Annotated in this window: 47 protein-coding genes and 1 pseudogene (1 of these 48 running past the window's edge); 20 read left to right on the top strand and 28 right to left on the bottom strand. The window is 67.1% G+C overall.

Features of this window, described 5'->3' with window-relative positions:
- Both A3ES_RS48080 and A3ES_RS0123190 read right to left on the bottom strand, forming a co-directional pair.
- Positions 1–865, bottom strand: partial view of a hypothetical protein gene (locus A3ES_RS48080; RefSeq protein ID WP_020389235.1) — the 5' portion only. 14 nt of this gene lie to the left of the window's left edge; 865 of the gene's 879 nt are visible here — the first part of the coding sequence; it begins with the start codon at positions 863–865; its stop codon lies beyond the left edge, outside the window.
- A gap of 364 nt (positions 866–1,229) precedes the next feature.
- The gene (locus A3ES_RS0123190) at positions 1,230–1,640 is read right to left on the bottom strand and encodes a RidA family protein (protein ID WP_020389234.1); all 411 of its coding nucleotides are present in this window, start codon (positions 1,638–1,640) and stop codon (positions 1,230–1,232) included.
- A gap of 72 nt (positions 1,641–1,712) precedes the next feature.
- On the opposite strand from A3ES_RS0123190, the gene A3ES_RS0123185 reads away from it, so the two are divergent.
- Positions 1,713–2,621, top strand: coding sequence for a LysR family transcriptional regulator (locus A3ES_RS0123185; RefSeq protein ID WP_020389233.1), 909 nt, complete (start codon positions 1,713–1,715; stop codon positions 2,619–2,621).
- A gap of 134 nt (positions 2,622–2,755) precedes the next feature.
- Here the strand turns inward: A3ES_RS0123185 and A3ES_RS55095 are convergent, their stop codons facing one another.
- A complete protein-coding gene (locus A3ES_RS55095; protein ID WP_020389232.1) occupies positions 2,756–2,893 on the bottom strand; it encodes a hypothetical protein in 138 nt (45 codons plus the stop codon).
- 188 nt (positions 2,894–3,081) lie between these two features.
- On the opposite strand from A3ES_RS55095, the gene A3ES_RS48075 reads away from it, so the two are divergent.
- A complete protein-coding gene (locus A3ES_RS48075; RefSeq protein WP_020389231.1) occupies positions 3,082–3,768 on the top strand; it encodes an AMP-binding protein in 687 nt (228 codons plus the stop codon).
- 280 nt (positions 3,769–4,048) lie between these two features.
- Here A3ES_RS48075 and A3ES_RS0123170 read toward each other — a convergent pair whose 3' ends face one another.
- From A3ES_RS0123170 to A3ES_RS0123150, 5 genes are read right to left on the bottom strand one after another with little or no spacing between them, the layout of a single operon-like run.
- Positions 4,049–5,032, bottom strand: coding sequence for an Rv1681 family radical SAM protein (locus tag A3ES_RS0123170; protein WP_020389230.1), 984 nt, complete (start codon positions 5,030–5,032; stop codon positions 4,049–4,051).
- A complete protein-coding gene (locus A3ES_RS0123165; RefSeq protein ID WP_040455286.1) occupies positions 5,026–5,853 on the bottom strand; it encodes an Rv1680 family SBP-like protein in 828 nt (275 codons plus the stop codon). The genes A3ES_RS0123170 and A3ES_RS0123165 overlap by 7 nt, the downstream gene beginning before the upstream one ends.
- Positions 5,850–6,974 (bottom strand): Rv1679 family acyl-CoA dehydrogenase, encoded by a 1,125-nt coding sequence (gene fadE16 / locus A3ES_RS0123160; protein ID WP_020389228.1) that lies wholly within the window; start codon positions 6,972–6,974, stop codon positions 5,850–5,852. The genes A3ES_RS0123165 and fadE16 overlap by 4 nt, the downstream gene beginning before the upstream one ends.
- A 10-nt stretch (positions 6,975–6,984) precedes the next feature.
- Positions 6,985–7,374 carry an Rv1678 family membrane protein gene (locus A3ES_RS48070; protein WP_063745992.1) on the bottom strand — a complete coding sequence of 130 codons (390 nt, stop codon included), beginning with the start codon at positions 7,372–7,374 and terminating at the stop codon, positions 6,985–6,987.
- Entirely contained in the window at positions 7,371–7,928 is a 558-nt protein-coding gene (locus A3ES_RS0123150) for a DoxX family protein (RefSeq protein ID WP_020389226.1), read from the bottom strand. Before A3ES_RS0123150 ends, A3ES_RS48070 begins: the two co-directional genes overlap by 4 nt.
- 260 nt (positions 7,929–8,188) lie before the next feature.
- Between A3ES_RS0123150 and A3ES_RS0123145 the strand changes: the two genes are divergently transcribed.
- The 6 genes from A3ES_RS0123145 (at position 8,189) to A3ES_RS0123120 (ending at position 14,472) form a co-directional block, all read left to right on the top strand.
- The gene (locus A3ES_RS0123145) at positions 8,189–9,565 is read left to right on the top strand and encodes an MFS transporter (protein ID WP_020389225.1); all 1,377 of its coding nucleotides are present in this window, start codon (positions 8,189–8,191) and stop codon (positions 9,563–9,565) included.
- Between the two features lie 234 nt (positions 9,566–9,799).
- Positions 9,800–10,564 (top strand): ABC transporter ATP-binding protein, encoded by a 765-nt coding sequence (locus tag A3ES_RS0123140; protein ID WP_020389224.1) that lies wholly within the window; start codon positions 9,800–9,802, stop codon positions 10,562–10,564.
- Positions 10,548–11,249: an ABC transporter ATP-binding protein gene (locus A3ES_RS0123135; RefSeq protein WP_202806563.1), complete on the top strand. Its 702-nt coding sequence runs from the start codon at positions 10,548–10,550 to the stop codon at positions 11,247–11,249. Before A3ES_RS0123140 ends, A3ES_RS0123135 begins: the two co-directional genes overlap by 17 nt.
- Before the next feature lie 33 nt (positions 11,250–11,282).
- The gene (locus tag A3ES_RS0123130) at positions 11,283–12,539 is read left to right on the top strand and encodes an ABC transporter substrate-binding protein (protein ID WP_020389222.1); all 1,257 of its coding nucleotides are present in this window, start codon (positions 11,283–11,285) and stop codon (positions 12,537–12,539) included.
- A 2-nt stretch (positions 12,540–12,541) separates the two neighbouring features.
- Positions 12,542–13,414 (top strand): branched-chain amino acid ABC transporter permease, encoded by an 873-nt coding sequence (locus A3ES_RS0123125; RefSeq protein WP_020389221.1) that lies wholly within the window; start codon positions 12,542–12,544, stop codon positions 13,412–13,414.
- Positions 13,411–14,472, top strand: a complete 1,062-nt coding sequence (locus A3ES_RS0123120; protein ID WP_020389220.1) for a branched-chain amino acid ABC transporter permease — start codon at positions 13,411–13,413, stop codon at positions 14,470–14,472. The genes A3ES_RS0123125 and A3ES_RS0123120 overlap by 4 nt, the downstream gene beginning before the upstream one ends.
- A gap of 279 nt (positions 14,473–14,751) precedes the next feature.
- Here the strand turns inward: A3ES_RS0123120 and A3ES_RS48065 are convergent, their stop codons facing one another.
- The 3 genes from A3ES_RS48065 to A3ES_RS56785 all read right to left on the bottom strand — a co-directional run bounded on the left by A3ES_RS48065 (position 14,752) and on the right by A3ES_RS56785 (position 17,328).
- Complete coding sequence (locus A3ES_RS48065; RefSeq protein ID WP_020389219.1) at positions 14,752–15,777, bottom strand: M14 family zinc carboxypeptidase; 1,026 nt, start codon at positions 15,775–15,777, stop codon at positions 14,752–14,754.
- 161 nt (positions 15,778–15,938) lie between these two features.
- Positions 15,939–16,628 carry a haloacid dehalogenase type II gene (locus A3ES_RS0123110; RefSeq protein WP_020389218.1) on the bottom strand — a complete coding sequence of 230 codons (690 nt, stop codon included), beginning with the start codon at positions 16,626–16,628 and terminating at the stop codon, positions 15,939–15,941.
- A 160-nt stretch (positions 16,629–16,788) separates the two neighbouring features.
- Positions 16,789–17,328 carry a COG4315 family predicted lipoprotein gene (locus A3ES_RS56785; protein WP_026163123.1) on the bottom strand — a complete coding sequence of 180 codons (540 nt, stop codon included), beginning with the start codon at positions 17,326–17,328 and terminating at the stop codon, positions 16,789–16,791.
- A 355-nt stretch (positions 17,329–17,683) separates the two neighbouring features.
- Between A3ES_RS56785 and A3ES_RS0123095 the strand changes: the two genes are divergently transcribed.
- Together A3ES_RS0123095 and A3ES_RS0123090 are read left to right on the top strand one after the other, a co-directional pair.
- Entirely contained in the window at positions 17,684–17,887 is a 204-nt protein-coding gene (locus A3ES_RS0123095; RefSeq protein WP_020389215.1) for a hypothetical protein, read from the top strand.
- 262 nt (positions 17,888–18,149) lie between these two features.
- Positions 18,150–21,230: an AfsR/SARP family transcriptional regulator gene (locus A3ES_RS0123090; RefSeq protein WP_020389214.1), complete on the top strand. Its 3,081-nt coding sequence runs from the start codon at positions 18,150–18,152 to the stop codon at positions 21,228–21,230.
- 24 nt (positions 21,231–21,254) lie between these two features.
- Here A3ES_RS0123090 and A3ES_RS48055 read toward each other — a convergent pair whose 3' ends face one another.
- From A3ES_RS48055 to A3ES_RS0123060, 5 genes are all read right to left on the bottom strand, one after another.
- Positions 21,255–27,059, bottom strand: coding sequence for an RHS repeat domain-containing protein (locus tag A3ES_RS48055; protein WP_169501794.1), 5,805 nt, complete (start codon positions 27,057–27,059; stop codon positions 21,255–21,257).
- 329 nt (positions 27,060–27,388) lie between these two features.
- Entirely contained in the window at positions 27,389–31,525 is a 4,137-nt protein-coding gene (locus A3ES_RS48050; RefSeq protein ID WP_020389212.1) for a LamG-like jellyroll fold domain-containing protein, read from the bottom strand.
- A gap of 720 nt (positions 31,526–32,245) precedes the next feature.
- Entirely contained in the window at positions 32,246–33,238 is a 993-nt protein-coding gene (locus tag A3ES_RS0123070; RefSeq protein WP_020389210.1) for an ArsR/SmtB family transcription factor, read from the bottom strand.
- A 419-nt stretch (positions 33,239–33,657) separates the two neighbouring features.
- Positions 33,658–33,957, bottom strand: coding sequence for a hypothetical protein (locus A3ES_RS0123065; RefSeq protein WP_020389209.1), 300 nt, complete (start codon positions 33,955–33,957; stop codon positions 33,658–33,660).
- Positions 33,958–33,979: 22 nt separating this feature from the next.
- Entirely contained in the window at positions 33,980–36,868 is a 2,889-nt protein-coding gene (locus A3ES_RS0123060; RefSeq protein WP_157630693.1) for a helix-turn-helix transcriptional regulator, read from the bottom strand.
- A 172-nt stretch (positions 36,869–37,040) separates the two neighbouring features.
- Between A3ES_RS0123060 and A3ES_RS0123055 the strand changes: the two genes are divergently transcribed.
- From A3ES_RS0123055 to A3ES_RS48045, 4 genes are all read left to right on the top strand, one after another.
- Positions 37,041–37,367 carry a YciI family protein gene (locus A3ES_RS0123055; protein ID WP_020389207.1) on the top strand — a complete coding sequence of 109 codons (327 nt, stop codon included), beginning with the start codon at positions 37,041–37,043 and terminating at the stop codon, positions 37,365–37,367.
- Between the two features lie 68 nt (positions 37,368–37,435).
- Positions 37,436–38,002 (top strand): dihydrofolate reductase family protein, encoded by a 567-nt coding sequence (locus A3ES_RS0123050; RefSeq protein ID WP_020389206.1) that lies wholly within the window; start codon positions 37,436–37,438, stop codon positions 38,000–38,002.
- Positions 37,999–38,499, top strand: coding sequence for a hypothetical protein (locus A3ES_RS0123045; RefSeq protein WP_020389205.1), 501 nt, complete (start codon positions 37,999–38,001; stop codon positions 38,497–38,499). Before A3ES_RS0123050 ends, A3ES_RS0123045 begins: the two co-directional genes overlap by 4 nt.
- Before the next feature lie 16 nt (positions 38,500–38,515).
- On the top strand, positions 38,516–39,187 hold the full coding sequence (locus tag A3ES_RS48045; protein ID WP_040455282.1) for a DUF998 domain-containing protein: 672 nt from the start codon (positions 38,516–38,518) through the stop codon (positions 39,185–39,187).
- 109 nt (positions 39,188–39,296) lie between these two features.
- On the opposite strand, the gene A3ES_RS0123035 is transcribed toward A3ES_RS48045, so the two are convergent.
- Positions 39,297–42,341: an AfsR/SARP family transcriptional regulator gene (locus tag A3ES_RS0123035; protein ID WP_020389203.1), complete on the bottom strand. Its 3,045-nt coding sequence runs from the start codon at positions 42,339–42,341 to the stop codon at positions 39,297–39,299.
- Between the two features lie 111 nt (positions 42,342–42,452).
- The gene (locus A3ES_RS0123030; protein WP_020389202.1) at positions 42,453–42,989 is read right to left on the bottom strand and encodes a dihydrofolate reductase family protein; all 537 of its coding nucleotides are present in this window, start codon (positions 42,987–42,989) and stop codon (positions 42,453–42,455) included.
- 258 nt (positions 42,990–43,247) lie between these two features.
- Between A3ES_RS0123030 and A3ES_RS48040 the strand changes: the two genes are divergently transcribed.
- Entirely contained in the window at positions 43,248–43,913 is a 666-nt protein-coding gene (locus A3ES_RS48040; protein WP_237745031.1) for a class I SAM-dependent methyltransferase, read from the top strand.
- A gap of 101 nt (positions 43,914–44,014) precedes the next feature.
- Positions 44,015–44,650, top strand: coding sequence for a hypothetical protein (locus A3ES_RS0123020; RefSeq protein ID WP_157630692.1), 636 nt, complete (start codon positions 44,015–44,017; stop codon positions 44,648–44,650).
- Here A3ES_RS0123020 and A3ES_RS0123015 read toward each other — a convergent pair.
- The 3 genes from A3ES_RS0123015 to A3ES_RS0123005 form a co-directional block, all read right to left on the bottom strand.
- Positions 44,641–45,105, bottom strand: coding sequence for a hypothetical protein (locus tag A3ES_RS0123015; protein WP_157630691.1), 465 nt, complete (start codon positions 45,103–45,105; stop codon positions 44,641–44,643). The two genes, A3ES_RS0123020 and A3ES_RS0123015, sit on opposite strands and share 10 nt — an antisense overlap.
- A 309-nt stretch (positions 45,106–45,414) precedes the next feature.
- On the bottom strand, positions 45,415–46,041 hold the full coding sequence (locus tag A3ES_RS0123010; RefSeq protein ID WP_026163121.1) for a response regulator transcription factor: 627 nt from the start codon (positions 46,039–46,041) through the stop codon (positions 45,415–45,417).
- Entirely contained in the window at positions 46,035–47,240 is a 1,206-nt protein-coding gene (locus A3ES_RS0123005; protein ID WP_020389197.1) for a sensor histidine kinase, read from the bottom strand. Before A3ES_RS0123005 ends, A3ES_RS0123010 begins: the two co-directional genes overlap by 7 nt.
- Before the next feature lie 159 nt (positions 47,241–47,399).
- Between A3ES_RS0123005 and A3ES_RS0123000 the strand changes: the two genes are divergently transcribed.
- Positions 47,400–48,359, top strand: a complete 960-nt coding sequence (locus A3ES_RS0123000) for an SMP-30/gluconolactonase/LRE family protein (RefSeq protein WP_020389196.1) — start codon at positions 47,400–47,402, stop codon at positions 48,357–48,359.
- 131 nt (positions 48,360–48,490) lie between these two features.
- Positions 48,491–49,606: an ankyrin repeat domain-containing protein gene (locus A3ES_RS52735; RefSeq protein ID WP_020389195.1), complete on the top strand. Its 1,116-nt coding sequence runs from the start codon at positions 48,491–48,493 to the stop codon at positions 49,604–49,606.
- A 150-nt stretch (positions 49,607–49,756) separates the two neighbouring features.
- Here the strand turns inward: A3ES_RS52735 and A3ES_RS0122980 are convergent, their stop codons facing one another.
- Both A3ES_RS0122980 and A3ES_RS0122975 read right to left on the bottom strand, forming a co-directional pair.
- Positions 49,757–49,960, bottom strand: coding sequence for a hypothetical protein (locus A3ES_RS0122980; protein WP_020389194.1), 204 nt, complete (start codon positions 49,958–49,960; stop codon positions 49,757–49,759).
- Positions 49,957–50,211, bottom strand: a complete 255-nt coding sequence (locus A3ES_RS0122975; protein ID WP_083933611.1) for a CBM35 domain-containing protein — start codon at positions 50,209–50,211, stop codon at positions 49,957–49,959. The genes A3ES_RS0122980 and A3ES_RS0122975 overlap by 4 nt, the downstream gene beginning before the upstream one ends.
- A 96-nt stretch (positions 50,212–50,307) precedes the next feature.
- Here A3ES_RS0122975 and A3ES_RS0122970 point away from each other — a divergent pair.
- Positions 50,308–50,559: pseudogene (locus A3ES_RS0122970) on the top strand (tyrosine-type recombinase/integrase); the annotation flags it as partial.
- 71 nt (positions 50,560–50,630) lie between these two features.
- Here A3ES_RS0122970 and A3ES_RS0122965 read toward each other — a convergent pair.
- The 4 genes from A3ES_RS0122965 to A3ES_RS0122950 form a co-directional block, all read right to left on the bottom strand.
- Positions 50,631–51,845, bottom strand: coding sequence for an acyl-CoA dehydrogenase family protein (locus A3ES_RS0122965; protein WP_020389191.1), 1,215 nt, complete (start codon positions 51,843–51,845; stop codon positions 50,631–50,633).
- Positions 51,845–53,173 (bottom strand): acyl-CoA dehydrogenase family protein, encoded by a 1,329-nt coding sequence (locus A3ES_RS0122960; protein WP_020389190.1) that lies wholly within the window; start codon positions 53,171–53,173, stop codon positions 51,845–51,847. Before A3ES_RS0122960 ends, A3ES_RS0122965 begins: the two co-directional genes overlap by 1 nt.
- Positions 53,174–53,309: 136 nt before the next feature.
- A complete protein-coding gene (locus tag A3ES_RS0122955; RefSeq protein ID WP_020389189.1) occupies positions 53,310–54,557 on the bottom strand; it encodes an RNA polymerase sigma factor in 1,248 nt (415 codons plus the stop codon).
- Positions 54,554–55,153, bottom strand: a complete 600-nt coding sequence (locus A3ES_RS0122950; RefSeq protein ID WP_020389188.1) for a TetR/AcrR family transcriptional regulator — start codon at positions 55,151–55,153, stop codon at positions 54,554–54,556. Before A3ES_RS0122950 ends, A3ES_RS0122955 begins: the two co-directional genes overlap by 4 nt.
- 101 nt (positions 55,154–55,254) lie before the next feature.
- Between A3ES_RS0122950 and A3ES_RS0122945 the strand changes: the two genes are divergently transcribed.
- A complete protein-coding gene (locus tag A3ES_RS0122945) occupies positions 55,255–56,997 on the top strand; it encodes an ABC transporter ATP-binding protein (protein WP_020389187.1) in 1,743 nt (580 codons plus the stop codon).
- A 400-nt stretch (positions 56,998–57,397) separates the two neighbouring features.
- Here the strand turns inward: A3ES_RS0122945 and A3ES_RS48030 are convergent.
- On the bottom strand, positions 57,398–57,671 hold a 274-nt coding region (locus tag A3ES_RS48030; protein ID WP_020389186.1), incomplete at its 5' end, for a DUF6788 family protein.

Genomic DNA, 57,671 nt, shown 5'->3' with positions numbered 1-57,671 from the left:
CGGCGATCGGCTCATAGTGGTTAGTGGCGGGGCGATCGGTTGCGTCTAGGCGGGCAGCGGTCCTGAGGGAGTCCAGGACGTAGGTCGGCACGCGCAGTCCTTGCCGTTGGGCCCAGAGCAGTTCGAGCTCCAGCCGGCCGATCTGCTCGGCGTACCGGGTGATCCCCTTCTCGCCCTCCGTCGTGATGCCGAGATGGTGCATCACCGCACCGAACTCGGCCCACTGCCTCTTGGTATACGCGCCAACGGGTTCGAACGTGTGCCGCCGCAAGGTACGGACCAGCCACTTCTGCCACTGGGTCAACTCGGACCACAAACCCTGAGCAGCGATCTTGTAGTAGGCGAAGTGCCCCGGCTCCTGACGCTTGATCGGCGCGACGATAGTCGAGGCGATAGCTCGCTCGCCGAGATCCAGCAGGCCCAGGTGAAGCTTGTTGTACGCGAGGATGGCCGACTGCTCCGTCGCGACGCCGGTGAGGTAATACATCATCCGGGTCACGTCCTGTACGGCACTCAATCGCCCGAGTGCACCGAGCACCCGGAAACTGAGCGACACATGGGTGAGGTCCGGCGTCGACGGCGGCAGACCGGCCAGCGACTGCAGCCGATCCAGCAGCAACCCGTGATGGATCTCCTGCGGCAGCCACACATCGGCGTAGAAGTGCCGATCGATGGGCGGCGGATCCGGGAGCAACAAGTTGAGCTCCAGCACATTCCGCTCGACTTCCAGCTCGACCCTCGACATATAGGTAAGCACCGGGCCGAACCGCTCGGCCAGCAACTCCGGTCGCGCCATCGAGTAGTCGGCACTGTCCACCGGGATCGGCGGATGCTCATCAGCCAGCCGCTCGACATGCTCAGCCAACCGCGCCTCGACCGTGAACGGCCTCCGAGGTCTACTCCGCGTAGGCGAACTACTCGCGCCGGTCATGACCGGGCCGCCGTCATCGCCCGAACGCAGATCAACCGTGAGTTGCCCCGATCAGTCATAACGAAGCCTTTCCGCACCCCATCTCCTCATCGCCTGCCGCGCCCTCCCGAAGCGTGGGTCCACCGAAGGGGTGTGACGGCGGGCCCATGCCTCCCCGGGGGGACTGTGGTCGGCAGCGGCCGACCGCAGTATTCGTCACCGCAAGCAGAGCGGATGGGTCCACCACCGTCCCACGCAGCTCGATCGCGGCCTGCCCGACAGCAGAACGCACCATAATCCGGGGTGCCACCCGACTTCCTCAGCTCGCGACAGTTACGGCCGTTCCGCTACCCCGTCGCGCATCGACCTCTATCTCGATCTTCATCCGGGGGTCGGCGAGGCCGCACACGAGCATTGTGGCGGCTGGCCGGACGCCACCGAAGTAGCGGCGCAGGACCGGCCAGCAGGGCTCGAAGTCTTCGCGGTCGGGCAGCAGGTACCGCACCCGCACCACGTCGGCGAAGGTGCACTCGGCCTCCGCCAGCGCGAACTCGATGTTGCGCAGGCACTGCTCGGCCTGCTCCACGACGTCGTCGGAAATCGTCATGGTGCCGTAGTCGAAGCCGGTCGTCCCGGACACATGCACCCAGTCACCGTCGACCACGGCACGGGCATAGCCGATCTGCTCCTCGAAGGTCGACCCGCTGAGGATCGCACGTCGCTCTGTCATGCGCCGAAGGCTAGATGACCTGCAGATATACGTCTAATACTGCGACAGGCATGGTCTGATATCTATAGACGTATGGACCGCCCCGAACTTCCCCTCCCGCAGCTCCACGCGTTCGTCGTGCTCGCCGAGGAACTCCACTTCGGCCACGCGGCCGCCCGCCTGGGGATCGCCCAGCCTCCGCTGAGCCAGCAGATCCGTCGCCTCGAAGACAAGGTCGGCCACGCGCTGTTCAGCCGCGAACCAGGACGCGTCACGCTCACCCCAGTGGGCCGCGAACTGCTGCCCGTCGCGCAGCGGGCCCTCACCGACATTGCCGATGGCCTGTCCGCAGCCCGGGCCGTCGGAAGCGGTGAGGCCGGCCGCCTACGGATCGGTTTTGCCGCCTCCCTCGCACTGACCGTCCTACCCGGCATGCTCCGCACTTTCCGACAGCGATTCCCCGGCGTGCAGCTGGACATCCGCGAGATGACCACCGCGCCGCAGCTCACCGCCCTGCACGACAAGACCATCGACGTCGGCCTGCTGCGCGAACCTCCCGCCGCCGAGACAGAGCTGGAATTCAGGACGGTACTCAGGGAGTCGTTCGTGGCAGTACTGCCGGCCGCCCACCCGCTGGCCACCCAACGGACCGTGCAGCCTGCGCAGTTGGCGGACTCGCCCTTCGTGCTGCTGCCCCGTGACGTTGGCCCACAGCTGCACGACCAGATCACCGGCCTGTGCACCGCAGCAGGCTTTACACCGCAGATCGCCCAGCACGCAGTGGAGTGGCAAACCGTGTGCGCGCTCGTCGAAGCCGGCCTCGGCGTCTCCCTGGCACCGGCAAGCATCCGGCACATCCGCCTCAGAGGTGTCGCCTTCCGCAGGATCCAGCCCAGCACCGCCCGCACGCGAGTCGCCGTCGCCTGGCTCAAAGGAAACCAAGACCCGCTAGTCACGCACCTATTAGCGACCGTCAGCCAAGATCCGCCGGAGATCCCCTGAAGCGCCGGAGCCACCACGCCAACCACACGGCCGCGTTCACCCGCTGAGGTCGTTTCAACGACTATGAACCGCAGTACGCGATGGCTGTCGGCCTCTAAACCCGCCGCGCCGTTGTCCGGAGGAGGTTCGTGCCTTTAGACGACGTGGTTCAGTACTCCGAGTAGGGCGGCGAGGGCGCCGACCACCAGGATGATCCGGACGATCGCCACCAGTTCGGGATTGACCTCCTGGGGTCGGGGCTCGACTGGATGATGCCTGTTCTTCGTGTCCATACAGCGATTCTCTCGTTGCATCGACACTGCTGCGGCGTCCTAACAGCTCTCCTACGCCGACCGGACTACTTCGCACAGACTCCTCACAGGCCCCTTGTGAGACCGCCGCCAGCGTCAGTCCTCGCCTGTGACGCGGGCGCGATGTTGTACCTCTACGATCAGGCGGAGCGGGGTCACCGGGTCTGCGGGTGCTGTGCGGCGGGGAGGCGTTGCCCCGCGACTTGGCCGACGCGTTGCTGGAGCATGCGGACACGGTGTGGAACCTGTACGGGCCCACCGAAACGACCATCTGGTCCACCGTCGCCCGCGTCCAGCCCGGCGGGGACATCACGATCGGAACGCCGATCGCCAACACGACCTGTCATGTCCTCGACCGGCAGCTACGGCTGCTGCCACCGGGTGTCCCCGGCGAGCTGTACATCGGCGGCGACGGCGTAGCCAGGGGTTATCGCAACCGTCCCGACCTGTCCGCCGAGCGGTTCGTCCCCGACCCCTTCGCTCCCGGTACCCTCTACCGCACCGGAGACCTGGTACGACGGTTGCCCGGCGGTGCCCTGGAGTGCCTCGGCCGCGCCGACCAGCAGATCAAACTGCACGGCCACCGGATCGAGCCAGGTGAGATCGAAGCCGTCCTGCGCGAGGTACCAGCCGTCCGGAACGCGGTTGTCATCGTCCGCGACGACCGCCTCATCGGCTACCTCACGCCCACCGGCCACGACCTCGCCGCGCTGCGCGAAACCCTGCGATCCAGGCTGCCCGGCTACATGGTCCCCGCGGCCCTCGTCGAGTTGGACGCGCTGCCCGAAACCCCGAACGGCAAGCTCGACCGCAACGGCAGCGCCGAACCGGCAGATGTGGCCTCTAGTCGCTGCTGACACTCGGGGCGCTGCTGGCCCTGTACGACGGCGCCGAGGTGCTGTTGAAGTCGCTGTCACAGCTCACCATTACAGCCACTGGGACGGACTCACCGACGCTGACCAACGGGCGACTGAACCCGCAGTTCTGGGCCCACGTCGTCCGCTAGGGCGAAGGTCCGCCTGAACGTGGCCCGGTGGCACAGCCGGGGCGCTGGGTGGTGAACTGCTCGTGACGATGCCGCGGCGAGGGCGTCGATGTCGGGTGTCTGCAGGCAGGTCGGGGTGGAGGGCTGGGTTGTCAGGCGCAGGTGAAGGTTCGGGCTGCGTGGTTGGTGGTTCGTTGGTGGTCGCGGTACAGATCGCGGACGCGTTCGATGGTCGCTGTCAGCGGCAGTATCTGGGTAGTGACGAGTTGGTCGTCGTCGTCGGCGCCGACGGGGTGCCAGTAGGCTCCGTCGGCGGTGATGGTGACTTCGGGGAGGAGCGTCTCGACGGTGAGTTCAAGGCCTGCTGCTGCGAGTCCGCGATGTGCGAGCGGGCGGACAATCTGGTGCTGGCGGGGGATGTCGAGGGAGTCGAGGAAGGCGCGTAGCTGGGCTTCTTCGCGCGGGTTGTTGGTGGTGAGGGTGGCTGCGGCGCGGACGGTGAATCCTTCGCCGTGGGCGATGCGGATGCCGTCGACGGCCTTGGCCCAGCTGCCGCGACCGCGGTGGCTGTCGTGGCGGTCGGGGGTGGCGGAGTCGATGCTGATCTGCACGGTGAGGCGGTCGCGGGGCATCGTTTGCAGTGTTTGGAGGCGGCTGCCGCGGAACAGCATGCCGTTGGTGAGCAGTGTGGTCGGTAATGCGTCGGTGCAGACGGTCACGATGTCGTCGAGATCGGGCAGCAGGAACGGTTCTCCGCCGGTGAGGAATAACTCCGTGACGCCGGCGGCGGGTGCCTGCGCGGCGATCTCGCGGATCCGTTCGACGCCGAGTGCCCGGCGTGCTGTCCGCGGTGACGACCGGACACAGCAGTAGTCGCAGGCCAGGTTGCAGTCGAAGTTCGTGTAGAGCCATAGCCGGGCGCCCGGTAGTTGGTCGGCCGGCAACGCGGTCAGTGGGTCGGTCTGCCGGCCGCGCTGAACGGTGATCGTTTGCTCGTCGGCCGCGACAAGGGTGTTGCCGGTGTGGTCGCACCACTGTGCAGCCAGTTCGCGATCGGCCGGTGAGTCGATCGGCACGGTGAGGAGGTCGCCGTCAGCCAGGCCTCCGAGTCCTTCGACGAGGTCGAGGATCACCATCGCGCACTGATCCGCTGGTCGGCCACAGCAGCGAACAGGTCGGTGTACCCGTCGAGGTCGGGTTTGACCCAGTGGCGGCGCAGGCCTTCGAGTTCGAGGATACGGCGCTGGTCCGGGTCGTTGTGGTCCATCGCGAGCAGGTGGTCCACAAAGGCCCGCGCTCGTTCGGGGGCGAGGCTGTCCAGAGCGGTGAAGTTGCAGTGGCAGTAGTCGGGGCTGGTCCAGAACACCTCCAGCGCGCCGGGCATCAATTCTTCCTTCCCGATCGCGTCCCAGGTGTTGGCGCCGATCGCGGCTGCGTCGGCGCGGTCGTCGAGGACGGCGCGGATGGCGTCGAGTTCACTGCGGCCGGTGTCGCCGTGTTTGCCCAGATCGCTGTCGATCCGAACCAGGTCGATCTCGCCGTCGGCGATCCCTTCGCGTCGCAGGTAGTGCACCGGAAGGATCGCGGCCTGGGCAGAATCACGGCTGCCGAGTGCCAGCCGCCGACCGCGCAGGTCAGTGGGTCCGGCGAACCTCGCGCCGGCCCGGCTGACCAGCAGGGTGCGGAAGTCGAGGTCGGTGTCGCGCATCGCGAGCGCCTGCACCTTTCCGCCGGTCTGCAAGACGCTGCGGACCCAGGCCAGGTTGGTGTTCCAGGCGATATCGATCATGCCGGCGAGCAGTGCGTCGACTTGCCTGCCGTAGTTGGAGAACAGCACGAAGTCCAGCTCGACTGGTGCGCCGCGGAAGTAGTCGCGGATTCCTTCCCAGATCGGTACGACGTTCGGGGTGTAGGCCACTGCGCCGACCAGTACTGGTTGCATCGTTGCCTCCGTCATCCGAATACCGGTTGTCCGGTGATTGCCTTGCCGTAGAAGTCGTAGAGCACGTCCGCGGTTGGAGCCATCACGTGGCCGGCGCGGGCGTCGCGGAAGTAGCGGTCGATCTGGAGTTGGCTGGAGAACGCGGCCCCGCCGCAGACTCGCATCGCGTCGTCGGTGACAGTCAGCGCGGTGTCGTTGGCAAGCGCCTTCACCCCCAGCACATACAGCGAGGTCACACCGTCTGGTGTGGCGATGCTGCGTGCAGCGGCGCGCAGGTAGCTGCCGGTTGCTTCGTGGCGAAGCGACATCTGCGCCACTCGGGCACGGATGGTGGGCAGGTCGGCCAGGACCTGCCCGATGTGTTGCAGTCTCGCGCCGCTCACGTGCGCGACGGCTGCCTGGACGGCGGCCGAGGCCAGGCCGTGCGAGACGGCCGCGTTGCCGAGGTTGAACCAGGGCATCACCGTGGTGGTCATCAGGTCGAAGCCTCCGCCCGATGGGCCGAGGCGACGGTCGTCGTCGACGATGGCGTCGAACTGCATCGGTGCTGAGGCGTTGCCGCGCAGCCCCATCCCTTGGAACGCCCCGGTGACCGCGACACCGGCGGCTGTGGCGGGGACGGCGTACAGGTCGACCCCTCCGGCTGAGTCCGGTGACAGGGTGGAGGTGACATACAGGTCGGCGTGCCCGGCCGAGGTCACCCAACTCTTGGCCGCAGCCAACTGAACGGCGCTGCCGGTTCCTCGTTTCGCCTGTGACACCGGCGCCCAGAAGTGGGACCGCGATCCCGGCTCGCTGAACGCGAGCGTCCCCAGCGCCCGTCCATCGGCCAAGGCAGCCAGCAGTTCGGGTTGCCCAGGGGGCGGGTCCGCCGCCACGGTCATCGCCGCGGAGACGTGCATCAGGTAGATCATCGCCGTCGAGCCGCAACTGGCGGCCAGGTCGGTGACGACCTCGACGAACTCGACCGGCCCCGCGCCGAGGCCACCCTGCTCGGTGGGGACGGTCAGCCCAAGCAAGCCGGACTCGCGCAGAGCCGTCACCGCCTCGTGCGGGAACCGTGCCCGCGCATCTACGTCCGGGGCGTGCTCGCGGGCCAATTGCACAACAGGTTCAAGCCTGGCGCTCAGTTCCATGGCGTTCCTTTCACTGCCGGCCGGTAGGTCTGCTGCTCGAGGTGGTCGGTGCGAGCCCGACGGTGAGCAGCCCGACAGCGAACCCGAGATGCAACGCCACGCTCGACCCGTCACCGCCCAACGTGTTCGTTCCACCCAGGGAGGCTTGAACGACCTGCAGGACCACGGCGGCAGCGAACCCGGCACCCGCCAGGATGACGACCGGCCGTAGATGCAGGTAGCCACCGATCAGGGCCGCGGCGGCCAGCACCAACATGACCACCACCCCGACGGCGCCCAGGCTGAACAGGCGCAGCGGCGCCCGCTCGGCGATGCTCAGGAGCAGGCTCGCCGCGGCGCCGGCACCCAGGGCGACCGCGGCCCGGTCCAACCGGTCACGTAGCCCGGTGACCGTTCTCATGACGCCACCCGCAACAGCCGGGCCGGCAAACCGTCGCGTTGACGCCAGGCCGGTCGAAGGACCCCGTCGAGGCCATAGGCCCGGCCCGCGGCGACCGCGAACAGCAGCAGATGGGCCGCCACCATCAACAGGTAGGCCCAGAACCACTCGTGCGGGGTCCGCAACACCGAGAAAATGATCGCGAACGACTGCGCGACGCCGACCAGGGCCCAGAAGCGGGTCGCGAGCCCGACCAGCAGGAACGCACCCAGGCACGCCTCGACCAGGAAGGTCATCCACGCGAACAGCACGAAATTCGGCAGCACGACGTGCTCCACGAACCAGGCCCACGGTGCGAACACCTGGTTCTGCACCCCGAACAGGGTCCACTGGTAGAGACCCTCGGCTGGGTCGGACTTGTTCCCGAACTCCGGCGGCCGCTTCCACGACACGTTCTCGATCCACAGCCACGCCACTGTCACACGGACCACCGCCACCAACACCCGCGACAGGCCCGACCCGGCCAGCGCTTCGACCGGTGGGCCGGTCGCGGCCTCGTTGTGCATCACATACATCGCGATCCCACTCCGTCCGAACGACCGCCGAGCGGCGGCGCGTGGCAGGCCCCTGCGAAGGCTCGCACCATCTCAGACAACGCCGAGGTACCAACGGCGACAAGAGGAGACAGCCTTACGGATCGCCGACGAACTCCGGCGGCAGCGGCCCGGCTTACGCCCGCCTTACGGATCCGGCTGGGCTGCTGCCGCGGGCCAGCTGCCCGGTCTACCGTGGCGCACACCCCGGCGGTTCCCGCCGGAGCAGTGAGGGGTTTGTGATGGCGAGTCGCCTCGATGCATCCGTCTGGCGGTCGATCCACACCCGGATCGCGATCGCGCTGGGCCTGGGCTGGATGCTGGACGCCTTCGAGGTGCAGATCATCGGCTCGGTCATCCCCGGCATCCAGGAAGAGTTCGGCCTCGGCAGCCAGCAAGCCGTGATGATCAACATCGTCTGGTTCGCCGGTGTCGCCCTCGGCGCCCTCGGATTCGGCAACATCGCCGACCGGTTCGGACGTAAACGCCTGTTCATCGCCACCTTGATCCTGTACTCCTGCGCCGCAGTAGCGACCGCGACCGCTCCGAGTTTCGAGCTGTTCCTCCTGTTTCGGTTCATCACCGCCCTGGGCGTGGGCGGCGAGTACTCCGCGGTCAGCTCGGCGATCGCCGAGTTCATGCCCGCCCGCAACCGCGGGCTCACCAACGGCCTGGTGATGACGTTCTGGGCGCTCGGCGGCATTCTCGCCAGCGTCGTCACCATTGTCGTCATCTCGACGTTGGGACTGGGATGGCGCTACACCATGCTGTTCGGTGTCATCAGCGCCGGCTACGGCCTGCTGGCCCGAAGACTCATCCCCGAATCACCGCGATGGCTCGCCTCACGGAACCGGCTCGCCGAAGCCGACGCCGTCGTGACGGCCATCACCGGCCTCACCAGCCCCCACGGCTACACATCACCGCCGACACCCGGCACAGCCCGCAACCGCCTGACCCAACTGTGGAGCCACTACCGCGGCCGGCTGTTGTTCGGCATGACACTGGACTTCTCCGAAGCGGCCGGATACTACGGACTGTTCACCGCGATGAGCATCTTCGTGTTCTCCTCAGCCACCGGCGCAGTACCAGTCGCCGACACAGTCCTGCCGCTGTACTTCCTGATCGCCAACCTCGGCGCCCTGCTCGGCGGGCTCGCAGTATCCTTCATGCTCGACCGCCTCGGCCGCGCACCGACAGTGACCGCGTCCTACTCGCTCGCCGCGGTCAGCATGCTAATCGTTGCCGTCTCGACCGTGACCGGTTCACCCGCCGCAGTGCTCGCGGCGTTCACCGTGGCCGCATTCTTCGCGACCTGCGCCTGGGTCTCGGCCTACCCGACGTTCTCCGAACTGTTCCCCACCCACCTGCGAGCCACCGGCATCGGCGCCAGCGTCGGCGTCGGCCGGATCGGCGCAGTCATCGGGCAAGTCCTTCTCGCTTCGACCGCCAGTATCCTCAACCTCACCTCCATGTTCGTCCTCCTCGGCATGTTCTGGCTGATCGGCGCCGTTGCCGGCGCAGCGTGGTGGCGCTACGGAATCGAAGCTCGGGGACAAAGCCTCGAATCACTGGCCGGCGGGCGCCGGCCAGCACCCGACGAGCAGCCCGCAGCGCCATGAGCACCGGTCGTCTGCCTGCACGGCGTGCCCGCGTCGTCGTTTCTGTACCGGGCCGTGATCCCGGAACTGGCCCGCCGCCGACCTGGCCAGATCGGCCAGATAGATCAGCCCCGGTCCGCGCCGAACCCGCCCAGCGGGTTCGGTGTCGTCGCGTCCTGCGGGCACATCAAACGCGAGATCAATGTGTGGACGGAGGACATAGATAGTGATTCGCCGCGCACCTAGGTTCCACCCATGGATCCAAGCGACGGTGCGGTCATCAAGACCGCCGGTCTGAGTAAGAGTTTCCGCGGCTTCACTGCTGTGGACCGCGTCGACCTGACCGTGGCCGACGGCGATGTACATGCGCTGGTCGGCCCGAACGGCGCCGGCAAGACGACCCTGTTCAACCTCCTCACCGGCTTCCTCAAACCGAGCGCCGGCCAGATCATGCTGGGCGGTCGTGACATCACCGGCTCGTCGCCGGAACGGATCGCGCGCCTGGGCGTGGCTCGCTCGTTCCAGATCACCAACCTGTTCGAGCAGCTGACGCTCCAGCAGCATGTCGAACTCGCCCTGATGGGTACGACGAAGCTCGGTCACAGGTTCTGGGTATCCGACCGAGTGCTGACCAAGTTCCGGGCCCGCGCCGGCGAACTCCTCGACGAGGTCGGCCTGGTCCGGCAGCGCGAAGTACCGGCCGGAACCCTTGCCTACGGCCAGAAACGTGCCCTCGAACTCGCCCTCGCCCTAGCTCTCGACCCAGCTGTCCTGCTCCTCGACGAGCCGACAGCCGGCATGGGAATGGAAGACGTCGAACGAACGGTCGAGCTCGTCAGGCGGATCCGTACGGACCGCACGGTCGTCCTCGTGGAGCACAACATGAGCGTCGTCGCGGGTCTCGCCGACCGGGTCACGGTGCTGCAGTTCGGCCAGATCCTGACCGAGGGCACGTACGACGAAGTACGCAGCGACCCGCGAGTGATCGAGGCCTACCTGGGCGGTGAGTCCGCTGCTTAGCGTGCAGTGCATCAACGCGTCGTACGGCGAGGCGCAGGTACTGCGGGACGTCTCGCTCGACGTGGCCGCCGGTGAGGTGGTCACCCTGGTCGGCCGCAACGGCGCCGGGAAGACCACGCTCCTGCGCTGCCTGATGGGACTGCACCGCCCGACGGCAGGAACGGTGACCCTCGACGGTGCGGACATCACAGGTCTGCCGGCTCACCGACGCGCCCGCCGAGGCCTCGGCCTCGTACCGGACGACCGCGGGATCTTCGCCAGCCTGAGCGTCGAGGAGAATCTCAGACTTCCACCCGGCATCAGCGACAGCGCCTGGTCCATGGACCGTGTCTACGAGTCGTTCCCGGTATTGAAGGAACGCCGCAAGTTCCCCGGCACCAAGCTTTCCGGCGGCGAGCAGCAGATGCTCGCCATCGCCCGTGTACTACGAATGGGCGCGCGTCTCCTGCTGTGCGATGAGCCGACCGAAGGCCTTTCACCGGTACTCGTGCGCCAGATCGGCGACATCCTGCGCGACGTCAAGGCGGCCGGGGTGACGGTACTGCTGGTCGAGCAGAACGTCCGGTTCGCCTCGACCGTTGCCGACCGCCACTACCTGCTCGCCCAAGGCCGGGTGGCGCAGACGCTGGACAACACCGAGGTCAAGGAACGCGAGCACGAACTGCTCGAGTACCTGGGCATCTGACGAGCATCCCAACGCACCATCGGAGGAGAACTGATGCGACGAAACCTCATCCCGGCGATCTCGACCCTGGCGGTCGTCTCGCTGCTGGCAGCCTGTGGCGGTGGGGCGGGCGGCCCATCGGGTGGCGGCGGGAAGATCAGCGACGACAAGATCGTGCTGGGCGTCATCAACGACCAGACCGGCATCTACAGCGAACTGTCCGGTCCGAACGCCGTCAAGGCGGTACAGATGGCCGTCGACGACTTCAAGGCCAAGCACGGCGACGATGCCGTCAGCAAGAACATCGAGGTGATCGTCGCCGACCACCAGAACAAGCCCGAGGTCGCCAACACCAAGGCGCAGGAGATGTACGACCGGCAGAAGGCCGACGCCATCTTCGACGTACCGACCTCGTCGGCCGCGCTCGCCGTCGCCGGGCAGGCCGCGGCGAAGAAGAAGCTGTACTTCAACATCACCGCGGCGACGACCGCGCTGACCGGTGACAAATGCAACAAGTACACCTTCCACTACGCGTACGACACCTACATGCTCGCTAACGGGACCGGGACGACCGTGACCGAGGCCGGCGCGAAGAACTGGTACATCGTCTACCCCGACTATGCGTTCGGGCAGGACATGGAGAAGAGCTTCTCCACGGCCGTCGAGCAGGCCGGCGGGAAGGTCGTCGGCAAGAAGTCGTCGGAGTTCCCGAACACCAGCGGCGACTTCTCGTCCCAGTTGCTGCAGGCACCGGCCGCGAAGCCCGACGTACTCGGCGCCATGCACGCGGGTGGCGAACTGGTGAACCTGGTGAAGCAGTACAACCAGTTCAACCTCAAGGACAAGGGCATCGGCCTGTCGGTCGGCCTGATGTTCATCACCGACATCCACTCGCTCGGTCCGGACGCGTTGGCGGGAACGAAGTTCACCGACGCGTGGTACTGGAACTTCGACCAGCAGAACCGCGAGTGGGCCGACAAGTTCAAGGAGAAGACCGGCTCGCGGCCGTCGTTCGCGCACGCCGGCAACTACTCGGCCGCGATGAACTACCTCGAAGCCGTCCAGGCCGCCGGTACCGATGCGTCGGACGACGTGGTGAAGAACCTGGAAGGCAAGGAGATCAACGACTTCTTCCTGCGCAACGGCAAGATCCGGGCCGAGGACCACCGCGTCATCCACGACGTCTACCTGGCCGAGGTGAAGCCGAAGAGCGAGGTCAAGGAGGACTACGACTACGAGAAGATCGTGACCACCATTCCCGCGGACAAGGCGTTCAAGCCCGTGTCCGAGAGCACCTGCAAGATGGGTTAGGAATGACTGACCTGCTTCAACACGCCTTCAACGGACTCGTCAACGGCAGCTTCTACGCACTGCTGGCGCTCGGGCTGGCCGTCATCTTCGGAATGCTCGGCGTGGTCAACTTCGCCCATGGTGCGTTCTACATGCTCGGTGCGTTTGGCGCGTTCATCCTGCTCAACGAGGCCGGCGTCAACTTCTGGGTCGCCCTGCTGGTGGTGCCGCTGGCGCTCGGTGCGGTGGGAATGGCGTTGGAGCGATTGCTCGTACGCCGCCTGGTCGCGCTGGACCCGCTGTACAATTTCCTGCTGACCTTCGGCCTGACGCTGATCCTCCAGGATCTGCTGCGGATGAAGTACGGCTCGCAGCCGCAGCCGTATCCGCAACCAGCCGGGCTCCGCGGCACGGTCGACCTCGGGCTGTTCGACTTCCCGGCCTACCAGGTGTTCGTGCTGGTGTTCTCCGTGCTCGTTTCGGTGGGTGCTTGGTTGCTCCTGGCCCGGACTCGGGTGGGGATGATCATCCGCGCGGCGACCGAACGACCCGAACTGACCCGGGCGATGGGGATCGACGTCGGGCGGTGGATCTCGCCGGTCTTCGGGTTCGGGATCGCCCTGGCAGCGCTCTCCGGCGTGCTGGCTGCGCCGATGCGGGCGGTCAGTCCCCTGATGGGAGCGGACCTGATCATCCTCGTCTTCGCGGTCGTCGTGATCGGCGGACTCGGGTCGATCTTCGGCTCGGTCGCCGCCGGGTTCCTGATCGGCATGCTGCAGGCGCTCGGCAATGTGTACGTCCCCGGACTGGCGACCACGTCGGTCTTCATCCTGATGGCCGTCGTGCTGCTGTGGCGACCGGCCGGGCTGTTCGGCCGTGAGGAGACTGCCGTATGACGGCGCTGGTGTTCCGCAAGTTGGCCGCGATGCCGCGCCTGTGGCGACTGGTCGCCGTCCTCGGCGGACTGCTGATCGCGCTCGCGCTGCCCTGGCTCATCTACCCGCCGATCGCGATGGACATCGTAGCCTGGGCGCTGTTCGCGGTGGCGCTCGATCTGCTGCTCGGGTTCACCGGCCTGCTGTCGTTCGGCCATGCTGCGTTCTGGGGCAGCGCGGCGTACACGGCCGGCACGATCGCCATCGAGACTGGCGCGCCTTTCCCCGTCGCGGTTCTCGGCGCGGCTGTCGTGGCGATGGTGCTGGCCGTGCCGATCGCGCTGCTCGCAGTACGGCGTACCGGCATCTATTTCGCGATGGTGACTCTCGCCTTCGCGCAGATGGTGTACTACGTCGCGAACCAGTGGCGCGGCCTTACCGGTGGGGAGAACGGGCTGCAGGGAATCCCGAAGAACCTGTTCGGGCTGGATCTCTCGGACCCGTTCTACTTCTACTACGCCGGTCTGCCGATCGCGTTGATCGGATTGCTCATCGCGTGGCGGGTGGTCCACTCCCCCTTCGGCCGGGTGCTCGTCGCGATCCGGGAGAACCCGGCCAGATCGCGCTCCCTCGGGTATCCCGTGGATCGGTACAAGGTGATGGTCTTCGTCATCTCCGCGGGTCTGTCCGGGCTCGCTGGTGGGCTTTACGCGGTCAGCCACGGGTTCGCCTCTCTGCAGGAGGTGTACTGGACGACGTCCGGCAAGGTCGTGATCATGACGGTGCTCGGTGGCATCGGGACGTTGTGGGGCAGCATGATCGGCGCCGCTGTGATCGTGCAGGTGGAGGACTACCTCGCGACCTCTGGTATCCATATCGGGCCGGTGAACATCACCGGTCCGGGCCTCATCACCGGTCTGATCTTCGTGGGGGTCGTGCTGCTCTTCCGCCGAGGCGTCTGGGGAACCGTTGCGCACCTGCTACGGCGCCGCCGTCACGTTCCGGACGCGGAGCCGCACCTCAGCGGTACGACGGTCCCCGCGGCCGAGCAGGAGCCGGCCGTGGCTCCGAAGTCTTGAGATGAGTACTCCTCCGCATCTCGACGCGGGCCGGATCTACCAGCTCGCACCGCTCGATGAGGTGTCGCCGAACTGCGCAAGGCCTTGGCCGGCGGTCCGGCCGTGGCCTTCACAGCGAACCAGCCGACGGCTAATGGGCCGTACACGCTGTAGCGTTCAGGCCCTTGAGCCGGCCGGAGTAGAGCGGGTTCTGCCAGGACGAGCCCTTCGACCTCGATCGCCGTACCCATCGACTGACTCCGCCCCGTCCCGAATCAGCCCGGGCCAGGCGACTGTCCCCTATTCCTCGTGCGGGTTCTCGATGAACTCGCCCCGCAGCGGGATCGTGTCGGCGCGGGCCGGGTCCTGGGTGAAGACCGTGCCCTCCGCGATCGACTCCAGCAGTGCCGCCATCGAGGCGTACGCCGTCCGGACCAGCATCCCGGAACTCTTCTGCCCGATATCGCCGCGCAGCTCGACCAGGACGCTGCCGGTGCCGCGGATGCCGTACGAGTTGCGCGCGATCCCCCGCGGCAACGTGCCCGGGTACTGACTGACCTCGGCGAACCCGTAGTGCATCAGGGTGTCGGAGATGACCAGGCACAGCTGTCTCGACAGCGCGACGGCCGGGGCTGGTGCATCCGGGTGGTTCGGCCAGAAGATCGACGTGGTGATCAGGTCTCCGTCGGCACTGCGGTACGAGCCCTGGTGGTGGTAGTCGACGACCACCCTCGGCTGGTACCGGATGGCGACCCGTTGCACTGCGGCCGCCTCGGGGACCGGGTTCGCCTCGGGCGGAACAGCTGGGTCGTGCCAGCGGTTGACGTCGAACCCGACACCCGGCGTACAGAAGGCGCCTGAACAGTCCGGGTCGTGGTTCTGCCGCTGGAATCGCTCGGAGCCGTCCGGGTTCACCTTGGGGATGACCAGCAGGGTCACCTTGCTGAGGATGGCGTCCCAGCCGGCGCCGCCGTTGCCCAGCCGCTGCAGCAACTGCAGCGCGGCCTCCGTCCCCAGTGGCTCGTTGCCGTGCTGCTGGGTGATGTAGAGGACTTTCGTCGCCCCTGTGCCGACCTTCGCGAGGTACAGGTCGCGGCCCTCGTTCGAACGGCCTACCGTCTCCAGCGCGACCCGGCCCTGTGACTTGCGCTCGATCTGCCGGAGTGCCTTCACCATCTCGTCGTAGGAGTGCAGGCGCTCCAGGCCGACATGTTGAGAGTCCTGCACCCACGGGCCGTTCGGGACGGTCTGTGGGTCGGCGGATGCAGTGGTCGCAACCGGCACGGCGAGGCCGGCGACCATCAACACAGCAAGCAATCGGCGCATGGCGGGCACCTCCAGGGGCAGCTGTTTGATCCCGACCCTAGTTGCGCCGATGAATCCCGGCAATGGCTCCGCTTCCCTGATCCGGCGATGTCCGCGCAGTGGGCTCCGACCGGCTCGCTGTCCGCCGCACAGCGACGGTCCGGACCTCCAAGCGATCACGGCTATGACTGGTACGACGCGGCAAGCGTTTCGGCCAGCGATTCGAGGTCGGGGGCGGTGAGGTTGGGCGGCAGGAATGCTTGCGGGTACGGCGTCCGCCGTCGATCCAGGTAGTAGCCGAGCATCCCGGCCCGACGAGCTCCGTCGATGTCCCACGGGTGTACCGCCAGCAAAGCCATCCGGTCCACCTGTGTCTTGCAGACCTCGGCGGCGTACCGGTACGACGCGGCGTGGGGTTTCCAGCGACCGGGCTTCTCGACGTCCAGTCGATGCTCCAGCAGTTGGAGAACCCCGGCCTCGGCGAACATCTGCTCCGACATCGCCGCTGCGCCGTTCGTCAAGGTGACCAGGCGGAACCCGAGCTCGTGCAGCCGCATCAGCCCGGGCGCGACGTCCGGATGTGCATGCAATCGGGTGAATCCGGACAACACGCTGCTGATCACGTCATCTGTCGCGTCGAGCCCTGCGCCCAGAAGCATCGAGTGGAGCACGTCGCTGCCGATCGTGCGGAAGGCGGCGTACGAGTCGGCGGCTGTGAGCGCGAATCCGTCCCGGAGCGTGGCCGCGAACCACGTGTCCAGGGCATGCGAGGGCAACCCCACGGCCTTGAAACGGGCACGCAGCGGTTCCATGTCGGACAGGGTCTCGTTGACGTCCAGCACCAGCACTTCAGGCCGTTGGTTAGTCACCATCGCGCCACACCCCTCATCTTGGATTGGTCGTGTCCGCGACCGGGCTGAGCCGGTCGAGTCTCTACAACGCCTTCGGCGGCATGGAAGAGCTCTACACCGCAGCGCTGCAGAGGTATCTCGACCGGACGCGAGCCGAGGTTTTTGATCGGACTCGACCGACTCAGACGGGCGCTGCCACGCCGGCCGAGGTGACTGCGAGCCACAATCCGCCGAAGCCCTCGATGTTGTGGCACTTCACCTCGTTCTTGCTCTCATGCGCATAGAAGTACAGCGGATGTCCGCCGTAGGTGACCTGGGTCGAGCCGTCGGTCCGCTTCGTCGTGCCAAGCAGGGACTGCTTCACCTCGCCGAGCGCCTTCGGTGTGCCCTTCGTCAGCACCGGCGGCCAGGCCTCGGCACAGGCTCCGTAGCACGCCGCGGCCGCCGACTTCTCCTTGTCGAACAGATAGATCGCCTGACCCGCAGTGTCGAACAGAATCACTCCGAAATCACTCGCAGCCGTCTTGACACCAGTCCCAGCAGGCGCCGGCGACGTGGACTGCTTCTCCGGCGAAGTCGAGCTGACGCCCGGCGAAGCCTGAGGTGACGATGGCACCGTGGCCGAGGATGTCGGCGCCGCTGGTTGCGGGCCCGCTCCCGGATCGCTTCCACAGCCAACCAGCAGCAATCCGCAGCCAGTGAGTACGGCAACCGTGCGCATCAGAATCATCTCCAACCTCAGGCGTTCCCGGTTCTGACGGTAGCGCCGAACAGACCAGCCGGGCCGGTTCCGTCATCGGTCCGTAAGGCACCCACCAGGGCGGTCTTGGCCGCCTCGTTGACGCCCACGAGTAACGTCTTGCGAGGCTCGATATCGATGTCGCCACTGTCGTGAACAGACCGATGATCTCTCACGCGGGGGCCGGATGAGCTGCACCCTGGCACTCCTCCCCTTGGGCGACTCATCCTAGGCGTGATCACCGACAAGCTCTAACCCGCGGCTGCGCTACGTTCCGATTGTGAGCAATGGTCCAAGAGGTAACGCCGGTTACAGATGGCTGTTCGGGTGCCTCGTCGTGCCGATCAACGGACTCATCGGTGGCATCGTCACCTGGCGCATCGTCGACGACGCGACCCCCTGCCACTGCGACGGTGAACCGGACGCCGAGTTTTACAACTCGATGCAGTCCATCCCCTACGGCCTCGCCGCCGCCGTCTTCACTGCAGCCATCACGACGATCGTCCTCGTCATCATGCTGCGGCGGCGCCCGGCTCCGTAGGCGAAGATCTCCCAGGCCGTCGCCCTCACCTGGCCGCACCGCAACACTCGCGATCTCGGCTCCCGCTCCGCGACCGGCGCCACGTACGGGCCACCCCGGCGCTCCTTACTAGCCGAGAGCGTGCGATCACTCCTTGCCGGTGACAACGAAGGCCGCGAATGATCACCCTTCAGCGTGCGCTGAAAGGTGGATCTAAGAGGGCCGCGGTGATCCGAGATGCGACACACTGTCGGCAGGGTTCATCGCGGAAGGAGTCTCAGAGTTGGAGTTCCGGGTACTAGGGCCCCTCGAGGTCGTCGACGACGCCGGGGATGTAGTTCCCCTGCCGTCGCTGCGCGTCCGAACGCTGCTCGCCATTCTCCTGATGCGCTCCGGAACGATCGTGACGATGGACGAGCTGGCAGAACAACTATGGGAGCATGCGACTCCTCCTGCCGACCGAAGGGCCTCCGTCCACACCTACGTGGGACGACTCCGGGCCGCCGTCGGCGCGGATCTCGTTCAGACCCGCCCGCCGGGGTACCAGCTCGACGAGCGGCCTGCCGACCTGGTCGCGTTCCGCCGTCTCAAGGATGAGTCGATACAGACTGTCGACCCTTTGCAGACTGTCGACCTGCTCACCCGTGCACTTGACCTGTGGCGCGGGGATCCCTTCGGTGGCATCTCGGTGACGTCCCTGCAGCGGGAAGAGGCAGCCGGGCTCAACGAAGAGCGCCTACACGCGATCGAGCTGCTGATGCAGGCCAGGTTGAAACTCGGCGAGAGCGCCGAGCTGGTTGGCACCCTCACCACGCTGACCAAGCAGCATCCGCATCGCGAGCGACTCTGGGCACAGCGGATGCTTGCCCTGTACAGGGCAGACCGGCAGTCCGAGGCACTCGACGTCTACACGGAGCTGGCGCGCTGGCTTGCCCACGAACTCGGCATAGACCCGAGTCCTGAGCTCCAACGACTGCGTCAGTTGATCCTCACAGCCGATCGCAGCCTGATCCCGGCAACTGGTTCTGTGCCAGACGTCTGGGTTCCGCGTGCACAACTACCGCTGGACATCCGGGATTTTGTCGGCCGGGCGGCACACCTCGAGTACCTCGAGCGCCAGGTCCTGGCTGACGGCGTACCGATCGTCGCCATCAGCGGCACTCCAGGTGTCGGCAAGACCGCCCTCGCAATCAAGCTGGCACATCGAGTGCGGCACCGGTTCCCTGACGGGCAATGGTATGTCCGACTCGGTGGCGCGAGCGATTCCCCGCGCCCGGCCGGAGATCTCCTGGTGGAGATGCTGCGGCTGGCCGGGCTGGACAGTCCTGCGGTTCCGGATGACATCGGGGCGCGGAGTGCGGCGCTGCGTGACCGGCTCGTGGATCGCCGGGTGCTGATTCTCCTGGACGACGCACGCACGGTCGATCAGGTACGCCCCCTGCTGCCTGGTAGCGACGGATGCGCCGTGCTCGTGACCAGCCGTCAGGATCTCGTCGGGCTGGCGGCGTTGGACGGTGCCCACCGGTTGGCGCTCGACGTCCTCGACCCCACGGATGCGACCGCCCTGCTCGAGCGGATGGTCGGTGGAGCAGCCCTCCGAGCCGACCCGCCGGCACTGGAAGCGCTCGTGCGTCTGTGTGACCGACTCCCCCTCGCACTGCGAATCGCCGGCGCGAACATCGCCGCCCGGCCCCGCGCCTCCCTGGCCGAACACGTCGCCGATCTGCAAACCGGAGATCGACTGGACAAGCTGAGAATCCCCGGCGACCCTCGTGCCGCCGTCGGCCTCGCCTTCGAGCTGTCCTACCGGAGTCTTCCCGCGGATGCTCAACGTGGCTTCCGGCTGCTTGGGCTGGTTCCTGGGGAAGACTTCACTTTGCCGGCGGCCGCTGCCCTGTTCGGCGTTGACCTCGACGGGGCGCGCGAAGTACTGGATGTCCTCTCGGCCGCAAACCTCGCACAACGGCGGACCCTGGCCCGATACCACCTGCACGACCTCCTGAGGCTGTACGCCGAGGACGTCGTCAGCGACACCGGCGAGGCACCGGACGCCCTGCGCCGACTCTATGACTGGTATCTGTTGTCATCGGTCGAGGCCACAGCCTTCGAGTATCCGGTGCTGACCGGGCTGCCTCAGCCGCCGGTACCGGCGCGACAGTTCAGCGGTCCGGCTCAGGCGGTCGCCTGGCTGGAATCCGAGCGCGCCAACCTCGTCGCTGCCGTGGAATCCGCCTGCGCCAACGGTCGAGGAGAGTTCGCCTGGCAGCTCGTCGATGTCCTCCGGCATTATCTGCTGCAGTCCGGGCTGCATCATGACTGGAGCACCGTCTTGAGCGCCGGCCTCGAGGCAGCGCAGACGGCCGGCAACAAGGTGGCCGAAGGTTTGATGTGGCAGTCCCTGAGCAACCTCGCGGACAGCCTGGGCGACTTCGAGCCGGCCCTGGATTGTGCTGCGTCAGCTCTCACGCTGTTCCAGGAGTCCGGCTTCGCCCGCGGGGAGGCGAGCATCACCAACAACATGGCGATCTCCTATCTGGGGCTCGGTCAGCTCCTGGAGGCTGAGAGGCTGCTGACCCGCAGCCGCGAGCTGTTCGAGCACGGCCCGGATTCGAGGCTGGCCACCCTGGTCCTGACCAATCTGTCCGCAACCCAGCGCTCGCTCGGCGACCTCTATGGCGCGGTCGAATCGGCGACCACCGGTCTGGAGATCGACCATGAGCTCAGCCGGCCGGTCGGGATCTGCGCGAAGCTGACGAACCGGGCTGATACCTACCGGCTGCTCGGTGAGTACGACCTTGCATTAGCAGATCTGCACGCCGCCTTGGAGATCTCCACTGAGTCAGCGCGGGGATTCTTCCTCACGTCGAACCACAGCATCCTTGCTGAAACTTACCTCGACCTCGGCGAAACAGTAGCCGGCCGTACCCACGCCGACGCCACGCTCAAGATGGCCGAGACCGGTGGAGACCTGGTGCACCAGGCGTTTGCGTGGAGATTGTTAGGCGATGGAAGCCTGTGCTCGGGCCAACTGGCGGAAGCCGCGCGGTGCTACCGGCTGACGGCAGCAATTGCCGTCAGCCACAACTTCCGCTACCTGCTCGCTGAGGCTCAACTGGGCCTCGCCGCGGTCAGGCTCAACGAGGGCGCGCTACCAGAGGCACACCACACCGCGACCCAGGTGCTCGATGACGCTCGGTCCCTCTCCATGCGCATCATCGAGGCGCGGGCAGCTGGTCTGCTGGCGCAGATCTGTGCTGCACAAGGGGATCCGGCTGCCACCAGGCACCATCAGCTGGTCGCTGACAAGATCATTGCCGAGACTGGCTACCAGCCCCCGAAGCGCGAGCTGCACCAGCCCGGATGACCCTCATCCGGGCTGGTGCGATGGTCAGCCGGCGATGCGGCCGAACAGCCGGAAGAACAGCGCACCCGCTGCCTTCACCTTCGAGCCACGGGACTCGTACAGTGCACCCTTGGCGTCGTACTTCGCAACGTCGAAGATCTCAGGGCTGTGCACGTCATACTTGTACTTCAGCGTCATGTCCATGGTGAACGAGGGGGTCTCCCTCGGCATCCTGACCACGGCGTTGGTTTTGCTCAGGTCGACCGGTCCGTAGCCCTCGGGCCACTCCACCCTGAAGTTCGGGCCGGCAGCAGCCGCGGCCCCTGCCCCGGTCGGGGCATTGGCGGCAACCGTGGTGGCCGCGACGAAGAGCAATCCTCTCGCGACACAGCCCGCACCGGCTGTACCCGCACAGGCGGCGACCGTCAGCCCGACATCGAGGACCACGCCGGCTACATCCCAGAAGTCCGGTCCCGCGGCAGCTCGCCGTCGCTGATCTGCCAGCCGCCACCGCTCCTCAGCCAGCTTTTCCTGCTCACGCCTCTTGCTCCACGCGATCTGGCGCTGAAGCTCTTTCTTCTTCGCATCCTGGAATTCCTGCCAGGTCGATTTAGGCAGCGCCATCGGCGGACGCCAGGTACGCGGCGCCTTGTACTTCTGAGTGTTCTTCTTGATCTGGCAGAACAGATGACAGACCTCATGGAGGTGCGGGCCGTACACCGGCGGCGGGTTGCCGTTGTAGTTGCACCTGCAGTCGTCGTAATCGGCGCGCAGGCCGGACGGATCGCTCAGGGTCGCCGGGTTGTTGCTCGCGTACGCGTAAGCGTTCAGCTGTTGCGGATCACCAGGGTCGGTCAGCGGATCCGGGGAGACGAACCGCCCCAGGGCGGGATCGTACTCGCGGACTCCCAGCCGGGTCAGCCCTGTTCCGTTGTTCGTCATACCGCCGACGAAGCCGCGGTTCCCGCCGGTCCAGGCAGCTGGTTCGCCTCGCACATTGCCGAAGAGGTCAGTTCTGCGTGCCGTGACAGCAAGGGTCGTGGAGTCGATCGCCAACTCCGCGGTGCCGTGCCGATCGGCGGCCAGCCAGGCGACCCCGGCCTTCGTCCGGACTCCGACACCTTCGTAGTACCGCGTTCCCTTCGCGGTCCCGGTGGCGGTGTCGTAGGTGAGCTCGCCAGCACCGACGAACAGTGTCACCGTGCCCGGGTCGCGCCGGATCAACTGGGCACCGTTCGCGTCGTACACATAGCTGGTGATTTCGGTCCCGTCGGTCCCGCTGATGACCGAGCCAAGGGTGCCGTCGTCGGACCAGCGGAGTGTCTGAGGCCCTGACGGCCCCGGCCGGGTGATCAGGTTTCCGGCCGGGTCATAGCCGTAGGCGCTGGTGGTCGTAGCCGCGCCGGTGGTCTTGACCGTTCTCAGTGCGTGCGGCTTGGCCGTCTTCGCCGACGGGTAGCCGTAGCTGCGGACCGTATCGGCCGCGGTACCGAGGCCGTTCTCAGTGTGAGAGATCCGGTTGCCTGTCAGGTCGTAGGCGAAGGTCTGCCAGTACGGCGCCGGGCCTCCGACCACGCTGTCCGAAGGTGCGGCGGCGCAGTCGTCCGTGGCGGTCCAGGCGGACGTCACCCGGCGCAGGTAGTCGTACCGGAAGCACTGGGTGTCGACCGCGGAGCCTGCGACGGTGTCGGCGATCTTGGTGACGTTGCCGGCCGGGTCATAGCTGTAGTTCACGTTGCCGGCCAGCACGTTCCCGGCCAGTTCCCGCTCGGTGAGTTGTTGCGCCAGCCGCCGGGTGCCCTCCTCGTAGTAGGACGTCTGCCAAACCCTCTTGCCACCGGCACCGAACTCGACCTGGGCCTTCTCCGAGAAGGCGGTGTAGTTCGTCGCCGTGATGTACTTCGCGGCGCCGGTGACTGTCTCGGGCAGGCCGAGAGCGTTGTAGCCGTAGACGAGAGTCTCCGCCGGCAGGTCACCGAGCTTGGGCAGGCCGACTGCGCTGGGACTGCCGTTGACGCGGTACGTCGTGGTCGAGGTGTAGCTACCGGCGATGCCCTTCTCTCCCTCCGGAATCGTCACCGTCTCCGTGGTCGGCCGCCCAGCGGGGTCGACCGCGGTCACCGTTTTCGTATACGGCTTCCCCGCGGTGTACCGGGTCGAGGAGACCACGGCGCCCTTGACACTCGTGCCGTCCGGCAGCCGGTCGTAGGTCCAGCTTCCCAGCAGCGTCCCGGTCGTCGAACCGAGGCGGGTTTCGACTCTGCGTCCACCCGCGTCGTAGATCGCGGCAACGGTCTTTCCGCGAGCATCCGTTGTCGTCAGCAACTGTCCGGCGGCGTCGTAGGTCAGGTTCGTCTCGCCCCGGTCCGGATCCAGGCTGCGAACCTCGCGGCCCAGTACGTCGTACTCGCTCCGCAGGATGTTCCCGGCAGGGTCGGTGACCGTGGCGAGGAGGCCGGCCTTGGTGTGACCGTAGCTCGTCGTATCGGCGCCGCCCGCCTTGTGCTGCTGCAGTTGCGTCGTCCGGCCGCGAGCGTCCGTGACAGTGGTCGTCGGCGTTGCGCCGTTCGGCGGAGTCACTTTCACCCGGTCGCCGCCGTACTCCGTCGTGGTGCGCCACTGTTCGACGTTCAGCTTCAGGTACACCGAGGCCGTCGGGCGGCCCGCCCCGTCGAAATCGGTCCTGGTGGCGGCAGGCACCTGATTGTCCTGCGGGGCGAACAAGGTCGCCGCCGGACCGGAGTCGTTGTTGTAGTAGGCGTTGCGCTTCACCGTCGCCAGGCCACGCGAGTCGTACGTCGTGTCGGTGAGTACCCGTCCACCCGCGGGGCTCGGCTCCTGCGTCTGCCTCGGACGGAGGAAGCCGTCCTTCAGCGCATACGAGGACAGATATGCCCCGTTCGCTGTCAGCGCCTCGGTCTTCACCCAGGTCGGAGCGTCTGCGCGAAGCCCGTAGCTGTACCGCTGATTCGGGCCGTCGCCGATCGCCTTCGAACGCCCCGGAGTCCAGACGGCGGTCACCCGGCCAAGAGCGTCATAGGTCAGGTCCGTACGCCGCTGGTTCGCGTCCAGCACCGCGGTCGGCTGCCCCCAGGCCGGATCCAGCGTGGTGGTCGTCGAGTGGCCGAGCGGGTTGGTGACCACCGTCGTCGTGGTGAGCCCGTTGAGCTCGGTAGACGACTTGGTCGTTGTGCGGCCGAGTGCGTCGGAGGACTCGAGCTCGCGGCCGAGCACGTCGTACGCGGCCCGCGCCGTGATGCTGTAGATCGGAGTACTTCCGCTGTAGGACTTCGCCACCTCGGTCGTCGTCACGTCGCCCTTCTGCGGCGCCACGCCGACGCCGCCACCGTCGTAGGAGGTGCGGATGTCGGCTATCGCGTCTGCCGGGTACGACGGGGTGGCGCCGCAGGCCACACCAACCGTCCGGGTATGACTCGGCAGAGCCACCAGCCAGCGGACCGTGTTCTTGACGTAGGACGTCGTGGTGCACTGTTCGTCGCCGGTCACGTTCACATCGCCCTTGTCCTTCATCTGGGTCGCGTTGCCGTGCTCGTCGTGGATCGTCTCGACCTCGGTGGTGCGGAATCCCCCGGCCGCCAGCGCGGTCCGGTCGGTGTTCTTGGCCGTCTCGACTTGATACGCCTTCAGCGTCCCCTGGGTCGCGGTCAGCCGCTGCGATGGGGTGCCGATGCGACCACTGACGACCGCACCGTCCTTCCCGTCGCGGGTGATCTCTTCGCGGAGGAATCCGGCCAGTGGTTCTTCGTCGGCGAGTGCCGTTCCCATCGAGTCGGTGACCGTCGCCGATCGCGTGCCTCCCGCGGCGAGCTTGTCCCCGTGCATCCCGCGGAAGTACTGGTACTGCGTCTCCGACTGCGGCTTGTCCGGTTCGCCGCCAGGATCCCCCTTGCGGACCAGGACCTTCTCATATCCTCGCCACTGGTTCCAGGTCTGCTTGTCGGTGGCGACCAGCGGGTCGTCGTCGTGCGCCCAGGCAGCGCCGCCGACGTACTGGTAGCCGGTGATCTGAGTCCGGCCGCCGCCGACCCGGTCCACCTCGTTGAGCGAGGCAACAACATAGAGATGGAACCAGTCGTTCACCGGCGTTACCGACGGCGGCATCGCCCACCGCACAGGGAAGCACCGCTTGGTGTTCAGGTCTGGCGCCGGCAGCGCACCCGCAACGCAGTCGGGAGCGGCGTACTCCACGTTGATCACACCGCCGGACTCCGTGTTGACCGCGTGGATCCGGTACTTGTTCATCGACGGCAGACCGTCTGTCGCGGCGTCCACCCGGTTCGCCTTCGCCGTGCCGTCGAACGTCACCGCGGGCAACGTCAGAGCACCCGCGGAGTGGGTGATGCCGGACAGCCACAACGATGGCGTGGTCCCGTCGCCGGGCGCGGGATAGCTGTGCGCGAAGGTCCACGACTCGACCGGCTTGTACGACGTCGCGCCGGTCCGGACCTCGGTAGTGATCTTGGCCAGCCGTTTCGTCGACCAGAACGTCGGCGAGTACGTGTTCGGGCACGTCGTACCGGCACAGTCCTGGTCCCACGGCACGTCCGGCCACGCCGCCGGAGTACGAACCGCACAGTTCGCCCCGGCTACACAACGGTCGGCGGACTGGAAGGTCACCTTCGCCGGCGCGGACGATCCGTACTCGCTTCCCTCGCGGGTGCCGTACTCGATCCGGTCCAGCGTGCCACCCCGCGTGTAGCTCGCGGTGCTCGTGGCCCGGTTCAGACCGTACTTGTTGGTCTCGGGAGCGTAGTAGTAGGTCATCGAGTTGCCGTGGGCATCGACCACGTGATCCAGGTTCCACCGATAGGCCTGAGCACAGGACGAGGCAGCGAAACTGGCCGCGTTGCAGGGCTCCAGCAGATCGTTGCCGAACACAGGGACAGTCCACGCCGACCCGGTCTCAGGCTTACCCTCTACCCAGCCGGGCAGGCGGTTGCGGCCGAAGTAGTACTGGGTCCCGTCGGTGGTGGTGATCTTCCAGTACTCGCCGTCCTTGTCCCCGTTCGCCGCACCCAGGAGCTGCTCGACCCGGGTACCGTCGTCCTTCTCGGGACGCCAGGTCCGGTTCCCCGTCGACACCAGCCGGCTCGACCGGCCCGCGAACGACATCGTCGCGTTGTCGGTCTCCCAGCACAGGTCGCCGGTCTTCGTCTGGCCGTTGTTGCCACCGAGGTCGTCGGCACACGTCTTGTACGAGCGTTCGACGAATCCCGGCCAGAGGTTCCAGCCTTCACCGGCCCAGGACGTCTGATTATTCGTCGATGCGATCCGGCCGTCGACGCCGCTCGATGCGTACGACGCCGACAGGTCGGGAGCCAATCCGCCCGGCACGGGAGGGGTTCGCAGGTTGTACCCCCAGGAGAACCCACCGGTTTGAGCAGAGACCTGCCACGTGCCGGCCGGCGACAGGGAGGTGGCCTTGTAGTCGCCTGTGGAGCCCTCCGCCCCAGCGGTCAGGGCCAGCGTGTAGCCGGCAGCCGACGCCGGCACATCCGCCGTCACCCGTCCGGACTCGACGTCGTTGCGGGTCCACACCGGGGTCCGGACGCCATCGTTGCCGATGGCTACTAATCGCAGCCGGCCGGCCCAGTCGGCACCGTAGGCGTTGCGAAATGCCGAGTAGTCCACCTCGACCGACACCGTGCCTGCAGAGGTGATCCCGTCGGTCCTGCTCAGCCGCAACAGCAGGCCTTCGACCCCGGCCCTCTTCGCGGCCGCCCGGTCGAGCAGTTGGACCCGCAGCCGGGACGGACCGTCGGCCACGGAGGAAGAGGTCCGACCGGCCTGCACCCTGCCGACGTACACAGGCAAGGAACCGGCTCGCATCTTGGGCGGCGAAGGCTGGGCGCTTACAGCACCAAGGGTCACCTCCGCTGTGGCGGGCAAGGGCCAAGTGGCCGAGGGCACTTCCTTGAGCGCATGGCCGGCAACCTTGTTCGCCGGCAGGGGCAAAACCGGCACCGTGCTACCCGGGACGGAGCGATCCTGCTGTGGCTTGTGTGGCTCGACAACGACAGCGGCGGGATCCTTTGCAGTAGTTGCGGCGTCGGCCGGAGCCGCCGTTGACAGGACCAGTAGGCCACTGAGTAGGCCTGCCACCGTACGGCGGAAACTTTGGGCTGTGAATCTCATGACGAGTCCTCTCCAGTCCGGTGTCAGAGCACAGTGACGACGAAGCCGAGCGACCGGTCGAGGGTCTGGCCTTCGCAGTCGGGGTCCAGCGAATCGAAGCGTTCGGCGGTGGCGGTCCGGCAGCGGAACAGCTCCGCGGTCGCGGTCACCCCGTCCGGCGGCGCGGTCCAGATCGAACCGGTCGCCCGGACGACTGACTTGCCCTCGCAGGCACTGTCGGTGGAGCTGAAGGTGTCCGAGCCGTCACGGCAGATCATCAATGGGGTGGTGCCGCTCTGACCCCACATCGAGACGAGCCCCAGACCGCCCTCAGCCTGGTAGTCACCGCTGGTCGCGAACCCGCTGGTCAGGTGGTCTCCCTGCCCCCTCGACACGCTCCTGGTCAGCTTGTGGAAGGCGCCGGCGTAGCCCAGCAGGTACTTCGACGTGCCGCCTTCACAGTTCGGATCGTGGGTGGCGAAGAGCCGGCCGTTGCCGGGCTGCTGGCAGCGATAGATCGCGGCAGTCGGGAGGTTCGGCTGTGGCGCCGTGTACAAGTGACCCACGACTCCGAGCTTGGTGAAGCCCTCGCAGTTGGCCTGGGTGGACAGGAAGTACGAAACAGTGCTGACCCGGCATGAGTAGATCTCCTGGGTGCCCTCGGCACCGGCCAGGGCCATGACCCCCAGAGAACCCTCGAAGTGCATGTTCGGCGAGACCGGTCCGGTGGTGACGATGTGGTATCCGTCATAGCTCCAGTAGCGGCTCAGCTGTCCCATCCGGGCGGTGAGCCGCTGGGTCACCGGCTGGTTCATCTCAGCCGCGATCTGGTCGCTGGTGCGAACCCCCGTCCAGACGTGGACGTCGTCGACCATTCCGCTGAGGTGAGCGGTCGAGCCACCCTGGTTGCCCTGCTTGGCCCGTCCCAGGACGACATTGCCGGCCACGTTGGCAAGCACCTTCGCCGGTTGGCTCCCCGCCAACTGTCCGTTGACGTAAAGGCGCGCCTCTCCGGCCGCCACGTCGTACACGCCGGCCAGGTGTACCCATTCGCCGGCTCGAGCGGGCAACGCCGATTGGGCAGACAGCCAGCGCGGCGCGTCCGCGTCCTGCTCCGACAGAACGAACGCCCACTTCCTGGTGGACGGGAGATACTGCAACGCGAATCCCGACGAGCGTGGCCCTTCCTGGCTGAGGACCGTCTGGAACAGCGGTTTCGGTGTCCCGGGATCGTTGTCGGGATCGGCCTCGTCGAGGCGGGCAAGCGCGGTGACGGTGAAGCTGCGGTCGGTCCGGACAGCCGACTGGGACGTGGTCACAGCTCCGGTGCCATCGAACAGCAGCGATGACGTACCAACCTTGCCGGGCGGTCCGACCCAGGACACGCCGCCGGTGAGACTTCCGGGCCGGTAGTTGCCGGACACCTCCGAGGCAGTTGTGCCGGCACCGTCGTCGAGCGGCAAGAACAGTTCCTCGGTCGCCGGCACGGTCGCCAGATCGTGGATCTCACCGACCGAGAGCGACCGGTCGTAGGCTCGCACCTCGTCGATCGACCCGGGCCAGAAATCCGACGCCTGGCCCGACCACTTCGACCGGCCGATGGTGAGTGGTCCGTTCGCCGACCAGGCCGTCGTCGCAGGCGTCGTCGCCGACAGCCTGCCGTCGACGTACAGCCTCAACTCGTTGCGCCCGACGTCCCGTACGGCGACAAGATGAGTCCAGACTCCCACCGCGGCCGGCATGGCTGAGAGCACCCGCGCATGCGCGGTTCCGCCACCGTCCACGTCCGCGCTGAACATCGCGAACGCCCAATGACCGCCCGGCGTCGCCTGAAGCTGGAAACCACCGACCCGATTACCGTCCTGCGACACGATCGCCGGCCAGCCACCGACCCGGTCGAGCTTCGCCCACGCGGAGATCGCGAACGTTCTTGTCGTGTCGACGGTTCGCCCGTTGGTGGTCGTCACCTGGCCGGAGGTGCCGTTGAACCACAGCGAGTCGCCGTGCCGGCCGCTCTTCCAGGTCGCCCCCGCCAAGTTGAACGGCCCGTCGTGGTTCCGGGACGTCTGGTCGTAGACGACGCTTTCGTTGATGCCGTCCAGCGGCCAGTGCCCGACCGGTCCGGTGCCCTGCCCGACCAGGAAGTGGTACGCCGGAATCACCACTCCGGAACAGGTCGACTTGTAGATCGGCCCCTGATTCCCGGCCTTGTCGATCCCGCGGACGTACAGATCGGTGGGCTTGTCGTCGGCCGGAGTGAGCTGCACCGTCGCCTGACCGCCGGGAGCACTGGCCGGCACGTAGTCCGGTGTCTGGTCGTTGCTCAACCCGTACCTGAAGCCGACGATGTCCGTGACACCTTGGGCGTCGAAGGTGAACTGACCGGTGCGACCGATGCCGCCACCGAGGTCGCACTCGGGGTACGTCGTCGAGCTCACCTTCGGCGCCACGGCCGGAGCAGTCCGGTCGATCGTCACGTCGCACCAGGCGCCCCAGGGCCCACTGTCGGTGCCGTCGAAACCACGCACCCGGTAGGCCACTTTGGAACCGTCGGTATAGACACCCGCCGGAACGTCGACGGTGAAGGTGGTGCCAGACGACTGGTACCCGGTGACCCGTTCACCGAGCTTGCCACCGAAGCGGGTGTAGTACTCGAACTGTGCCCGAACGAGCCCACCGTCGGGATCGGAGACGACCGCGCCGAGGGCGGGCGTGGTGTCGTCGGTGTACGGCTCGTTGGGCTGGACGGCACACGGCTTGCCGGCAACGGTTTGACCGGCCGGCGCGTTCGGGATCGTGTTGTAGACGACCTTCAGCGTCGGGTTGGTGGCGAACTTCTTCCAGGCGAGCATCTCCCCCTCGTCCTCGGCCTTGAGCATCACTGTCGAGGTCGAGTAGCCGCGCCCGGCCGACCAGCTGACGATGCCGGTGGCGTTGAACCCGACCCAGTTGGCCGCGCAGTTGCTCCGGCCGTAGGCGACGTTCGCGGTACCGAGATGGATCCCTACCCCGGACCACCAGGGCTGGCTGTTCCAGGTCGTGCCCGGACCGACCGGGTCGGTACCCCACGCCTGGACCGGTTTGGCGGTGCAGGACGGGGCGTAGTTCTCAAAGGCGTTGAACTCCGCGCTGAGGATGTGCTTGCCCACCAGGGCCGCGGTGTCGTACTGGAAGTACGACCGGGCGGCACCGATGCCGTTGCAATAGTCCGGGACACCGCGGTAACACTGGCCGACTTTCGCAACACCATCGCCATCACCGCCCCAATAGGCGTTGGCCGGCTTACCCGAGAACACCATCGCGAAGCCTGTCTGGCCGGCGTGGAAGTCCGGATCGAGGTGCAAAGGGAACTTGGCAGCCGGATCGGTCAGCAGCGACTGATCCGGGACCAGGGTGACGGTCCCGGAGCCGAAGCTGAGCGCTCCGACGGCCCGGCGCGCCGGCGTACCGGAATCCCACATCATCGGCGCACCCGCACCGAAGACGAGCTTGCCGGAGCGATCGTAGACGCCCGTGTTCCCCTGCCGGTCCGACCGTCTGGCGAGGCCGTCGGTGGCGAACCCGAACGCGATGGCCCGCAGGGCAGCGCTGGTCGCCGCAGTCCGGTTCTTGACCACCAGAACCTTCGAAAACCCGTTGGCCGTCGCGCGCAGCCTCAGGTCAACCCCCGGCAATACCTCCGCGTACGTCGCCGTATCGCCGCTGAGCACAGGTTTCGGCAACGGCGCCGGCCACCTGATGATGATCTGTCCCGAACTGCTCCCCAAGCGCACCAGCGGCTGGTCGCCGCCACCGGAAAAAGTCACCGGCACGGTCGTGGCGGCCGGCCGCACCGAGCTGTCTTTGCCGAGACCGAGATTCGTGTTCACGGGGAGCCACCCGCCGCCACGGCGTACCCGGATGGGCTTGACCCTCAGCTCAGCTGTGAACGACCCGTCTGGGTTGGCGAACACATCCCGGCTCTCGGATCGCTGCGAAACCACCTCGACCCGGCGGCCAGACTGCCGGGCCTCGGCAAGTGCGCGACCTGCTGGGTCAGGCGGGGCCTGTGCGTCAACGAGCTGGCCGTTGCCCGCCGTCGCCGGATCGGCGGCGGCCGACGACGGAACGGCAAGTCCGCCCATCGCCAGTGACAGCGGCAATAGCAGGTTCAGTGCCCCCAGCACACGTGGTAGCTTCACGAGCCCTCCCAGCTCCGGATGGGATCGACCCATCCTGGTGCGATGTAGAACGCATCCCGGGAGGATGCTGCATCGGTGCCCTGTCACCGGCCTGTCTCGACCCTCTCGGGTTGATGCCGCGCCGAAGCGCCACCTCGAAATCCGTCACCCCGGTCGCCTCGCAGGGCAACAGCTGACCAGCCAGGCCAGGGACAGCCGGACGACAGCGGCAGAACAGAGCTGGTTGATAGAAAACCGGCATGCCGAAGGGCTGGGACATCAACGTCGATCAGATCGTCAAGGTGCTGCAAGCAACACAGCAGGAGGCCATCGGCTTCGAAGCGATCTCGACGAGCTACTCCTCCGCATTGCAGGTATCAACTCGGGGACGGAACCAGTCAACTCGACTGGATCAAGTTCGGTCGACTCGCCAACCGTTTCCTTCGCTGACTCATGGGCGACCGAGGGAGACTGCCAACCCCTCGGTGGACGGCTGGATGGACTGGAAGTTCTCGCAGGTCCCGGTGATCACGTCTCAGGCGACCAGCAGTTGCGACGGTGCCCGGCCAGGGTCGACTCGAGACTGTCGATCTGGATCTCGTGTGGTTGCCTACCGGGCTGCCAGAGTAGCGGTTCGGCGCCGGCCACCTGAGCGTCGTACCAGATACCGTCCTTGTTCCAGCCCTGAAGGTAGCCGAACCCGACCCTCGGCAGCGCGTACAGCTCGTTGCCGGAGGCAACCTATGTGTTGCGGTCCAGAAGTGCAAGTCCTAGCGGCGTCGCTTGGTGATTGACTGACCTGCCGTCGCGGCGGCTCTCCAGTAGTCCAGCACCGCGCAGCACCGCGGTTTGGTAGCTGGCTGCGCTCAGCGAGATTCCACAATGTGCGGCGACCTGAGTTGTCGTGCAGCCTTCCCGGGACAGCTCCAGCGTCAGCGCCCGCGACCTACCGATGGTTGCCGCCAGAGCGCGGGCACCCCTCGGTGCCTGTCCTGCTTGCGTCACGACCTCGAGCGGGCCCGTCTGGTCCTGGACTGGGTAGACCAGAACCGGCGCCAGTCCTTCATTCCGCAGCTTCGTCGGTGCATCCCAGCAGAAATAGGATGGCTGCAGACGGAGACCACGCCCGTCGAGGTAGATATCTCCCGCAGGGAAGTCGCTGAGTTCAAGCGCGGGCGGCCGCCAGCGGATGCGTGAATGCAGCCCGGCAAGCAGCCCGTCCACACCGTCTGCCGCAAGTAGCTCGGCTCGGATCCGATAGTCGGCGCGAATGCGAGCACGGATCTGCGGCCAATACGGCTCGATGGCGACGCGGTGATACCTCCGCACGAGATCGCCCAGCTGGATGAGTGTCTCTGATCGGGCTTCGGCCAGCTGTCTGACCCATGCCTTGGCAGGTTGAGGGGTAGCGAGCAGGGACAGGTCGCGCTTGATCACCTCGCTCGGCGCGGACAACATCTCGTCGATCGCCTCAGCTATGCAGGGCGAACCGCCAGCAGCCGCTGGCGTCAGGAAGTCGGGTGAGTAGCCCACTGGCGGTGCGAGCACCAGGAGCGAGCCCACGCTCTCCTGACTGAGATGACGATGCGTTCGATGGCGCCAGGAACCAAATTGCCCGAGACCATCCGAGACCTGCAGCATGTGGAGACTCAGGAGAACCTCCCAGAGCGGGTCCGGCTCCGCAGCTACCGTTACCTGGGCGAGATCGTCCGCGCTGAAATGGATCCGCAGCATCCTGGCCTCCACGTTTGGCATTTGAGCGATGCGGAAGGCTGCCTGTGGCGAACCCTGCCGACTACGGATTCCGGTCCGCGGCACTCCGGCAGACCACTGCGATTGTTCACGGCAGGTCTTTCGTGATCCTGTCTTGCGACTGTCGCGGTCCGGCGTCGCCCAGACGCGCTAGATGTCGCCCCGGGGGCGGGTCATCCTGCCCCGTCCCCGGGTTCCTATCGCTGCCGGAGGATGCGTTTGAACACCAGGACGACTTTGCGCCCGCCGGGACCGAAAGGCCGCCTGCTGGTGGGCAACACCGTCGAGTACGACCGAGACCGGATGGGTTTCCTGCGCCGCGCCAGCGCGGAGTACGGCGACGTGTTCTCCTTCGACAACCGCACGATCGTGGTGTTCGTGAGGCCGCTGAGCTGCTCCGCTCACCAGATGCGCGGCACTCCTGGAGCGAGCAGGAACTCGCCGAACGTCAGGGAGTGCCGGAGCCGTTTCCGGCGGTAAGGCGACGTGCTTTCGACGGCGATTCTTTCGCTGTGCTCGGCATAGATCTGAATGGCGTCGGAGCCTAGCGAGGGGATGTAGACATCCTCGGCGACGACAACGGCGACGAGTTCGTCAGCCTTGTCGCGGAAACCGCTCCAGAGCAGGTCGAGCATCTCGTCCTCCGCGATGTCATCGCCGACCATCTCCACCGAGATCTGGCCATCGACATCTTCGGCCATGGCGAAGGGCAGAAATCCACCCTCAGGTTAGGCCTTCGCGGAGGGCCAGGGCGGTTGCCTCGGATCGGGAGTTGACCATCAGCTTAGCGAAAACGCGGGTGACGTGCGCGCCCACCGTGTTGGGGGAGAGAAAGAGCTCCGCGGCGATCTGCCGGTTCGACAGACCGCGAGCGAGAGCACGCAGTACGTCGCGCTCCCGCGAGGTCAATCCATAGGCGCTGTCCTGCCGGGGGGTGTCTGCGAGTCCGGCTCGGGTGGCGAGGTCGTCGATGCGCGCGAGCAGCGTCACCGCTCCGAGCTCCTGCGCCAGCAGGCGGGCCTCGCGCAGGCGTGCGATCGCGCCGGCCCGGTTGCTGGTCGAGAGCGCGGCGGCCGCAGCGGAGGTCAAGGTCTGGGCGACCTGGTAGGGATTTCGGTTCCGCCGCCAGCCTTGGACCGCCGCATCCCAATCGGCGAGCCGGCTCGGTCTCGCATCTGCGCGGATGGTCAGGAGGTACGGCAGATGTCCGCGGCAGGGTTCGCCCAGCTTCTCGACGATGGTCAGCAGCTCTGCCCTCCGGGCACCGACGCGGGTCGCGATCGCCTGGTTTCTGGGCGCTGCCGCCTGCCGGGCCGTCTGCACCCGCATGCCGTCGAGCACGACCATGTACGCGTCGGCGGGGAACCAGACCTTGTTCGCGGCGAGAATCCGGTCGAGCGCCTTGTCGGCTCCCTCGGGATCTCCCGTCGCAAGGCAGATCTCGAGCTGAGCGAGCGAGGTGAACAGGGTGAACCGGATCGACAGTGGATTGCTGTCGGCGACGGTTCGGCTGATCTCGATCAGCTCGGCGGCGAGGGCCAACTCGCCGCGCGCCACGGCGAGCTCGGCCCGGAGCCCTCGCAGGGCGGCACCGAACAGCGGCGGTGGGTCATCCGCGAGTGTGTCGTCGAGAAGCCGGGCAGCATCGGCCCACTGGCCGACACCGATCTGTGCCAGCGCCACGACCATCGCCAGAGTGGGGCCACGCGAACGCCGCAGGCCGACCTGGTCCGCATACTCGTAGGCCGACTGCGCGATGGGTAGCCCCTCCTCCATCTCGTCGTCGGAGACCAGCGAGGAAGCCCACCAGGCCTGCACGGTGAGCAACGTGTGTTCGTCTCCCGCCGCGCGGGCATGGCGGATCGCCGCCGCGTAGTCCGGCCGAACCCGATCGAGGTCGCCCTCCAGGAGCGCCAGCCGAATCCGGCCGGCGTGGCTCCAGGCCAGTCCGATCTGGTCATCAGCCCGGCCGGCCAGCTCCGCGAGTTCATCGCAGTGCGCGGCAGCGTCCTCGAACCGTTCGGTGGTCGCGCCGACGTTGATCGCGTAGGTGAGCACGTAGCGGCGCACCTCGTCGTTCCGTCCGGGGGGAAACAGCGCGAGCGCCTCGCTGACCGCGTCCTGGCCACCGGCATCAAGCCGATTCCGCAATCGGGCCCGCATGCACAGCAGCACCGCCCGTCGTTCCGGATGAGTGGTGGCGTCGACCGCGGCGAGCGCCTCGTCGGCGTGGACCAGGCCCCGCTCGGTGTGGCCACCGGCGATCGCGGCCGCAACCGCTCGCCGAAGCACATCCACGCGCTCGGCGCCGATCAGTACGGCGGCTTCCGGTACGGCGAACCAGTGGTCGAGCACTGCCTCGAGCTGGCCGAATTCCATCCCGAAGGCCGTTCGTCCGTGGAGGATCCAGGACGCCTGCCATGCCGTGGTGAGCGCTTCCCGGGGCGCACCCGCCGCTGCCCAATGGCGAGCCAGTTCCGGCACCCGGTCCGGCCCGGTCAGGTCGTCGACGCCCGTCAGTGCCTCGGCGTACCGGCGATGGAGCACCCGCCGCTCGGCCGGCAGCAGATCGGTATAGACCGCCTCGCGGATCAAATCGTGGCGGAACGCGTAGCCGTCTGGGTCCACGATGATCTGGCCGTGCTCGACGAGCGCCCGCAGATCGTCGGTGAGTACGTCGCCCGGCAGGTCCACCACGATCCGAAGGACCGGGTCGGGTACCCCGGCCCCGGCCACCGCCATCACCGCGAGCACCTTCCGCAGCCGCGCGGGAAGGCGCGCCACGCGTTCGAGCAGCAGCTCGCGAAGGTTGGTCGCGCCGAGATCGGTCGCCCCGCTGAGTGACTCCACGAACAGCGGATTGCCGCCGCTGCGCCGGTGGATTACGGCCGCGAACCAGGGATCGACCGCCTTCCCGGTCAGCGCCGCGAGCTGCGCACCGACCTCGGCCCGGTCCAGCGGGCCGAGGTCGAGCGTCACCACGTCCGCCCGCCGGCGAAGCTCGCCGAGCGACTGGCGAACCGGGTGCCGCCGGCCGAGTTCCCCACTCCGGATCGTGCCGACGAGCAACAGCCCAGGGCCGGGCAGGTGGCGGGCGAGGTGGAGGAAGAGATCGCGGCTCGCGTCGTCGGCCCAGTGCAGATCCTCGACTACCAAGACGATCGGCCGATCCTCGGTCAGTCGGCCGACGAGGGCGACGAATTCGCTGAGCAGACGGCTACGCTCCGCCGCGGACTCCAGTTCGGTGAAGCGGAGTGACTCGTCCCGATCGGCCACCGCCGGACCGGATCCGGCCAGCCATTCGGCCAGCGCAGGGCCAATCCCGGCCCTTGGTCCCAGCTGGCGGACCAGGCGCCGCAACAGGGTGGTGAAAGCCGCGTACGGCAGGCCTGTCGTACCGAGCTCGAGGCAACCGCCGGTGAGGACCAGCGGGTCGCCCGGCAGCTCGTGCACCGCGGTCTCGACCAGGCGGGTCTTGCCGATACCTGCCTCGCCGGAGATCAGGGCCGTGACGGTCTGCTCGGCACCGGCCCGCTGGTACGCCGAACGGATCGTAGCGAGTTGCTCAGTACGCCCGATCAGCCGCGGACTGGCCATGGCCTGTCGCTGCACGTTCCCTCCTCTCCGATCATTCTGACCGTACTGGGGTCGTCTCCCGTAAGCCGGACGTGGTTGTCACCGATTCAGGTGATGCCTACTGCGTCTCCCCAGGCGAAGCTCGGCACGTCGCATCTCGCAAGCATCCAGAGATGCGGGGTCATGGCAACGAAATAAGGAGAGAGCAATGCCCGAGTTCGTCATCATGCTCTACGCCCCAGCACCCGCGGACCTGGCCGACATGCCGCCGGAAGAGCTGGCGGCCCACGAACGTCACGGCGCTGAGGCCGAGGAACTCGGAGTCAAGCTGCTGGCCGGTTATGCCTTGGAGGCCAGTACGACGGCCCGCACGGTCCGTGGCGAGACGATCACCGACGGGCCGTTCGCCGACACCCCGGAGGTGCTGTCCGGCTTCATGGTGATCGCGGCCCGCGACGCCGACCACGCCCTGGAAGTCGCCAAACGCTCCCCCGGCACCATCCGCGGCGCAGTCGAGATCCGCCCCCTGCTCTGACCTCGACCTTTGGCGTGCCGCAACCCAGAGTCCCACCTACCCATGAACCCCAACCGAAAGGCAGCGCTGTGCGCAAGATCATCAACTCCACCTACATCACCCTCGACGGAGTCATCCAGAACCCGCAGGACTGGCCGGCAACGGGCGGCTTCGGCGACGCTGGGAACAAGGTCCAGATCGAGCTCCTGGAACGATGCGATGCCGTCGTGATGGGCAGGCACACCTACGACAGCTTCGCGCCGGTCTGGTCCGCGATATCCGGCGACCCCCTCGCCGATCGCATGAACGCCCTACCGAAGCACGTCGTGTCCACGACACTTACCGACCCGAAATGGAACAACACCACCGTCATCGACCGCGATCCCATCCGCGCCATCCGCAGCCTCAAGGAGCAGCCGGGCGCGGACATCGTGCAGTACGGATTCGGGCCGCTGTCCCGCGCACTCCTGGCGGAAGGGCTTCTCGACGAGCTGCGACTGTGGGTGCATCCGTTCCTCCTCGGCAGCGGCACTCCTGACGATCTGCTCCACCGCCCGGGCTCGTCGGGATCGTTCACGCTGGCGGACACGACAACGCTGCCGAACGGAATCATCATCCTGACCCTCACCGCGAAGACAGGGCAGGAGGCGCAGTGACCTACGCCGGACTCATCAAACGGCTACGCACCCCGCCCGACTGGACCGCGCCAACAGTGTTGACCTACGAGGACATCAGGGCCGAGGCGATCACCCGTGACCACCTCACGGATGACGTGCGAGGGATCAACGCCAGCATCGACCTGATCCGCCGAACCCGAGGCGGAAAGTGGCCGAGCGGACCTGTGTCCGAAGACTTCAACTACGTCGATCTCGTCTGGCACGAATGCGAGTTCCGAGGGCACGACTCGTTCACTTACGCCATCTACTCCGACGAGCAGTATCTGGGCTGCTGCTACCTCTACCCGCTCGGCCTCCGGCAACCGCTCACCGAGAATCTGCTGGATCACGATGTCGACGTGAGCTGGTGGGTGACGCCCGATGCCTACGCCGCAGGTCAGTACACCAAGGTCTACCACGCACTCCGCCACTGGAGCGACACCCAGTTCCCGTTCAACAAGGTCCACTACTCCAACGCCGAGATCCCCGAGCTATGAACGAGTGGAGCAAGAAATGACAGCAATAGACGCTAAGCCCGGTTTTGATCATGCCGCAGCGGTCACCCGCTCGATGCTGGGATGGGGAGTTGTCGCCGGTCCCTTCTATCTCGTCTTCGGCCTCATCCTCGCTCTCACTCGCCCGGGATTCGACCTGACCCGGGACGCGCTGAGCCTGCTGCTGATCGGAGACCTCGGCTGGCTTCAGTGGCTGAACCTCGTCCTCTCCGGCCTGATGACGATCGTGGCGGCGGTCGGGCTGCTCCGCACACCGGGATGGTCACGCACGCCGGCGGCATTGGTCGGGGCGTTCGGCTTGTGCCTCGTGCTCAGTGCGATATTCCCGCCCGACGCGACCGAGCACTTCCCGGCCGGCGCACAAGGCGGAGAGTTCTCGACGCAGGGCATTCTTCACTTTGTGTTCGGCGGTCTCGGATTCGTGAGCGTCGGCGTTGCCGCCATCATCGCCGGCTCCTGGCTCAGCCAACGCCGGGCACCGGGAGCACTGCGGTCGAGGATCGCGGGCATAGTGATCATCGTGGCCTTCATCGCAGGCGGTGCACTGTCATCACTGCCCGGCGGCGTCGGGCTCATCTGGATCACGGTGCTCGCGACCTGGGCATGGCTGGCCATCATCTCGATCGCCGCCTACCGTGCCATACCCCATCCGGTCATCGCACGGCGCTGACGCGGCGCGAGGTCCCTCCCAAAGCCGCGTACTCCGCCGGACCGCGCGCGGCTTCTTCCGCCTCTGCAGCTTGCGGGGCGCAGCCGGGCAACGATCTCGCTGCGACCGCTCAGTAGCCCCGGGATCGGTAGCCGGTCTCGCGTTCGAGGGCGGCCGCCTGATCGGCGTACTGTTCGGCTGCTCGCGGGTCGTCGGTCAGGTCGGCCAGAGCGGCGAGGGCACGGCATTCCATCACCCGCAGCTTGACGTCGCGAGCGAGAGCCAGGGCCTGGTTTGCGTACGCTTTGGCCTGCTCGCGTGGCGAGGCGGCGGCGAGATTGAGTAGCGCGTCGGCGTGGATGACGCGGTAGGCGCCTGCCTGCGCCAGTACGAGGGCTTCCTGGTGCCTGCGGATTGCTTCCTTCAGGCGGCCTTCTTCCCTGCAGATCTCGCCCAGGGCGTTGAGTGCTTCGGCTTCGTGCACAGGGCGGTTCCCGGTCTGGCTGGTTGCGAGAGCGCGGTTGGCATGCTCCCGCGCGAGATCGAGTTTGCCGGTCTCCAGATAGACCATGGCCAACTCGTAGTGCACCGCTGCTTCGTGCCGTTGCTCCTCGATGGCCAGCGCATCGACAGTGTCGCTGAGTGCGGATCGCAGGTCGCCCCGGAGGCGGTGGACCGCGCCGCGGTTGTTCAGCGCGGCTCTGCGGGTCGACGCCGAACGGCTGACGGCTATCGACTCTGTCGCCGCATCGATTGCCGCGTCCAGCTGACCGAGGTGGGTGTAGATCTGCGACAGGTTGAGCAGGCCGACATCGAGCAGGTCGGTGCGGCCGATCGATCGAAACAGCGCCACCCCTTCCTGCACCGCCTCAGCGGCCTGGCTCACCTCGCCCTGATCGTCGTACGCGTTGCCGAGGTTACACAGCTGGCTGGCCAGGCCGAGCGTATGTTCGGCCTGCCGGTAACAGTCGGCGGCAGCCGCCGCCAGGGAGCTGGCTCGGTCCGGGTTCCCGATGGTCTGCTCGAGTGCGCCCAGCGTGCCGAGCATGCTGCCCTCAGCTCGTACGTTACCGATGGCCTGCGCCGCGCGAAGCCCGCACTCGGCAGTCGTTCTCCAGTCGGCCAGCAGTTGTTGCCGAGACAGGTACCAGCGCAGCGCGTCCGCCAGTTGCCACGAGTACTCCGCCAACGGGGTATCAGCGGCGTGCCGGACCATGGCGACCAAGTTGGACCGTTCCTCGTCGAGCCAGGCGTGCGCGGCCTGCGCATCCGGGAAAGGGCTCGGGCCGCTCGGTTCAGGTGCAACGCGGGTGAGCGGGCGGTACTGGAACAGGCAGGCAGCATCGGTCATGAGGAGGTACCAGCTGTACAGCCGACTGACAGCAGGGTTGTACTCCGGATCGTTTCGTCCCAGTTCCCGGGAGTAGAGCCGCAGTAGATCGTGGAACTGATATCTGCCAACCGTGCGGCGCTGAAGCAGGCTAGCTGTCGCAAGGACCTCGAGCAGCCGTTCGGCCTCGTCCGGACCGGTGTCTGCCAGCGCCCCGGCAGCGCCTGCGCTGACGTCGGCACCGGGTGCGGCGCCCAGCAGCCTGAACAACCGCTGCGGACCTGGAGCGAGGGTGGCGTACGACAAATCGAAGGCACCTCGTACGGCCGCCTGCTGATCCCCGGTGACTGCAAGCTTCGCCAACCGGTCACCGCTGCGGAGTTCAGCCGTGTACTCCGAGAGCCCCCGCGCCGGTCGCAGGGCCGCATTGCTCGCAGCGATCCGGAGCGCGAGGGGCAGATAGCCACAGAGCCCGGCCAGCTCGGACACCGCATCCGCATCAGCCTGGATAGCGGCGGGACTGACGAGGCGCACAACAAGGTCACCGGCCTCGTCGGGAGTGAGTTCAGACAGCGACACGCAGGTCCCGCCCGCCAGGGCGGTAAGCCCACTGAGGTCGAACCGGCTCGTGACTATGACGGCGCTACCGCCTGCGCCGGGCAACAGTGGCCGAACCTGTCCGGCGGCGCGGGCATCATCCAGAAACAGCAGCACACGGCGTTCGGCGAGACGAGCACGCAGTAGCGCTGCCCGAGCCTCAACGCTCTCCGGAAGCTCGGTGCCGGCCGTCCCGCAGTGCCAGAGCAGCTCGGCCAGCACATCGGCAGGATCGCGTGGGGACGGGCTCGCTCCGTCGAGCCGAACGAACAACTGGCCGTCCGGAAAGGACGCCCGAAGCTGGCGAGCAACCCGCAGGGCAGCGGTCGTCTTACCGACCCCGGGTGGACCGGTGACCACGGCGAGCGGCGTCCTGTCCTCCGCGGTCAACGCTTTCCGTAGCCGCTCCATCTCCTCTGCACGCCCGACGAAATCGCGAACCTCGAGCGGAAGCTGGAAACGCGGCACCCATCCGGCCTCGGCCGGCGGGGCAGGCGATGCCGCCGGCGACCACGTCGCGCCAGGGGCGTCGAGTTCGGGTGCTGTAGTGAGGATCTGCTGGCGCATCCGCTGCAGCTCCGCGCCAGGATCGACGCCGAGTTCCGCACGCAGGAGGCCGGCGATTTCGTCGTACGCCTCAAGGGCCCCGGCCTGCTGGCCGGATCGGTACAGAGCGAGCATCCGCTGACCCCAGAACCGTTCCCGCAGCGGGTGCGCCGTGGTCAGCGCGATCAGCGGTGCCACCAGTTCAGCGTGCGCGCCCAGCCGGAGCCTGGCGTCCATCAGCAGTTCGATAGCGCGGATCCGCTCCTCGACGAGGCTGCTCACCCGTTGTTGCCGCAGGAATCGAGTGTCGGTCAACGGGTCACCCCGCCACTGGGACAATGCGCGGGTGAGCAGGTCGCAGGAATGCAGGGCGTCGGTACTGCGTACTGACTCATCGACCAGCCGCCGGAACTCGGCCAAATCCGTCGGTTCGGCTTCGATCAGATAGCCCGGCGCCTTCGTAATGACCAGCCGAGGACCGACAACTGCCCGGAGACGGGCGACATTGGTCTGGAGCGCTGCCCTCGGGTTAGCCGGCGGTTGATCCCCCCACAGTTCGTCGATCAAGTCCTCGAGCGAGACGATCTGCCGCGGTCTGAGCAACAACGTGCTCAGCAGCAGGCGCACCCGGGCAGCCGACACCTCAACGACCACGCCGTCGCCGTCCAGGACCTGGAGAGACCCGAGCACCAGGAACTCCACCGAACACCCTCCCACTGTGGCCGGCCGCCAGCAGGCAGCCAGCCACAGTTTGCCCGCTAGCTGGTCCAAGCACGAAAGGACCGCGGCAGTAGGGCGTGAGGGCACCCGGTGTCAGTGGTTCGGGACCAGGCGGTGGATGGTGATCCCGGACTTCAGCGGGGTGGTGGCGACGAGGTGGAAGTGGGTGAGACCGAGGCCATCGAAGAGACGGTCACCGGTCCCGGCAGCGGCTGGGAAAATCCAGAAATGGTACTCGTCGACCAGACCGGCGGTGAGCAGCGATTTGGAGAACTCGCCAGTGCCGAACTTGAGCAGGTGACCGCCGTCAAGTTCCTTCAGCGCGGCGACGCTTTCGATCGGATCGCCTTCCAGCACTGTGGCGTTCCAGCTGAGATCGCTCGGCGAATGGGTGGCCACGTGTTTCGGCATCGAGTTCATCTTGTCCGTGTACCAGTCGCCGGAGCGCAGTGGCCAAGAGCCGGCGAAATTGTCGTAGGTGCGCCGACCGAGCACTAGGGCGTCGGCCTCCCGTAGTAACGAACTCGCGTAGTCGGTGTGCTCTTCGTCCCAGTAAGGCGCACTCCATTTCTCGGGCGTTGAGACGATGCCGTCGAGCGTGACGAAGGTGGACTCGATGAGCTTCCGCATGCTGTTCTGTCCAAACTGATGAGTGGGGTGGGATCTGAGTGTCGGTCGCAGGGATTCCAGGTCGTCTGAAGGTGACACGGGTTGCTGTCGTATCTCTGTCGGACTCCTGTCACAGGCGCTACAGACGGCCTGGCCTGCCGTGCTACTACAGTTGCGACCATGTCGCAGCTGAGTCACGTGAACTGGGTCGATTGGATGGAGCGCTGGGACCGGCAGCAGGCCGGGTATCTTCCGCGCCGCGACGAGCAGATCGCCTTGATGCTCGAGATCGTCGAGCGCGTCGTTGGCCATCCAACCGGCCTTCTGGATCTGGCCAGCGGCCCCGGGTCGATCGCGTCCCGGGCAGCTGAACGGTTTCCTGACACGCACCTGTTTGCCCTGGACGTTGATCCTTTCCTTCTCGAGCTCGGTCGACGCACGCGCGGTGCCGCGGCCATCGAGTTCCTGGAGGCAGATCTGCGCCAGGCCGGCTGGGACGAAGTACTGCCTGCGGCTGGTCTCAACGCGGTCTGCACGGCAACCTCCCTGCACTATCTGACCGCAGATCAGATCGTCAGCCTGGCGGTGGTACTGGCGAATCGACTACCTCCGGATGGAGTTTTCGTCAACATCGACACCATGCGGCTGGGCGAGGAGAGCGGGCCACGACTGGATCACTTGGCGGTAGCTCTGCGGGAACATCTCTGGGACGGGGACAATCCCGTTGAAGTTGAGGGCTGGCAGGGCTGGTGGACCGCTGCCCGGGCCGAACCGGCCTTCGCGACGCTCCTGGCCGAGCGTGATCGTCGGCTGATCAGCCCGGACCCGGATCAGGCGCCGATCACCCTGGCCGATATGACGAACGCGTTCCGATCGGCAGGTTTCGCCGAGGTCGGTGTTCTTGCCCAGGAAGCCGACAAACACACCTTCGTAGCGATCCGATGATCCCGGTCCGGTTGGTCTCCACCGACCGGGCCGGCAAGGCTGAGTCGGCCGGCGATCCCCGAGGAGGACAGGACTGTGACAGGTCCAGGAAAGAGCGGTGGGTGATCATCGATCCGGCTATGGAAACCCACCAAGAAGGATGGAAGATGTCGTTCATCAAGCGCAGCAGCGTTGCACAGTATCTGACGCGTGCTGGCACAATCGGCGTGGCGAGCGTTGCTGCTCTCCTGTCGTCCACCACAGTTTCTTCGGCAGTTGACGCTCAGCCGGATTTGCGCACCGAAGGCCAGGAGTGCGCAATCATCATCGGCAAGTCGCCGGCAGGACAGGCGTCTCCGACTCTGGGCGCGGCCTGTTCTTCCGTGTCAGCTGATGCCGCGCTAGCCGCTGCCGAGACTCAGGCCAATCCGGGGCGTAACCGGAAGGTGATGGGCTCCGCCGTAGCGCAGTCGTCAACGCTTCTGATGCGTTACTGGGAGCACATCAACTACCAGGGGACCAGCTACAAGGTATATGGGGCAGCAGGTCCGTGCGATGCTGACGGCTACAGCTTCTACCCGGACAGCGGTCCGTGGAGCTGGGGCGACGTCATGAGCTCAGTCGAGGGGTTCAACGGCTGCAACTGGGCCAAGTTCGTCCACCAGAACGGCACCACAGTGCGGTCCTACTGGCTTCCTGTGCGCGACCTGGGAGCCGTCAACGACAACGTGAGCTATATCAAGGTCTCTCATCGCTGACACCCAACAAGCACAAACCGCTGCCGGATAAGGCATTGCGTAGCCGACCGGTGGAGCATGCTCGCACCTTCTAGACCGTCCGACAAGCCGGCGGCGCCGATGGCGCCGTCGGCTATTGGGCTGACTGGACAGCATGGGGACCGACCCTGCGGGACAGCTTCTCGCTCGACCGCGTTCAGGACAGCCAGCCGATACGCCGTCATCCAAGCTACAAACGCGGCGGACAGCGGCAGCGCAATGACCGCGGCGAGCCACTTGGCGACGTGGTCGGACAGCAGGAACACGAGGCCGCTGCCCATGATCAGGAAGATCAGGCCGCCGGTCACGATCGGATGCTTCTGCGTCCATGCGGTGAACCGACCGTCATGCAGCCCCTTCGGCACGATGGCATTGAGCACCATGAGCGAGCACGCCAGGACGCACCAGATGACGTCGGTCAGCTCGCGCGCGTTCATCAGTCCTACAGCGAACAGGACCGCGATAGCCGCCGAGCTGATCCGGAACCAGCGCGGCGGTCGACTGGCCCCCCACGACCACGTCGGTAGCTTCATACCGTCCCCTAACAGTCCCGCCCACGCGCAAATCATCGGAGGCGGTCTTGCAACTGGTGTCGACGTGCCGACAAGACCCCCAGTGCGAGCGCAGACGCTTGACATCGTGCAGAGAGCAGCCTCGAAAATCGCCACGGCGGGACCGTCACGATCGATCAACCCACCGATCGGCTGTGAATCCGACGAGGCGCGTCTGTCGAACAGGGCGCCTCGTCATGATCGGATTATTCGCTGTTCGATCGCTCGGGCTACCGCGCCGGCGCGGGTGTCGACCCCGAGCTTTTGATAGATGTGCGACAGGTGGGACTTCACCGTTGCCTCGCTGACGAACAGTTGCCTGGCCATCTCCTTGTTGGTCAGCCCGTTCGCGAGCAGCCCGAGGATCTCCACCTCTCGCTCGGTGAGCATCGGCTCGGGCGAGGCCGCTCGCCGGACCAGCGTGGCCGCTACCGCGGGAGCAAGGATGGTTTCGCCGCGGGCGGTGCCGCGGATCGCGCGGAACAAGTCGTCGGCGGGGGCGTCCTTCAGCAGGTAGCCAGCCGCGCCGGCGTCGATCGCGCGCAGGATGTCGGACTCGGTGTCGTACGTGGTGAGGACCAGCACTCGAGGTGGTTCGGCAAGCGCCCGCAACCGGCTGGTCACCTCGGCGCCGCCCGGCCCTTCGCCCAGGTTGAGATCCATCAGTACGACGTCCGGGTGGGTGCTGGTGACAACTTTCTCCGCGGTCGCGCCATCGGGAGCCTCGCCCACCACCGTTAGGTCGTCCTGGCCCTCCACCAGGGCGCGCATCCCGGCCCGGACCACCGGGTGGTCGTCGACCAGCACGATCCGGATCACGATTCAGGCTCCAGCGGGATAGTGACCGCAAGCGCTGCGCCATCGCCAGGCGCGCTTTCCACCACGAGCCGGCCGCCGAGCAGTTCTACCCGCCGACGGATTCCGTCCAGTCCGCGACCGCGGTACGAGCCTCGCGCCGGTCCCAGACCGGCTGGGTCGAAGCCCACGCCGTCATCGCGGACATCCAGTACGACCGCATCCGGCTGATAGGTCAGAGTGATCACAGTCGTGCGTGCCGCGGCGTGCTCGACGACGTTCGCCAAGGCTCCTCGTGCGGTGCGCAGCAGCGCTGTCGCGACCGCCGGGGCAACCGGCACCGGCGTACCGGAAACCAGCACCCGGATATCCAGGCCAGCCTGCCCCGCGGTCTCGGCCGCCGCCCGGCGCATAGCGGCCGGAACTCCGGCACCGGCCGAATCCTCCAGCTCGGCCGGGGCAAGGTCCCGCACCACCCGGCGTACCTCGTCCAACCCGTCGCGGGCGGTCAGCGCCGCCTGGCTGACGTGGTCGCGGGCCGCCGCCGGATGGGTTGTCCACCCTTGCTGCGCGGCCTGCAGCAGCAGGTTGATGCTGGACAGGCCCTGCGCGACGCTGTCGTGGATATCGCGGGACAACCGCGCCCGCTCGGCCTGCACGCCGGCCTGGTGCTGGGCGTCGGCCAGGTCGCCCTCGGCCTCGCGCAGTTCGTCCAGCAAGGCCTGACGGACGGCCGCCTCGCGCTCCAGCGCCCGGTACGCCGCCACCGCGAGCACCGCGACCGACACCGGCCCGGCCACGATCGTCGGGTCGAACCGGCCCGACATCGACATCCAGGCCGCGATCACCGTCGCGACCATGGCCGCGATCAGCACGCACGCAGCCGTGAATGGAAGCACTCGCAGCGCGACGAAGCACAGCGGCACCGCGCACCATGCGAACGACGGCGCCATCAGCACGAGCCCGAACCACATCGCGACGACCAGGCCGAGCCAGATCCGACCGCGCCACGGTGACGCGGCGGTGAACGAGTACGCCGCATAGGTGATCACCAGCAGTACTGCGCCACCGAGGACCCAGCCGGCCCGGTCACCGATGCCGTGGGCATCGACATACCTGACCGTGGAGGCGACAACCAGTAGCGACAGAACCGCAGTCAGCGCAGCAGGCAGTCCCGGCACCCTCGCGAGGATGCCGGCTGTCGGTCGCAGCCGGGTGCCGTTCATATCCCTCCGATCGTAGAGGCAGACAGGCGGCCGAGGAATCATCCGATCGGCTATCGCTGGGTAGCCGGTCAGCTCTCCAACGGTCGCTGAATGCCCGCTGCGTGGACCCATCCACCCGGACAAGACTGACAGCGATAACGGACCCGAGAGGAAACCTTGATGAAGCCCACGATCGTCACAACCGCCGTCACAGCCCTGCTTGTCGGCGTCTCGCTGCTGCCAGGCACCACCGCCAACGCCGCCCCGCGCCCTGACACCTACAGCCTGCCGGGCGACGTCGGCGGCTCAAGATTCGAAGGCATCGGCTACGACCAGCGCCGGGACCTCTTCTACGTCTCGGAGACCACGGGAGGCGAGATCCACCGAGGCGACGTCCGCGGCGGGGCCGCCACTCAATGGCTCGCGGGTGACGGTACCGACGGCCGCTGGACCGCGCGCGGCGTGACGGTCGACCGCCACGGGCGGGTGTATGTCGCCGGTGGCCCGAACGGGATCGATCACCCGGGAGCGCCGGATCTGTGGGTCTATGACCGGACCGGCGAACTGCTCGCCGCACTACGGGTCGGTGGGTCGAACGTGTTCCTCAACGACATCGCGATCGGCCCGGACGGCGCGGCGTACGTCACCAACTCCAACGCGCCGCACGTTTACCGCGTCGCTCTCGGCGCGGACGGCTGGGGCATCGACCTCTGGGCCGACGCGACCGGGACGATCGCGGTCCAGCCCGGATTCAACCTGGGCGGTATCGTCGCGCCGGCCGACGGCCGCTCCCTGCTGGTTGCCCAAGGCAATGTCGGGAAGCTGTGGCGATTCGATCTGCGCACTCGCACCACCACGCAGGTCGACACGGGTACTGCGGACCTGGTGAACGCCGACGGTCTGGTGCTCCAGGGCAACCACCTCTGGGTCGTACGGAACTTCTCCCGGTCACTGACCACACTCAAGCTGGCCAACGACGGGGCGAGCGCCCGGCTGGTCGACGAACGGGCGACTGACCCCACTCGGGTCTTCACGACCGCCAAGCTCGCCCACGGCCGCCTACTGCTGGTGGACAGCAAGTTCGACGAGCCGACGCCGCAAGCGCCGTACCAGGTGGTCGCGCTGCGGCCCACCCGCTGACGATGCGCGCGGGCGTGGCGCTTCTCAGTGCGCTCGCAGTCGCCGCCGGGTGCGCTGTGCACCCAGCGGCGCCTCCTGCTGAGGTACCGTCGGCGTCGGTGACCTCGACCACCCCGGTGAGGAGCTCAAGCGTGACTCAGCCCAGTCCCAGCGCTGTCGACCAGCAACTCATCGCCGCCGCTTGGAAGAACGACATCGCCGAGGTGCGACGACTGATCGCTGTCGGCGCCGACGTGAACGCCACTGACAACACCGGTCAGAGTGCTTTCCTGATCGCCGCGAGCGAAGGATACGTCGACCTGCTCGACCTGACCCTTCGGCACGGCGCCGACGTGGCGAGCCTCGACGGCTACCGCGGCACCGCGCTCATCCGCGCGGCGGAACGCGGACATGCGGCAGTGGTCGGTCGCCTGCTACGCGCCGGGACCACGGTCGACCATGTGAATCGGCTGGGCTGGACCGCGCTACTCGAAGCGATCATCCTCGGCGATGGCAGCCAGCGGTACGTCGACACGGTTCGCCTGCTGGTTGCCGGTGGCGCCGACCTCGACCGAGCCTCGGTGAAGGACCGCGCAACGCCCCTGGAGCATGCCCGATCCAAGGGCCAGCGCGCGGTCGCCGCCACCCTGCAGACCCGCACACCTTCCAGCAGCGCGGCGACCACCGAACTGTTGACCGCGGCAACGGAGGGCAGCGCCGACCGGGTGACCGGCGCGATCCGCGCCGGTGCCGCGCTCGAAGCCCGTGATGATCAGCGCCGAACGGCGTTGTTACTTGCTGCAAGCAACGACCGCGTCGACGTCGCCCGGTTGCTGGTTTCGCTCGGGGCCGATCCCGACGCAGTGGACAACCGGAACGACACGCCCTGGCTCGTCACTGGTGTGACCGGCAGCGTCGCGATGCTCGAGACGCTGCTGCCCGCCCGGCCGGACCTGACACTGCGCAACCGGTACGGCGGCATCTCGGTGATCCCGGCCAGCGAGCGCGGGCACGTCGACTATGTCCGCCGAGTGGTCCGGACCGGCATCAACGTGAACCATGTCAACGATCTCGGCTGGACGGCACTGCTGGAAGCCATCCTCCTCGGCGACGGCACCGCGCCGTACCAGCAGATCGTGGAGATCCTGCTCGATGCCGGTGCCAAACCGGGCATCGCCGACCGCGACGGCATCACCCCACTGACGCACGCCCGCGGCCGCGGGCAACACCAGATCGCCGAAATCCTCAAGTCCCACGGCGCCCGCTAGTGTCCTGCGTCCTGCTCCCCCAGCCAGACCGCGGACCGAACACGGCCACACCTCGTACTGCGAACCATTGGCGTGCGTCAGCCGGTAGCCACCGTCGAACCCGCCCGCCTCCACAAAGTCGGCGTCCGCACTCGTCCCCCCGGCTCCCGCCTAGGTCGACCACGAATCCGGCGTCTGGGTGGCGCCGTTGCTCTCGAACCCCGCATTCGGTACGGCGACCGGACTGATCGCCACGTACACCGGCGCCGGTGCCAGGGAGAGATCGAGCGCATCCAGTTGCACATAGCCCCCATTGGCGGGCTTCGACAACCGAATCGTGTTGGAGCCGGCGTTCAGCGCGACCGGGACACTCACGATGTGTTTCGTGAGAAGCTGCCCCATGCCTCGGTCCGCGGGAACGACACGTTGGCGCGCGAGCTGCAGTTGACGGCGAGGGCCAACGTACTCCGGCCGGACGTGGCGTTGGCGAAGTTGACGTTCGCCCGGTACTCCCCCGCGGCCGGCGCGTTCACGGTGAACTGCACATAGTTGCCCGCGTCATCGATACCGCCCACGTAGCTGCCGTTCGACGCGGAGCCACCCGAGTGCACCTCGGCCCCGCTCAGGCGACTCGGCTTCGTAGCGGGTGGTTCTCGGCGCGGTGATCTGCTCCGCGGTCAGGTTGTCGATCGCGGCGAACCCGTCAACTCCCGGCGGCAGGTGCAGACCGACCTCCGGGTCTGCACGCGTTGCGGCACTACTTCGCCAGCATCACCCTGGCGGACGGTGCCAACATCAAAGAACTCTCCGAGTACCTCGGTCACTATGACCCGGGGTTCACGCTACAGATGTATACCCACATGCTCCCGTCGTCCTACGACCGCGCAATGCAGGCGGTGGACCGTCGACTCGAGCGCCTTGCCGCGCGGCTGACGGAGCAGGGACGGAGTAGCGAGAAGTCCACTGCCGCCTGAGGCCGGGGTGACAACCTCTCGGGACGCGCCGACCTTACAGCGACAAACTCGCAGAACCCTTTCCAGTAAGGCTATTTGAGCTCCGCGGACGTCTTTCCCAGCAACCTGCGGGCGACGATTAGTTGCTGGATCTGCTGAGTCCCCTCGAAGATGTCGAGGATTTTGGAGTCTCGGGCCCACTTTTCCAGGAGGTGGTGTTCGGAGTAGCCGAGGCTGCCGGCTAGTTCTACGCAGCGGAGGGTGATGTCGTTGCCCACCCGGCCGGCTTTGGCCTTGGCCATGGAGGCTTGGAGGGAGTTGGGTTCGGAGTTGTCGGCCATCCAGGCGGCCTGCAGGGTCAGCAGGTAGGCGGCTTCCCAGTCGGCCTCCATTTGCAGGTACGACGCCGCAGCAGCGGGCTGTAGGTGGACCGGCCGGTCGTAGTCGACCTCGACGCCCGCCTCGGACAGCAGCTCTCGCGTGACCTCCAGCGACGCCCGGGCACAGCCGACCGCCATCGCGGCAACGAGCGGGCGGGTGTTGTCGAAGGTCTGCATGACACCCGCAAAGCCTTTGTCCGCGTCGATCTCCGGCGTGCCGAGCAGGTTCGACGCGGGCACCCGGCAGTTCTCGAAGCGGATCGTGGCGGTGTCCGACGAGCGGATGCCGAGCTTGTGTTCGAGCCGCTCGACCGTCATCCCCGGCGTGTCCTTGAAGACGACGAACGACTTGATCGCTGTCCGGCCGAGGCCCTTGTCCAGCGTCGCCCACACGACCACCGCGTCGCAACGGCCGCCCGCGGTCACGAAGATCTTCTCGCCGTTGATCACATAGTCGTCGCCATCGAGCCGCGCCGTCGTCTGGATGTTCGCCGAATCCGAACCGCACCCAGGCTCGGTGATCGCCATCCCCGCCCACACTCCGTCGAACCGCCGCAGCTGCTCATCCGACGCCACCGAGGCGATCGCCGAGTTCCCCAGCCCCTGCCTCGGCATCGACAACAACAGCCCGACATCACCCCAGCACATCTCCATGACGGAAAGCGCCGACGACAGATTGGACCCGTTCTTCACCTTGCCGTCGTCCTCGGCCGCGTCAGTACGCCGTACGCCGCCCGCCCCCGCGCCTGAGCCGGTCCCGGACGCACCCAAGCCGTCCACCATCGCCGCGAGCATGTCGAGTTCCTTGGGATAGGCATGTTCGGCAAGGTCGTACTGACGTGAATTCGGCCGCAGCATCTCGGCAGCGACCTGGTGGGCCTGATGGATGAACGCGCGGAACTTCCGCGGGGTCTCGAGGTTGATCATCAGACCAGCACCGCACCTTCCATCACGCCGATGGCCCGCAAGTCGCGATACCACCGCTCCACCGGATGCTCCTTCACAAACCCGTGCCCGCCGAGCAACTGCACGCCATCCGTCCCGATCTGCATCCCCTTCTCGGTGCACAACCGCCGCGCCAACGCGACCTCCCGCGCGAACGGAAGCCCTTGCTCAGCACGCGATCCGGCCCGGTACGTCACGAGCCGCATCCCCTCCAGCTCGATCGCGATGTTGGCGACCATGAACGCCACCGACTGCCGATGGCTGATCGGCTCCCCAAAGGCCGTTCGCTCGTTCACGTACGGCGTGACGTAGTCGAGCACCGCCTTCGCAGTACCGAGGGAGAGTGCACACCACCCCAGCCGCGACAGCCGGACACACTCGGCATAGTCCTCGAGGGTCCCCAACTGCACAGCCGGTACGTCGTCCAGCAGCACCCGGCTGAGCGACGCCGCCCGCAGGCCCATCGACGGCTCGGCCTCGATCGTCACGCCCGGATGCCCGGACTCCACCAGGAACAAGGCCGGTCCCTGATCCTCGAGCTGAGCGGCGATCACGAACACCTCGGCCTCAGCGCCACGCGGTACCAACGACTTGACCCCGTTGAGCAGATGGCCACTTCGTTGCCGAGTCGCCCTGGTTTTCAAGGTGAAGGGATCGAAGAGCGGCCGAGGCTCGACAATAGCCAGCGCGGCAGCCGGCACCGAATCCCCTGTGAACGCAGGCAAGTACGTCGCCTGCTGCGTCTCATCACCCCACAACGAGATCGCCGTACTGACCGCGGCCGGCGCCAGACATGCGACCGCCTGCCCCATATCCCCATGAGCCATCGCTTCGGCGATCAGTACCCCGGTCATCGCCGACCGCTCAGTCACGATCCCGCCGAGCTCCTCCGGTACTTCGATCAGGCTCAACCCGAGCTCAGCCGACTGCGCGAGCACCTTCGGATCCGTAGCACCGGCCGCATCCGCGTCGGCCGCAGCGGGCCGCAGTACCTCGGCGGCGTATTCCGTGACGACGCCAACGACCATCTGCTGGTCCTCGGTCGGGGTCAGGTCGAACCGCCCGGTGCCCTTGGCCGCGGGCAGCCGCGACGGCTTCGTCAGCTTGCTCGCCGCGGTGAAGCTCCGCGACAGCGCCCCGGCCGTCCGGAATCCGGTCTTGGTCGCCTCGAAGACGACCCGCTCGGTCTGCTTGCGCCATCCCAGCCGGTCGATCGCCCGCGACTTCGCCAGCCGGTTCAGCAGCGCGACCCCGACGCCGATCGGGTCCCGCCGCCGGCTGGGCTTCGGATGCTGCTGCTGGATCACCATGCGGCCACTGTAAACCGAAGTTACAACTCAAGTCACGCAGCCCACCTCGCCTACCCGTCCCGACGGACAGGTAGTGCACCCTGATACGCCGTACACCGGCGGCCGCCCCAGGCTCAACCGCTCTACCTCCGCGGCGCTATGTCCTGTCGGTCCGCACACCATCCGCCTTCGCCACGAGGTACCGCTGCTCGGGCAAAGAGGTCGTGAGGCGCGCCGCGGCCAGGTAGTGCTCGCGAGCCGCAGGAAAGTCACCGATGCGCTCAAGGAGATGCGCCCGCACTGCGTCCAGCCGGTGGTTGTCCGCCAGCCGATTGTCGCCGTCGAGGGTGGCGAGCAGGTCCAGCCCGGCCCGCGGGCCCTCGACCTGCGCCAGTGCGATCGCACGGTTGAGCGTCACCATCGGGTTGGGCGCGACCTTCTCCAGCAACAGGTAGAGCGCCAGGATCTGCTGCCAGTCGGTCTCGTCCGCGCTCGGCGCCTCGGAGTGGACGGCGGCGATGGCGGCCTGCAACTGGTACGAACCGACCCGGCCGTGCGCCAGCGTCCGCAAGATGAGCGCGCAACCTTCCTCGATCGGCTCGCGCAACCACAGGCTGCGGTCCTGCTCGTCGATCGGGATCAGGCTGCCATCGGCCTCGGTCCGCGCCGCGCGCCGCGAGTCCGTGAGCAGCATGAGCGCCAGCAAGCCCGCGACCTCACCCTCATCCGGCAGCAGTTGGTAGAGGAGACGAGCCAGCCGGATCGCCTCGGCGGTCAGCTCGACCCGCTGCAGGTCGGGACCAGAACTCGCTGTGTAACCCTCGTTGAAAATCAGGTAAAGCACCTGGAGGACGACGCGCAGGCGATCCGCGCGCTCCTCCTCGGGCGGCAGCACGAACCGGCTGCCGGCCGCCTTGATGCTCTTCTTCGCCCGGCTGATCCGCGGCGCCATCGTTGCCTCCGGCACCATGAACGCCTTGGCGATCTCGGCCGTCGTCAAACCGCCGACCGCGCGCAACGTCAGCGCGACCTGCGAGGCCGGCGTGACGGCTGGATGGCAACACAGGAAGAGCAAAGTCAGGGTGTCATCGGATTCCGGCGGCTGATCCGCGTCCGCACCGGGCGCGACATCAGGCCCGGCCATCGCCGCCACCGAGTCCTCGCGCCGCCGCCGCGCACTCTCACTCCGAAACAGGTCGGTGAGCTTCCGAGTGGCGACCGTGATCAGCCACCCCCGAGGATTCGCCGGTACGCCGTCCGTCGGCCACTGCGTCGCGGCCGCCAGCAACGCCTCCTGTACCGCGTCCTCGCACAGATCGAACTGCCCATGCCGCCGAGCCAGAAACCCCAGCACCTGCGGCGTCAACTCCCGCAGCAGGCCCTCGACCTGCTCCCCCGCGCTCACGACGAACTCCCCGGGGCGAGGATGCCGTGCTCGATGGTCTGGAGGATCGTGGCGGGCGCCGACAACCGCGGCAGCGCGCCCTCGTCGACGGCTTCCCAGCCGATGTAGACCATCCACCAGAACATCCGGATGATCCAGTCCGCCGACAACGATGTCGCGAAGACCCCCTCGCGGTGACCCCGCTCGATCAGCGCCTCGATGGGCTTGCCGCTCGCTTCCAGCTTCTGGAAGAAGCCTTTCACCCGCTCGTCCGGCTCCGGTGCGTTGAAGCTCGGCTCGTTGTACAGGAAGAAGATCCGCGGCCCGAGTTCGAAGTACCCGGCGGCCAGCCGGTGCAGCGCCTCGCGGGGCGTGCCCTGGTCGAGGGCGGAGTCATCGATCGTCTTCTCCACCGCGACCAGGACGTCCGCGGCGAGCGCGTGAACCAACTCGGCCCGGTCGGCGAAGTACCGGTGCAACGTACTGCGCGCGACGCCCGCCTCGGCCGCGACGTCGCCCAGCGAGGCGGTTCGTCGCTGGCTGAAGACGACCACCGCGGCGTCCAGGATCGCTCTGCGGGTCCGGCTCCGGCTCCCCGACTCGACCGTGTCAGTCATGGCCCAGACCTTACCTCGATAGGGCGGTGCTGATTAATAATAGGACACTGTTGTCCCATTCTGTTACCTTGGTGACTCAGTCAAACCTTGGGGAGGACCGGATGACCGGCCGCTGGCAGAACCTACGGATGTTGTGGACCTTCGTCCGTCCCCACCGGCGAACGCTGGCGCTCGGCCTGCTGCTCGGACTCGGCACGACCGGCGCCTCCCTCGCGACCCCGTTGGTGACCAAGTCGGTGCTCGACGGACTCGCGTCGTCGGCGTCGATCGCGCCCGCGGTGACCCTGCTGATCGTGTTGCTGGTCGCCGGTTCGGGCCTGGGCCTGATCCAGTGGATCGTGCTCGGGCGAATGGGCGAGCGCGTCGTTCTGGAGGCCCGCAGCTCGATGGTGCGGCGACTGTTCCGGGTCCGTATCGGCGAGCTGGCCACCCGCTCCCCCGGCGAGCTCGTCACCCGCGTCACCTCCGACACCGTCCTGCTGCGCGAGGCGGCCGCGTCCAGCCTGGTCGAACTGGTGAACAGCGTGATCGGCCTGGCCGGCGCACTGATCCTGATGGCCACGCTGGACGGAGTGCTGCTGGCCACTACCCTCGCGGCGCTGGCCGTGGTCGGCGTGATCGTCGGGCTGCTGATGCCGCCGATGGCGAAGGCCCAGCAGCAAGCTCAGGGTGCGGTCGGCCGGCTGGGCGGCGTACTGGAAGGTGCGTTGAGAGCGATCCGGACGGTGAAGGCAAGCCGTGCGGAGCACCGCGAGAGCGAGCGGGTGATCGTCGAGGCGACCGAGTCCGCGCGGCAGAGCATTCGCGCGGTCCGGTTCCAGGCCGTGGCGTTCACGATCGCGGGCTTCGGCGTCGGGCTGGCGATCATGCTGATCCTCGGACTCGGCGCGTACCGGGTCAGCGAAGGGTTGCTGACCGTCTCGGCGTTGGTCGCGTTCCTGCTCTACGCGTTCCAGTTGATGGAGCCGGTATCGAGTCTCGCCACGACTGTCGGCGGGTTGCAGGCGGGAATCGCCGCAGCGGCTCGCATCCGGGAGATCGACGCTCTGGAGCTCGAGCCGGCCAGCGAAGGTGCCGTACTGCGAACGTCCACCGGCTCGCTAAGCGACTCGGCGTTGGTGTTCGAGAACGTCACGGCCCGCTACGCACCGGGCGCGGCACCGGCGATCCACGCCGTGAACCTGGAGATCCCACGGATCGGTCATACCGCGATCGTCGGTCCGTCAGGGGCCGGCAAGACGACGATCTTCTCGCTGCTCCTGCGCTTCCTGAACCCGGACAGCGGCCAGCTCATCCTGGACGGCGTACCGCTGCAGGACTGGTCGCTGGAGGATCTCCGCAAGAGAGTCGTGTACGTCGAACAGGACACGCCGCTGGTCCCCGGAACGCTCCGGGAGAACCTGCTCTACACCCACGAAGACGCAGCCGAGGAATCCGTTTGGGACGCGCTTCGGGCGGTCCGGCTCGACGAGCGGGTGCGGGTGCTCCCCGAGGGTCTGGACACGCAACTGTCGACCGCGGTGATCTCCGGCGGCGAGAGGCAGCGGATCGCGCTCGCCCGGGCGCTGGTCGGCGACCCCGAGATCTTGTTGCTGGACGAGGCGACCGCTCAGCTCGACGGGTTGACGGAGGCCGCGGTCCACGAGGTGATCGCGCGGATCGCCAGCACAGGCGCAGTACTGACGATCGCGCACCGGTTGTCGACGGTCATCGACGCTGACCAGATCATCGTCCTGGAAGGCGGATCGGTCCGCGCGCACGGCACCCACCACGAGTTGCTCGCCACCGACACCCTCTACCAGGCCCTGATCGCAGCGCTCCGCATCGCACCGCAGCCTGTCTAGCGCCCGGCCAGTCAGCTAAGCGCTCGGGGAGGCACGCGACCGAAGCCGACCCCCAGACACGGCCACGGAATCAACTGGCCGGCCGCTCGACCGCGGCCGCACCCAGCCGCCGTACCGTTCCCGGATCGCGTCCGGGGTCGTGACGAAGGCACGGACACCCGTGCACGCACGCCCCTCCCCCGATCCCCCAACACACCGAGGGAAGCCTTTGCCGACCGAAGAGGGGTACGCGTGGGCGTCCCGATCATCCCCGGTCTTCGCCAGGACCAGGCCGACAGCACTCGATCATTCGCCCCCTTTGCCCCACTCGGCCACCTTGTGCATCGACCAGGCGCCCAATCCGCCGGGTTGCGGGGTACCGATAGCGGGTGTGTTACCGATAGCGCCTTGTGGCTTGCGTTTAAACCTCGGCCGCCTTGGTGTCGTGTCTGGTGATCAGTTCGGTGGCTTCGGCGGCGATGTCGCGCATCTGGGTGATGAGGGCGCGTAGCTGCCGGTCGTTGTTGATCCATTCGGCGTACAGGTTCGCCTCGTGTTCGGTGAGCCGACGGGTGACGGTCTTGCCGTTGATCTTGCGTGTCCACTGGTAGTAGGGGCCGTGCATGCGTGGCGGGTCGGCGTGGCAGCCGCAGTTGGGTTTGCCGCAGCGGGTGTGACGGCGGGTGATGGTGCCG

Source organism: Kribbella catacumbae DSM 19601 (assembly GCF_000372465.1).
Classification (GTDB): domain Bacteria; phylum Actinomycetota; class Actinomycetes; order Propionibacteriales; family Kribbellaceae; genus Kribbella; species Kribbella catacumbae.
The sequence above is the reverse complement of the archived record's forward strand: the minus strand, read 5'-3'. Positions and strand labels throughout refer to the sequence as shown.

Coding starts and splice junctions, on each gene's coding strand:
- A3ES_RS0123190 (WP_020389234.1), bottom strand. CDS start 1,640: ATGACAGAGCGACGTGCGATCCTCAGCGGGTCGACCTTCGAGGAGCAG.
- A3ES_RS0123185 (WP_020389233.1), top strand. CDS start 1,713: ATGGACCGCCCCGAACTTCCCCTCCCGCAGCTCCACGCGTTCGTCGTG.
- A3ES_RS55095 (WP_020389232.1), bottom strand. CDS start 2,893: ATGGACACGAAGAACAGGCATCATCCAGTCGAGCCCCGACCCCAGGAG.
- A3ES_RS0123170 (WP_020389230.1), bottom strand. CDS start 5,032: ATGGTGATCCTCGACCTCGTCGAAGGACTCGGAGGCCTGGCTGACGGC.
- A3ES_RS0123165 (WP_040455286.1), bottom strand. CDS start 5,853: ATGACGGAGGCAACGATGCAACCAGTACTGGTCGGCGCAGTGGCCTAC.
- fadE16 (WP_020389228.1), bottom strand. CDS start 6,974: ATGGAACTGAGCGCCAGGCTTGAACCTGTTGTGCAATTGGCCCGCGAG.
- A3ES_RS48070 (WP_063745992.1), bottom strand. CDS start 7,374: ATGAGAACGGTCACCGGGCTACGTGACCGGTTGGACCGGGCCGCGGTC.
- A3ES_RS0123150 (WP_020389226.1), bottom strand. CDS start 7,928: ATGTATGTGATGCACAACGAGGCCGCGACCGGCCCACCGGTCGAAGCG.
- A3ES_RS0123145 (WP_020389225.1), top strand. CDS start 8,189: ATGGCGAGTCGCCTCGATGCATCCGTCTGGCGGTCGATCCACACCCGG.
- A3ES_RS0123140 (WP_020389224.1), top strand. CDS start 9,800: ATGGATCCAAGCGACGGTGCGGTCATCAAGACCGCCGGTCTGAGTAAG.
- A3ES_RS0123130 (WP_020389222.1), top strand. CDS start 11,283: ATGCGACGAAACCTCATCCCGGCGATCTCGACCCTGGCGGTCGTCTCG.
- A3ES_RS0123125 (WP_020389221.1), top strand. CDS start 12,542: ATGACTGACCTGCTTCAACACGCCTTCAACGGACTCGTCAACGGCAGC.
- A3ES_RS0123120 (WP_020389220.1), top strand. CDS start 13,411: ATGACGGCGCTGGTGTTCCGCAAGTTGGCCGCGATGCCGCGCCTGTGG.
- A3ES_RS48065 (WP_020389219.1), bottom strand. CDS start 15,777: ATGCGCCGATTGCTTGCTGTGTTGATGGTCGCCGGCCTCGCCGTGCCG.
- A3ES_RS0123110 (WP_020389218.1), bottom strand. CDS start 16,628: ATGGTGACTAACCAACGGCCTGAAGTGCTGGTGCTGGACGTCAACGAG.
- A3ES_RS56785 (WP_026163123.1), bottom strand. CDS start 17,328: ATGCGCACGGTTGCCGTACTCACTGGCTGCGGATTGCTGCTGGTTGGC.
- A3ES_RS48055 (WP_169501794.1), bottom strand. CDS start 27,059: ATGCGAGCCGGTTCCTTGCCTGTGTACGTCGGCAGGGTGCAGGCCGGT.
- A3ES_RS0123070 (WP_020389210.1), bottom strand. CDS start 33,238: ATGCTGCGGATCCATTTCAGCGCGGACGATCTCGCCCAGGTAACGGTA.
- A3ES_RS0123065 (WP_020389209.1), bottom strand. CDS start 33,957: ATGGCCGAAGATGTCGATGGCCAGATCTCGGTGGAGATGGTCGGCGAT.
- A3ES_RS0123055 (WP_020389207.1), top strand. CDS start 37,041: ATGCCCGAGTTCGTCATCATGCTCTACGCCCCAGCACCCGCGGACCTG.
- A3ES_RS48045 (WP_040455282.1), top strand. CDS start 38,516: ATGACAGCAATAGACGCTAAGCCCGGTTTTGATCATGCCGCAGCGGTC.
- A3ES_RS0123030 (WP_020389202.1), bottom strand. CDS start 42,989: ATGCGGAAGCTCATCGAGTCCACCTTCGTCACGCTCGACGGCATCGTC.
- A3ES_RS48040 (WP_237745031.1), top strand. CDS start 43,248: ATGCTCGAGATCGTCGAGCGCGTCGTTGGCCATCCAACCGGCCTTCTG.
- A3ES_RS0123015 (WP_157630691.1), bottom strand. CDS start 45,105: ATGAACGCGCGCGAGCTGACCGACGTCATCTGGTGCGTCCTGGCGTGC.
- A3ES_RS0123005 (WP_020389197.1), bottom strand. CDS start 47,240: ATGAACGGCACCCGGCTGCGACCGACAGCCGGCATCCTCGCGAGGGTG.
- A3ES_RS0123000 (WP_020389196.1), top strand. CDS start 47,400: ATGAAGCCCACGATCGTCACAACCGCCGTCACAGCCCTGCTTGTCGGC.
- A3ES_RS0122965 (WP_020389191.1), bottom strand. CDS start 51,845: ATGATCAACCTCGAGACCCCGCGGAAGTTCCGCGCGTTCATCCATCAG.
- A3ES_RS0122960 (WP_020389190.1), bottom strand. CDS start 53,173: ATGGTGATCCAGCAGCAGCATCCGAAGCCCAGCCGGCGGCGGGACCCG.
- A3ES_RS0122950 (WP_020389188.1), bottom strand. CDS start 55,153: ATGACTGACACGGTCGAGTCGGGGAGCCGGAGCCGGACCCGCAGAGCG.
- A3ES_RS0122945 (WP_020389187.1), top strand. CDS start 55,255: ATGACCGGCCGCTGGCAGAACCTACGGATGTTGTGGACCTTCGTCCGT.